The sequence below is a fragment of the Flavobacterium sp. WC2409 genome, from assembly GCF_041200085.1.
Lineage (GTDB): Bacteria > Bacteroidota > Bacteroidia > Flavobacteriales > Flavobacteriaceae > Flavobacterium.
The window spans coordinates 1-57671 of the sequence record NZ_CP165625.1 but is presented as its reverse complement, the minus strand read 5'-3'; the positions used below and the strand labels follow the sequence as shown (position 1 = coordinate 57671).

Genomic DNA, 57671 nt, shown 5'->3' with positions numbered 1-57671 from the left:
AAGACCATTTGTTGCTATACTTGGTTTTTATTAGCAACACTTTAAGCTGGTTATCATGAAACCCAAAAATGACACAATCAATTGATAAGCCTGGTTGGTATCTTTCCTTGTTATCTAAAATATTTTTTAACATTAAACTCTTTTTCTGATAATTACACTTTCATCTCTTCGATCTTCGCAATTTAGTTTTTTTTATTTAAGAAAATAGAAGAAAGTATTATTTTCAAAGTTCACAATCTATTAAATAAGCTCAAATACTGTAAATATTTAAGAATATGGGATTATTTTAAATTATAATAAATATAATTCTTACAAAATTAACTAAAAGCATTATTCTGAAAACAGAAAAATTATCAAAAAAAGGAATGCAAATAAAAAAAACGTGTACATTGCGTCAAAATTACACAACAACTACAAAACTAACCATTTTAAAAAAACCACATTAATAAACCGATGAAAACAAACGCATTACATTCAAAACCCCACTACCCCATTCTAGACGGTTTACGAGGTGTAGCAGCTATTATGGTTGTTGCATTTCATATTTTTGAAGCACACGCTACAAGCCATCTGGATCAAATAATAAATCATGGCTACCTTGCTGTAGATTTTTTCTTCTTACTTTCTGGATTTGTTATTAGCTATGCTTATGATGATCGTTGGGAAAAAATGTCTATTGGTGATTTTTTCAAACGTAGACTGGTGAGACTTCAACCTATGGTCATTATGGGAATGATTATCGGGGCCATTTGTTTTTATTTTCAAGATTCTATTTTGTGGCCAACAATTCATGAGGTGCCTATTTGGAAAATGATTCTAGTTATGATTATAGGGTTTACATTAATACCAGTCCCTCCTTCTTTAGACATAAGAGGTTGGACCGAAATGCATCCTCTTAATGGCCCAGGCTGGTCCTTATTTTATGAATATATAGGTAATATTCTTTATGCCCTTTTTGTAAGGAAATTTTCAAAAACAGCACTTTCCATACTTGTATTCCTATCTGGATGTGCATTAATTCACCTTGCAGTTACTAGTAAAACTGGTGATGTTATTGGTGGCTGGGCAATTGATTCTACACAAATTCATATAGGACTCTCCCGCTTAATGTTTCCCTTCTTTGGTGGAATTTTACTGCACCGACTAGTGAAAATTATAACTATTAAAAATGCGTTCTTCTGGTCTAGTCTGTTAATTGTTTTTGTTTTAGCAATGCCACGAATTGGGGGTGGTGAAAACTTATGGCAAAATGGCCTTTATGACTCTTTAAGTATCATTATTCTATTTCCCTTAATTGTTTATTTAGGAGCTAGTGGTGAAATAAAAGGTAAAAATGCAGCTCGTATTTGCAAATTTTTGGGTGATATATCCTATCCAATTTACATCACGCATTATGCCTTTATTTATATTTACACTGGATGGGTTGCTGACACAAAAATTAAAATTAGCGAAGCGTATCCATACAGCATATTAACTTTGGTTACAAGTATTATTGTTGCTTATGCCTGTCTAAAGCTTTATGATGAACCAACAAGGTTGTGGCTAAAAAACAAAATATTAAAATAAGTTATACGCCTTACTTAAAAAGCCGATAGTTTTCTATTAGAAACTATCGGCTTTTTTGTTTTAAAATATTTTTCAAATTAAAGTTGCTCCTTTACAATTAGATGTTTTCTTATTTATTCAAAAGGAAAATTGATTTTGCAAATTCTTTTCCTAAATCAATATATCCATCACTTTTGTAGTGGTATTTGTCTGTATATTTATAAGTACTTGTAGTTCGTACAATGCTTACATGGGGTTCCATTGCTGCAAATTTTTCTTGTCCATATTGAACTAATTCGCCATAAGCCCAAATTTTCCCATCGACATCATCACCAGAATCCGATATTTTTCCAATTACTATAGGCAAATCATTATTTCTAAAAGCGGCTCGCATCAACTCCATCAACCTTTTTAAATTCGAATAATATTGATTGGCAATTAGTTCCGATTTATCGGCATCACTCTCTCCTTGCATCCAGATGATACCGCTTGGAATCAAAATATCTTCGACACCATCACCGTTTATATCTTTCATGGCCATAGCGTTATTAACTGTTTTGAGGAAATAATCGTATTGATTGATTCCTTTTCCGCTTCTAAAATCTGGTTCCCAAGAACCAAAATAAGCAGTCCCACTACTATCAATAGAAGAGCCATTTCTAGCATATTTTATAATTGCAAGTTTTTGATTTGGATATAATTCTTGTAGTTTTTTGGCAAACGAAAGCTCAATACCAAATCGATCCAAAAGCATATTGTTCTTTCCATCTGATGCAAATCCTGTTCCATGACCTGGCTTTAAAAAATCCCATTTTCCCAAACCTCCAGCTACATCATTATCCCCAACAGGGTTTCCTTGATAAATAAAAACATTTTTATTTGATTTATTTAAAGAATCTGGAAGCTCTTTCACATAACCAAAACCCTGCATATTGGACTGGCCGCCCAAATAAAATACCCTTATAGTATCTTTTTTAGTTTGTGCAAAAACCATAAATGGCATTATAAATAACAACAATGCATTTTTTAAATTGCTCATTTTATTCTAAAATCAATTCGTTAATTCAAAACTATCTCTCAAACGGATATCTGCCGAAGACGAACCAATCATCAAATCAAAATCACCAGGTTCAGTTATCCAATGTAATGCTGCATTGTAAAAAGACAATTTCTCTTTGTCAATATGAAACTGGATTGTTTTACTTTCTCCCGCATTTAATTTTATTTTTTGAAAATCTTTCAGTTCAATAATTGGTCTTACCACTGAACCCACTTTATCTCTTAAATACAATTGAACTACTTCTTCTCCAGCTATTTTTCCTGAATTAGTTATGGTTACCGAAACTTCAATTGTTTCATTGCTTTTTATTTTATTCTGAGATAATTTCAAATCAGAATATTTAAAAGTAGTATAACTCAATCCATAACCAAAAGGAAAACGAGGACTATTTTTTAAATCAATATATGCCGAAACATAATTAGTTGCCGTTTCGTTTGGCGCAGGCCTTCCTGTATTAAAATGATTGTAGTAAATTGGAATTTGTCCCTCTTCTCTTGGAAAAGACATTGGTAATTTTCCCGAAGGATTGTAGTCTCCAAATAAAACATCAGCAATCGCATTTCCTGCTTCAGTACCTAACCACCATGTATAAAGAATAGCAGGGACAGTATCAGCAGTATCATTAAAAATCAGTGGTCTTCCAGCATTGATTAAAACTACAACTGGCTTTCCAGTTGCCTGAATGACTTTTATTAGTTCTTCTTGAACTCCTGGTAAATGAATATTACTACGGCTTTTAGCTTCTCCGCTCATATTCCAACTTTCACCAACACTTAAAACAACAACATCAGCTTGATTAGCTACAGCAACTGCTTCAGCAAAGCCTTCTTTAGTATCTCCAGTTGTCTCGCATCCTTTGGCGTAAAGCAACTGAGTGTTTTTACTAACTTTATTTTGCAATCCTTCCCATTGAGAAACTACTTGTTTATCATAATCCAAATCAGGCAATTCAACAGCCCAAAATCCCATATTCTGTTTGTGTTCTTTAACTAATGGTCCTATGAAAGCAATCGTCTTAATCGATTTTGAAAGTGGTAAAATAGCATTGTCATTTTTTAATAAAACGATACTTTTTGCCGCAACTTCTCTTGCTGCCTTTCTATGTTCTGGATTATTTAATGCTGCTTGCTCCCTTTCAGGATTACAGTATTTATATGGATCATCAAATAAACCCAATTCGAATTTTTTACGCAAAATTCTTTTTACTGCATCGTCAATCAAAGCAATTGGCACTTTATTTTCTTTCACCAATTCAGCCAAATGATAGCGGTAAGCATTACTTTCCATATCCATATCACTTCCTGCAGTTATTGCAGCCAATGCAGCTTCCTTATTATCTTTTACGTAACCGTGATTGACCATTTCTCCAATAGAACCCCAGTCAGAAACAACAAAACCTTGAAAATTCCATTTTCCTTTTAAAATATCTCTTTGCAAATACTTATTTCCAGTAGCTGGAATCCCATTAAGATCATTAAATGAATTCATAAAAGTTGCTGCACCAGCATCTAATGCTGCTTTAAATGGAGGCAAGTAGGTTTCCCATAACATTCTCTCACTCATATCAACCGAATTATAATCTCTACCTCCAACAGCTGCGCCATAAGCAGCAAAATGTTTTACACAAGCCATAACTGAATTCACATCCCCTAGTTTCCCTTGAAAACCTTTAACTCTGGCAGCAGCAATTCTTGAACCAAGATACGTATCCTCGCCAGCGCCTTCCATTACACGTCCCCAGCGTGGGTCACGAGCAATATCAACCATTGGAGCAAATGTCCAATGGATTCCGCTTGCAGCCGCTTCAGTTGCTGCAATTCTTGCCGAAAGTTCCATAGCATCTAAGTCCCAACTAGCCGCTTCGGCCAAAGGAATTGGAAACGTAGTTTTGTATCCATGAATAACATCCTGTCCAAATAACAAAGGGATTTTAAGACGGGATTGCATCGCCAATTCTTGATATTGTCGCGTATATTGAGTTCCTAAAACATTCAACATCGAACCTATTAAACCCTGCTTAATTTCTGTTTCCTTATTTAGATTAATCGTTATAGGTCCGGTTGCCTGGTTATTACCAGTATATTGATTGAGTTGCCCAATTTTTTCCTCCAATGTCATTTGCTTTAGCAATGCATTTACTTTTTGATCAATTGATTGTTGTGCAATCCCTATAAAAGAAATCATCAACAAGATTAAAGTGGTTCTTTTTTTCATTTTTTTTTAATTGTACTTTAATAATAGTATTTAGTTATAAACTTAATTACAAAACAAATATTTAGACTTTTCTGCTTTAGATGAAGGTTTTACAATATGGTTTTGAAATTTGTTTCCTGCTAAAACCTCTTTTAAAAATTCTAAAACATAGTGCGGTTCTTTCTCAAATAAATAGCCTGAAAACTCATGCCCTCCACCACAAAAAGTAATTAATTCAATCCCTTTATTAAATTGTGATGCATAATTATATACTGAATATGAACCAAACAACATCAACCATCCAGAGGAATTAGTTGGACAAGTATGGTGCGCAGCTGTTCCATAGGGAACTGTTCCGTCAGCACTACCATGAGCCAAAAGCATTGGAATACAGTTTTTTTCAGTAATCAAATTCAAATCCATAATGGCACCTGAACCTCCCATAAATCCAGCGTATTTAAAATTATCTGGTAAATTATTTTCATATAAATTCATTAATTTATAATCCCAATAACTAGCCTGAAAACCAATTTCGGCACCTGCACTTATTCCACTTATAAATACTTTAGAAGCATCAATATTATAATTATCCGCATTTTTTATCAAATACGAAGTAGCTTGCCACATATCACTCACTCCAATTTGAATGGCTTTAATTTTTTCGGTCAAAATACCATCACAACTAAAGTTTTTATCTTTCATATATAAAGTATAAGAAATACTTGCTGCCGCATACCCATTTTGAGCTAGTAGTTTACAAAACTCTTTTCCGCTAGTACGATCCCCTCCAGAAAATCCACCCCCAAAAGCAAAGAGTATTAAGGGTGTTTTTTGATTGGTTTTCTTTTGAGGCAAATATAAATCCAAATCCAGTTTTATGGTGTCGTTTTTGAAATAAGTTATCGTTTTAACCTCTTGTGATATAGCATTATTGATAATAAAACAACTCAAAAACAGTGTGCAAAAAATCTTAAATCTCATCATTATTTTTTTATTTATTACCAAATATAAGTTGCTACCGCTCCAGAATTTAAAGTCGTAGTAACCCATTTATTATTGTATTTAATATTAAAAGTTTCATTATTTTCTCCATCATTCAAAACTAATAAAACAGTTTTTCCTCCAGAAGTTCTAAAAGCCACATTAGTCAGATGATCAATTAAATTACTAGCAATTCGAGTTGAACCATCAGGAATAAACTTAGAAGCATGAGCAATAATATAGTACCCCACTTCTCTTTTAATTACTCCTTTTTTATCAATCATCAACGCTCCTTTACAAGTGCTACAACCACCTGGTGTAAAAGGCCTATAGAATTCATCATTGGCTAAGCCCCAAGATAGCGCATTTTTACTCCAATTTCGCATGGAACCAATCACCACGTTTTTTTCACTCCATCTTAAATCCGATTCAAAACTGCTCCCCGAACCTGTGTATTGTTCTGTGAAATATACCTCTTTATTAGGAAAAGCGTTGTGCACTGTTGACAGCGCACTGATGTCTCCTTCGTACAAATGAAAAGCTGAACCTGTAACAAATGGCAATGCTTCAGGATCATTCAAAATGGTCAAAGGATATTCTGGCTTATTACAATTATGGTCGTAAATTACGATTTTTGTTTTTAAATTGGCTTTTTTGAAAGCAGGACCTAAGTTATTTTTTATAAAATCAGCTTGCATTAAAGCAGTCATTAACAAACTTGGATTATTCCCCGGGTGCAAGGGTTCGTTTTGAGGTGTGATAGCATCAATAGTAATTCCTTTTTCACTCATACGTTGAATGTATTTTACAAAATACTCCGCATATACTTTATAATACTGAGGAAGTAAACTGCCTCCTTTTGTATTTCCATTGTCCTTCATCCAAACAGGTGGAGACCATGGCGATCCCATAATTTTAATCGATGGATTTATTGCTATAATTTCTTTTAGAAGTGGAATCAAATCATTTGCGTCTGAACCAAAGTTAAAATGCTCCAACTTCAAATCGGTTTTCCCTTTAGGCATATCATCATACGAAAAAACAGCCTCATTCAAATCGGACGCTCCAATGCTAATTCGCAAATAGCTAATCCCAATTGCATCCTCTTTAGTACCAAATAATTCTTGTAAAAGGGCCGCTTTTTTTGATTTTTCTAATTTATTGATAGCCGTCACACTTCCTCCTGTTAAACTAAAGCCAAAACCATCAATCGTTTGGAATTTTTGAGAGTCATCAACATCAATTGTTGGATTCGAATTAGCAAAAGTATTGAATACCAAGTTTTTTTCTTGTTTTTGCAATAGCACTGATTGATCACTTTTAGTCATCCAAAAAGAAACTTCATGAGTCGTTTCCATTGTTTTCCTTGAAGGGCTACAATTGTATTGAAGGGCAATTATAGGCAACAATAACAAAAGCTGTATCGTTTTTAATCTTCTTTTCATATTATTTTTTAAAGTTAAGTTCTACTAAAACCGGCAAATGATCTGATGGGTATTTCAAATCCTTGGAGTCACTCAAAACAGCATATTTCATTACATTTAAATTATTATTTTTTGATATAAAAATGTAATCAATTCTTTTAGTTACTGGCTCATTATGTTTAAAACCATTGAAAGTTCCTTCAGGTCCAAAAGGTTTATTCTGTGAAAGGTCCTTAGTATCATCCATTACTTTTTGCAACTTGATTATTCGATCCTCATTAGGTTCTGTATTAAAATCCCCCATGAAAATTACAGGATATTTCTTAGTATTTAGCGCCGCAATTTTAGAAAGAATTAGCTCAATTCCCTTGGTTCGAGCCACTTCACCAATATGGTCCAAGTGAGTATTGAAAACCCAAAAAAACTGTTTCGTTTTGTTATCCTTAAAAAGAGCATATGTACAAACTCTATTACAAGCCGCATCCCAGCCCATTGAAATTTCATTGGGTGTATCTGAAAGCCAAAAAGTACTAGAATCCAGTATTGTGAATTTATCTTTTTTAAAATAAATATTGGAAGACTCTCCTTTTCCAACCCCTTCTCTTCCCATGCCTACATTATTATATTTCAAAAGTACATTTGAGATATCAACAACTTGATTGGGGGTAGCTTCTTGAACTCCAAAAACATCCGGCTCATGGAATTGAATTTGTGATGTAAAAAAATCTTTACGATGAGTCCAATCATTTTCTCCATCACTACTTACATCCAATCGGATATTGTACGTCATAATCTTTAATGATTGCGCTGGTAAAACCGTGCACATTAGACCAAAAATCAGAAGAAAAAAGATATTTTTTAAATTTTTCATTTTATCAAATTATATTATAGATAAGATTGTTCGAATTACAAAACAGCAGCCAAAATATGGGCAATAATAAACAATAAAACCCTAATTATAAACCCTAACATAATCAATTTCAAAAGTAGAAGATGTGAAATTTGGATCAACATCACCTCCCCAAACGCCTCCCATAGCTAAATTTACTATTAGATAAAAGTTTTTATTGAATGGAAATTTATCCGAATTTTGAAAAGTATAATACAAGACATCATCAACATAAAACTTAATATCGGTAGCAGTCCAACTTGCTTTATAAATATGAAATTCTGTATTACTATTAGGAACTTTTATAATTCCTGTATCAGGCGTATTTCCTGATCTTCCTGGTGAATGCAACGAAGAGTGATTTTGATTTAAATTTTTTCCCACAGATTCTAAAATATCTAACTCTCCACAAGCTGGCCATCCTACACTACCAATATTACTACCTAGCATCCAGACAGCTGGCCATGTACCAACTCCAGTAGGTACTTTTGCTCTTATCACAATTGTACCATAAGTAAATTCAAATTTTCCATTGCTTTCTATTCTTCCAGAAGTAAACTTCCCTTTACCATAATCTTCTCTAAGTGCTGTAATTTTCAAAAGGCCGTCTTCCACTTTTATATTCTTTGCACGGGTGGTGTAAGATTGAAGTTCGTTATTAACATAACCCGGATCCCAAGTTTGCAAATTCCATTTAGAGACATCAGGAGCTCCATCTACATTAAACTCATCTGACCAAATTAAATTTAAAGCTACATTAACCACCACCACAACCGAAGAACTAATAAAATTTACTCCATTATATGCTGACACATAAACCGTAAATGTATTAGTTCCTGCCGTTTTGAAAGTATATGAATAATCTCCAGAGGTTTGTTCAATCGTTTTTCCATCAACCAATATTTTATAAGAAACCGCGTTATTCGCCGTGATTTTAAAATTCACTACGCCACTCCCATCTCCATTAGGATTTGCAGTAGATGTACCAACAACTGTAGCTTTAACCGATAAATTTGACGGCACAACTACAGGCACTTCATTTGAAGTTCCTCCATTGTCGCTACAAGACAGAAATGCGAATAGCAAAACAAAAGATAACAATGTTATTTTATAAGCAATGTTTTTCATTATAAATAATATTTTAAAGATGTTGATTTCTATTGATTGACCTTAGTGTAAATAGTTATTTTTTACTTTTTATAAATTCAAAATAATTAAGATTAAAACCTCCTTTGTCAAAAGCTACTTTGATTTTATTTATTCCTTTATTTAAATCTAATCCATGCAAAACAACCGTTTTCCATACCGCATCACCACCCGTTCTTGGAAGTTTTATACCCGATGATTTCATTCCATTTTCCATTTCAAAATGTAGCTTCCCATCTGCTTTTGAACTTGCGTATCGAATTGCAACATCATACGTTTTTTTTGATTTTGAATCTAATGTAAATTGCAACCACTCCTCATTTTCTATAAATGAAACTTGGAATCCATTTGAAATTGCATCCGTACATGGTAAAATATCAACTCCGTCATTACGCATTGAATTTCCTTTATTCCACTCTTCAAAAGTTCCCGTATCCACTTTATAATTTACTACATCCTTATCAAAATAAGCAAATCCATTGGTACCCAAATCGTATTCGGTCGCAAAGATTTTTCCTAGTAAATTATGTTTTTTATAGGCCTTTGTTTCATTCGTTTGCACTTGTCTAAACATCGCATCAACGACATCTGGCTTGACGGTCACATTTTCCATTTTAAAATTTTCCGCTAACTGCATCAGTGCTATTTTAGCAAAATCTGGACTGGGTTTCATTCCGCCATTTTTCCAATATTGAAGTAAAATCTCATAATCAGGATTCTTTTTAACTGAGGTAATTCCTGCGATATTTTCTATTTTTTTCATTGGCCAAAAAGCCCAACCTATATTATTGGATTCTACTAAAGAAATAGCATCTTTGAACCAAACATTAGAATTTTCACCACTTTCTCCCAACCATATTGGAACATTGTATTGCGTTCTATAATCCAACATTTTCTGAATCGCACCTTGTGTATTGTGGTTCCAATATTTATGAAAACTCATAGCCATGTTATCATCCCAAAGCGGAAAAATTCCATTGTAATTGTTGCCCCAGCAATTGCCTTCAATAATAATTAAGTGATTCGTATCTACTTCTCGTATTGCCTTCGTAATATTAACTTGAAGTGCTCTTAAAGGCCCATTTGAAGTTTCATCACATCCATTATTATTGGTTCCCGTAAAATTCCAGTTGGGTTCATTTATAATATCATACCCACCAATCCACGGATTATCTTTATAGCGTACCGCCACTTTTTTCCAAAAGGCAATCATTTTATTTCGATTGGCTTCGCTTTCCCACAAAGACGGCTTAGACGTATCATAATCGGATATATTAGCGTCTCTCCCTTGCCCTCCAGGAGCGGCGTGAAGATCTAAAATTAAATACATTTTATTTGCCGCACACCATTCTAGTAGATGATCAGTCATTGTAAAACCTTCCTCAAGCCATGTATTCTCTCCTGCACTTTTTTCTTCTTCAACAGGTAAAGTATACAAGTTATAATGCATGGGCAATCGAACTGAATTAAATCCCCAAGTCGCAAGAGAATCAATATCTCTCTTTGTAATTCCGTTTTCTTTATATGCTTTATAGAAATCTTCGGTACTCTTTTCACCAATTAAATCAGTGATTTTTTGTTTTATAACATACTGTGGTCCTGCAAATTGATCGGTCTTGAGCATATAGTCTTCTTGAACCATCCAACCACCTAAACCTAGACCTCTTAGAATTAGATTCTGCTCATTCCCATCAACAATATTTTGCCCGTTAGTATGTAAAAACCCTTGACTAAAAGACGCAATTGAGAACAATACTGTAATTATTAAAGCTCCTTTTTTCATATACTAATTTTGAGTTTAATGTGTTTTAAAATTTCATTACCATGCATAGGTTCCCACTGAACCTGCATCTAGGGAAGTTGTTATCCATTTTCCATTGAACTTAATATTAAATAAGGTGTTAACAGTACCGTCATTCTCAACAATTAGAACCTTTTTCCCTTCGGGAGTTATAAAAGCCACATTATTTAAATCACCACTAACATTACTTCCGATTCTTATAGAACCAGCCGGAACAAATTTAGAAGCGTGAGCAATAATATAATAAGCAACATTACGTTCCAAACTTTCACTAGAATTAACGGTTATGGCACCTTTACAAGTCGAACAACCCCCAGAGGTGTGTGGGCCAAAAGAACCTGAATTTGCTAGGTTCCACTCTAATGCATTTCTACTCCAATTTCGCATAGAACCAATGATTATATTTTTTAAATGCCATTTTAAATCTCCTTTAAAATCACCCGTAGAAGCCGTAAATTGTTCCGTAAAATAAATGCTTTTAGTTGGAAAAGCATCGTAAACCATAGAAAGTGCACTAATATCTCCAGCATATAAATGAAAAGCAGTTCCATTTACAAAAGCAGCTGCATCAACATCGCTTAATACGGTGTTAGCATATTGTATATTATCACAATTATGATCATAAGCAATAATTTTTGTAGTGATGTTTGCTGTTTTAAAAGCGGGTCCCAAATTTGTTTTAATGAAATTAGTTTGTTCTATTGCTGTCATCTCCATACTTGGATTGTTCCCTCCATGCAAAGGTTCATTTTGAGGAGTAATCGCATCGATTGTAATTCCTTCCCCTTTCATTTGTTGAATGTATTTCACAAAATATTGTGCATAAACTTCATAATATTTTGTTTGCAAGTGTCCTCCCACAAAACTGTCTTTATCTTTCATCCAAAGAGGCGCTGACCACGGTGTTGCTACAATCTTAATCTTTGGGTTAATCAATAGTATTTCTTTCAATAAAGCAATAACTCCATTTCTGTCAGGATCCAAGCTGAATTTTGCTAAAGCCAAATCAGAATCCCCAGTTGGTAAATCATTATAGGTAAATGGAGTAGCATTCATATCCGATGCGCCAATACTTATCCTGATATAACTGACCCCAATTGCACTTTCACCAGATCCGAATAATTCCTGTAAAAGGTCATTTTTCTTTGAAGAAGTCAGTTGATTAATGACATCTGCACTACCCCCAGTTAAAGTATAACCAAAGCCATCAACTGTTTGGTATTTTTGGGCTTCATTTACTTCTATACTAGCATAACCGTTAGCCGAAGTTCCAAACCCCAAGACACCTGTTTGTTTTTGAAGTTTTACGCTTTGATCTCCTTTAGTCAACCAAAAATCAACTTCATTAGCCACTGTCACAGGAGGTACTGGTGTTGGCGGTGCTGGCTCTGAACCACTATCACTTGATGAAGAACATTTTACTTGCAGAACTATTGCCGTTATAAAAAAGGTAATCTTAAGTACTCTTTTTAAATACTGATTCATATTGTTGTTTTTTAGTAGACTAATGTTTGAATAGCATGAGCTGGGATTTGCACTACTGTTTTCTCTGAAGCTACAAATAAATTATAGGTGACTTTTTTGTCACTTTGATTCATTACAATAGTGACCATTTTACCATCTGTATTCAAAAAAGAAGTACTTAACAAACTGCTTCTGCTAACTGCTGTACTTACTCTTTTGGCATCAGGACGAATAAATTTTGAAAAATGTCCGATGTAATAATAGGAAGGAGTATAGATTAATTCTCCTGTATTAGTATCCGCATGAATCGGTGCAAAACAGAAATTTCCAACATGATTAGGACCACCATTTTGATCCAATAAGATATTCCAGTCCGTCCATCCTACAGTTCCATTATTAAAATCATTAATCATAGAAATGCCATAACGCTCTGCATTAGGCCAAAATTGATATTTTTTAGCATCGAATTTTTCAATGCACCCTTCAGTAAAAAGTAATTTTTTATCTGGATATGCTTCATGTACTTTGCGTACATTATCAAACATTTGCGCTCCACCTGCCCAAGTTTCATACCAATGAAAACCCATACCCCAAGCATATTTTGAAGCTTCAGGATCAGAAAAAATAGTATTTGCTCTTTGATTCATTAAATCACGATTGTGGTCCCAAACCACAATTTTTTTATTACCAAGGCCCTCTTTTGCCATTATTGGTCCCAGAAAGTTTTTCAAGAAATCGCGCTCAGCTTCAGCTGTATATACACAAGACTCCCACGTTTGGACCGCCATTGGCTCGTTTTGTATGGTAAGCCCCCAAATAGGCATGCCTTCTTTTTCATATGCCTTAATAAATTTAGCATAATAGTTTGCCCATGCTTGATAAAACTCTGGCAACAAAATGCCCCCTTTTAGCATATTATTTGTGCTTTTCATAAAAGCTGGTGGACTCCAAGGAGAAACATAGGTCAATAATTTCCCTCCAGCCGTTTTGATTGCTTCTTTAAGCATTGGAATACGAAATTGCCTGTCATGCTCAATAGAAAAAGTCTTCAAAGACGTATCCCCTTCCTTGATATAAGTATAACTTCCATTGCTGAAATCAGAACTATGAATTGTTGTTCGTAACAAAGAATAACCAATTCCTTTGTCTTTATCATAATATGCATTCATGAGTTCCTGCTGTTTATCTTTGGATAATTTAGCATAAACTTCAGCACTAGCATCAGTTATTGCGCCTCCAATTCCCATGAATTTTTGAAAAGTTTTAGATGGTTCCACAAAAACTGAAATTTCTGTTTCAAAAGGTTGTCCCGCAGGCATAAAAACTAAATTATCTGTGGGAGTTAACCTTAAATCCGTACTATCTGCAGTAGTATATACCGTTATTTTTTTTCCATTAGTGATAAATCCTTGCTGTTCTTTTTTAAGCGAATGCTGTTGTGCAAAAGCAGTAAAAGAACAGAATAAAGCAATGACTTTCAAGCTATAATTTTTCATTTATTGTTATTTTTTAATTAATAATTATTTGATAATAAAAGTCTCAAAATAAAGACTCTAAGTTACAAATAAACGTAATGTTTTATTTTAGTTTTAAAAAAATAGCCCATAATCAAATGAGAATGGGCTATTTCACCAACTTAAAATTCAAACCTAACCTAACTTCCCTTTAATTACTGCCTCGCATTTCAACGTTAGTTATTGAAATTCCAGTAGTCCCAATGTTTTCACCACCACATTTAATTAATAAATAAACGGTTCCCGCTTCAGTAAAACGAACCGTATTTCCAGATCCAACACAACCTACAGTTGATAATTTACCTGAAAATACAGCTGTTGCGCATCCGTCCCAAGTACTCAATCCCATTCTTCTTCCATCTGCACTATAATCTGTGTTTTGAACTGGTGGTGTTTTGGAAACATATACTTCAAACCATGTATTTATAGCTCCACTACCAAATACTTTCATGTCAATTTTATAATCTTTGTTGGCTTGTACTTGGACTGCTTGATAAATTCCTTGCTGATTCCATCCCCCACCTTTTACGGTAGCACTTCCTTCATTAAATGACCAACTCGTTCCCGAATCACTAATTTTTAAAATAGTCCATTTATCATGATCTGTTGCGCTTTGAAATTTTCCGCCTTGAATAATATTCCCCGCGACTGGGTCAGAAGTTGCAACTACAATATCCTTAGTGGTTGCATTCATAGCTCCACCTTTACCAATTGCAGTATGTGTTACCGTATAGGTCCCAGCATCCGGAAAAAATACGGTTTCAATCATTTTGCCTGAAAAAGTACCTTCCCCAATATCCCATTTTGAAGCAATTACATTTGCTTTCTGAGCACTTAACGTAAATTTATTTGAAGCTCCTTCTACAGGCGTGACTGTAAAGGAAGCATCCACATTAGCATCAGTAAGACCATTACCGACACCAACTGCATCAGGTTGACAACTATTTAGTGAACATAATGTAGCCAAAGCAAACATTAGGTAAACGCCTCTATTTAAAACTATTTTTAATTTCATCTTATTCATTTTTAATATTAGTTGTAATTAGGATTTTGAACAATTTTAGTATTTTCCAATTCTTTCAAAGGAATAGGCCAAATTTCATTTTTACCAGTTGTAAATCCTTTACTCGCTAATGCGGCAGCTGCTTTTCCTGTTCTTACTAGGTCAAACCAACGATGACCTTCTCCTGCGAGTTCTAATCTTCTCTCGGCTAAAACAGCATCCATAGAAACAGGCACAGAGCCCAAGCCTACTCTTGCTCTAACCGCATCTAATAAAGCTTGTGCTCTTGCTCCAGTTGCACCAAGTGCTTCCGCTTCCATCAAATACGTATCAGCCAAACGGATTGCATATACATTTTGCTTATAATTTAAAACTGAAGCGCCTCCACCTGTAGAAACATCTGATGTTAATGGCATAAATTTTTTCAAAAAGTAACCTGTGTCTTTATATCCAGGAGAATAATCCGCCTGTCCTGCCGCTTTTAATGCTTTCATATCAACAATGGTTGCATCAAAACGAGGGTCTGATTTTAAGGCATCATACAAATTTTGAGTCACTGTATTGAAACTCCAGCCCGAAGCATAATCCGGAGCCGTAGAATTAGAAGGTCTAGAAAAACTCCTTGGCCCAACCATTACATTAACACTGTTTCCTTCATCTGATCCTGATCCCCAATTACCCCAATCTGCATTACTTTTATCTGTATGGGTAATTTCAATAATTGCTTCTGAATTAAACTTGTTATTTATAGTCCACAAATCTGCAAATTTATTTAGCAATTTATAACCATACATACTCGTGCCCCCTGGTGTTCCATTAACTGAAGCAAATGCAGCAGCTGCTTGAGTATTTTTCCCTTCATATAAATATACTTTTCCTAATAAAGCTTGAACTGAACCTTTAGAAAAACGTCCTCCTTCATTTGCTACATCACTTATTGTATTAGGCAAATTAGGTAATGCTTCTGTCAAATCTTTTTCAATTTGAGCATAAACATCATCTGAACTAGCTTGTAAAACATTATATATTTCACTAGTAGCTATTGGTTCAGTAATTAATGGGACATTCTTAAAAGTTCGCACTAATTCAAAATAATAATAACCGCGCAAAGCCTTAGTTTCAGCAGTAAATCTTGCTTTAGTTGCATCATTCATCGGCACATTAGGCAATTTTTCAAGTAGAATATTTGCTCTAAAAATACCTTGATAAAAATCATTCCAAAAACTAGCAGGAATTGTAACTGGGCTTATCGAATAATCTGAAAAAGATTGAATTCCGGTACCATCAGTTGCACCACCACCACCAGCATAAAAGTCATCTGATCCTGCATTTAACATACAAATCATATTCTCAAATCCTTTTGACTGTTTCCCTAAAACGTCATATACGGAAACCAGTCCTGAATAAGCCTCAGTTTCGTTAGTATAATAATTATCTTCTAATGCTGTCCCTTTTGGTTCCACATTTAAAAATTCCTCACTGCATGATGTTGCTGTAAAAAGTACAACAGAAGCAATAAGTGAAAATTTTATATTTTTAAGTTTCATAATAATATCTTTTATTAAAATTGTAAATTAACACCTAACATGAATGTTCTTGCTTGCGGATAAAATCCTCTATCAATTCCCATTACTCCTCCACCAATTTCAGGGTCATATCCTGAATATTTTGTGAAAGTGAATAAATTTTCGGCAGTTAAATAAATTCTAGTTTTGCTTAAACCTGCTTTACTAATAGCGTCGCTTGGCAAAGAATACCCTAACTGAATTGTTTTAAATCTTAAATAATCACCATCTTCAAGATAAAAATCAGAAGGATTATTAAAGTTTTTATTCGTGTCATTTGTAGTCAATCTTGGAAAAGTATTTGAAGTTCCTTCTCCTGTCCAACGTCCTAAAGCTGATGTTTGAAAATTGGCATTCCCAATATCTAACCTACGTAAACCTTGAAAAATTTTGTTCCCACTTGCTCCTTGGGCAAAAACTAATAAATCGAAATTTTTATAATCTAAATTAATAGTAAAACCAAAAGTATATTTAGGAATTGGACTACCTAGGAACTCTCTGTCATCTGATGTGATCTTTCCATCACCATTTACGTCTTTCCAACGGAAATCTCCAGGTACAGCATTAGGTTGAATTAATCCACCATCTGCATTAGTATATTCATTAATCTCTGTTTGATTTTGGAATATCCCTGCCGTTTTAAAACCATAGAAAGCATTATATGGTTGCCCCACTTGAACTCTTGTAATAGGGTAAGTACTTGACTGAATAGTTTGCCCACCAGATAAGAAATCAATACCGTTCCCTAAATAAGTAACTTTATTATCTAAATAGGAAACATTCGCATTAACGGACATATTTACTTGACCAATTTTTTTACGGTACCCCAACTCTAAATCAATACCTTTATTTTGCATATCAGCTACATTCCCAACAGGATTTCCTGTAGAACCCACATAACCAGGTATCAAAACATCTTGCAAAATGCCTGTTGTCTTTTTATCATATAAATCTAACGAAAGATTAAAATTTTGAAATAATGTAGCATCAAATCCTATGTTAGTTTGACTTGTCTCTTCCCATTTCAAATCAGGGTTAGAAGGAGCATTCGGACTATTACCTATAGTTACAGAACCCGAATTCCCAATAGTGTAATTTCTTCCACCTCCAATTGTAGCTAAATATCTAAAATCACCAATAGCATCATTACCTGTAACACCATAACCACCTCTAAATTTCAGTTGATTAACTACATTGTTTTCCTTCCAAAAATCTTCTTTTGAAGCTACCCAACCTAATGAGAATGAAGGAAAAGTTCCGTATCTATTATTTGATCCAAATCGCGAAGAACCATCTCTACGAATAATACCCGTTACCAAATATTTTTCTTTATAATCATAATTTAATCTAGAGAACAACGATGTTACAACATGTTCTGATCCAGTATACGCGTAAGAGTCAATCTGGTCTTTTGGAACACTATAATTAAATGAAGCATCTTTATAGCTAGTAACAGGAATATTATAATACGTTACACCGCTCCCACTAGTAATATTATCAACATAAGCACCCTGACCAACTAAAATACTGAAATTATGACTATTGATAAGTTTAGAATAAGAAGCTATATTTTCTATATTCCAACCAAAGCCAGTATTTGTACTTCTTGATATATTATTTTTGGCTACAATATTTGAAGCATTCAAATAAGATATTGGAGTAAAGCTTTCACTACCCCAATAAGCTAATTTTCCCCCAAGAGTAGTTCTAAATTTTAAGCCACTTATTGGCTCAACTTCTAAATAAGCATTACCAACAAAATTGTCAGACCAACCATAATTCCCTAATCTTGTTTGAATATACGCCAATGGATTAGACATTTCTTGACCAACAAAAGAGGAAATACCATAAGGATTACCATTAGCATCTCTAATTGCACCTGTATTTGTGTAAGGAGATTGATTTGCAAGAACTGGATCTCTTTCTACAATTGGTGTCAATGGATCTAAATTGATTGCAGAACTTAAAGGTCCTCCAAATTCACTATTAGTATTTCCTAACCCTACATTTTTCTCTCTAGAATATCCCAATGTTTGACCAAAAGTAATTTTCTTAGTGATTTTATGTGTGGAGTTTAACCTAATATTTTTTCTGATATAGTTGGAGATATCAGTAGCGACAATTCCTTCTTGATCCAAAAGACCAAAAGACAAATAGAATGTTGATACTTCATTTCCACCACTTAAACTTAATTCATGTCCAACACGTTTTGCATTATTATTAAAAATCGCTGATTGCCAATCGGAACCTACACCAAATGATGCTGGGTTTGAAAATTTAATATCTCCACCACCTGCTACTGAAGCCTCATTCATCAAAGTGGCATATTGAGTAGCATTTAATAAGTCTAATTTTCTAGCAGGAGCCGATATTCCAGTGTAACCATTATAATTGACACTGATTTTTCCAGATTTCCCTTTTTTTGTTGTCACAAGAATAACACCCGTCGCTGCTCTTGCACCATAAATAGCTTGTGAAGCAGCATCTTTCAACACCTCTATTGAGGCAATGTCAGATTGATTCAAATAACCTATACCACCAGCGTCAACCACTACTCCATCAACAACCCAAAGTGGCTCATTGTTTCCGAATGTAGTAATACCACGAACTCGAATAGTTGCAGAAGAACCAGGTTGTCCAGAGTTTGCGGCTATTGTCAAACCAGAAACTCTACCTTGTAATGATTGCTCAACTCTTGTAATTGGCAAATCTTCTAAGTCAGAAGCTTTAATGCTTGAAATAGCTCCTGTTACAACACTCTTCTTTTGAGTACCATAACCTACAACAACAACTTCATTCAAATCTTGAGATTGTGATGTTAATTTTATAACCACTTGAGAACGCCCTTTTATTGATTCTTGAACAGTTCCATAGCCAATATAACTAATAGCTAAAATACCATCTGAAGGCACTTGCATTTGAAACTTTCCATCAAAATCTGAAGAGGCTGATTTTGAAGATCCCTTTAATAAAATCGATGCCCCAGGAATTGGCATACCACTTTCATCATTTACTATTCCGTTTACCACAATGTCTTGCGCTTGTGCGTAAATCGAGAATAATAGAGATGAAAAACAAAAAATAAGTAATTTTGTTAATTTCATTTTTCTATAAATTTTGGTTAATTATTTAGTAATTTGAAACAATAGTAGGGTTATTTTTTTGTTATTAATATTTATTAATCACTACAAAAACACATCAAAGCCAAATAACTAACTAAACAAAAACACATCAAATAAAAATTAAAACTTTAATTAACAAGAGTTTACAAAATAACAATAGCTGTTATCAAAAAGTTAAATCATTAAATAAACCCTACAATTATTAAAATTGAGGTATTTTAGCTAATAATCTCGTTTCACATTACAAAAACTAAGACTTTACAGCTGTCATTACAACTTATAACGAGCCAATACAATAATTATGAAATCTTCAAAATTCTACGTTTTTTTTGCTTTGTTTTTATTTTTCACAACGATAATTTTTGCACAGGTAAAAAATATTGGACTGCCAGATATACGCAATTATAAAAGAACCGATTACAAAGGAGGAACGCAAAACTGGAATATTGATCAAGATAAAAACGGCAATTTATATTTTGCCAATAACAATGGGCTTTACCAATTTGATGGAACATCGTGGAGAAAATACATTTTACCAAATTCCACTGCTATCAGATCTTTAAAAATAGATAACTCTGGTAAAGTATATGTAGGGGGATATAATGAGTTTGGTTATTTCAAACCTAATTCAAAAGGAAAAATGGAATACGTTTCTATATCAAAATTGATAAATAAAAAGCAAGTCAAGTTAATTGATTTCATTTGGAAAATACACATCGTTAATAAAGCAATTATCTTTCAATCCTTTGGAAGAATCTATAGTTATAAGAACAATCAACTTAAAATAATTGAAGCTCCTAATAGATTCCAATTTTCATTCCTGGTAAACGACCACTTATACCTTCAAGAATCTTCTCTTGGAATAGTAGAATACAAAAATGGTGTTTTAACCCCCTTGAAAGGCACTACAGATATCAATAATACTGAAATTTGGGGAATGTTCTCTTTGCCAAACAACCAATTACTAATCACAACTTTAACTAAAGGGCTTTTTATATATCAAAATGGAAAAATGGCCCCTTGGAATACGCAAGCAAATTCCTTTATTAAAAAAAATAGCTCTCTTGGTGGAGTAAAAATAAAAGACAATTATATACAACTAAATTCCGTACTAGATGGAATTATAGTATGTGACCTAAACGGGAAGATCATACAACATATTAATCATACTAAAGGCCTACAAAACAACACTGTTCTAACTTCATTTATTGACAGTAAAAACAACTTATGGCTTGGCCTAGACAATGGAATTACTTTTATAAACGAAAGCTCTCCAATTACTTATCTCGGGTTCAGTTATGGATTAAGTACTGTTTATGCTTCAGCACTATTCCAAAATAAATTATATGTAGCTACAAACCAAGGTGTATTTTATCAATCTTGGGAAAATACAATTAGAGAAGATTCATTTAAACTAGTAGAAGGCACAACTGGTCAAGCTTGGAACTTACAAATAATTAATGATCAGTTACTATGCGCCCATAACAGAGGTGCATTATTAATTTCCGGAAATAAAGCAATTAAAACATTAGACAATAAAGGTTATTTTGGTTTTAAAGTAATTCCAAATAAAACAAACTTTATAATAGGAGCAAAATACAATGGTTTTGCCATATTTGAAAACACAGCAAGTGGATGGCAATTTAGAAACAAAATCGAAGGTTTTGAAAAATCAGCGAACACTTTTGAAATAGATGCCACGAATTTATGGCTAAAAAAGGATGCAGTTTTATATAAAATGACTTTATCTCAAGATTTAAAGAATTTTGAAAACATAAAAACATTCGAAAACCTATCTAAAAAAATAAAAGGAATAGGAAGTATTCATCATTTAAAAAATAACATATTCTTTCAAACGAATAATCATTTTTACCAATACTCAAATCAACAAAAATCCTTTACTGAAAACAAATCTGTAAGTTCCATTTTCAAAAATATTCCAAACATCAATTCAATAACCGAAGATAAATATGGCAACATTTGGTACGTATTTAATGAGTCACTGGGTATGTTGAAGCTGAATAAAAAAGGGCATTATCAAAATAAAGTAGCAGAGTTTTCGAATATGACAGGGAACCTTGTAAATAATTACCTATCGGTTACAACAATAGATCCTTCAAATGTTTTTATTGGACTAACCTCTGGTTTAGCGCACTACGATCCCAATATTACTAATAATTTAAAAATCAAACCAAACGTATTTATACGTAGTTTTTCTTTTTCGAGAGATACTTTGGTATTAGGTAATGGTAATAAAACAATAGAGAATTACGAAATTCCATACTCTTCTAACCATGTCCGATTTACTTTTTCATCCCCTACATACGACAACATTGAAAGCGTAGAATATTCCTATCAATTAGCCGGATTTGACAGCAAATGGAGCAATTGGTCGACTATTTCAATAAAAGAATATACCAATTTAAGAGAAGGTGATTACACCATGAAATTAAAGTCGAGAAATAGTTTTGGAATACAATCTGAAGTAGCCATTATTAATTTTTCTATTTCGCCACCATGGTATAGACATTATCTAGCCTATTTAGGATACCTTTTACTTATTATTATAGCAATCTATTATATTCGTAAAAGAGTTCAAATGAAAATTCGTAAAAACAAATATTACGAAACCATCGAACAAAGGCGATTATACCTTGAAAAAGAAACGAAAATACGTCAAGAACAATTTGACCTAGAAAAAGAGATTGAAAAATTAAAAAATGACAAACTTCAAATTAAGATCTTAGCAAAAGATAAAGAGCTAGTAAACAACTCCTTACAGGTTGTGAAGAAAAACAAAATTTTAAACGGGATAATTCATAAACTAAAAGACATAAATATTGATACATTAGATGAATCGACAAAATCTCAATTTACAAAATTGAACAGAAGTATTACAAAAGAAGTAAATGCAGATAAAAGCTGGAAAGATTTAGAGAAACACATTAAAAATGTACATTTTGATTTTCTAAAAAGATTAAAAGAAAAATACCCGACAATTTCACCGCGAGAATTAGATTTATCAACTTATTTACTGATGAATATGTCAACCAAGGAAATTGCCGAAATCATGAATATTTCTAATGGAGGTGTTGAATTAGCCAGATACCGTTTAAGGAAAAAATTAGAACTTAATAAAAAAGAAAATTTAATAGGTTTCTTAATGAGTATATAAAATAAAAAGGATATTATGACGTACATAATATCCTTTTTTAAAAGATGAGTAATAGTTTTTTACTATATAAAATCCAATGTCCTTTCTAATGCCATTCCTCTTGAACCTTTTATAAGGAGGGTGCTGTCTATAATTTTGGTTGTTTTTAAATAATTTGAAAAAGTATCAAATGAGTCATAAAAATAAAAATTACTCTTATCTATTCTAGTGTCGTAAAATGCAGAACCGATAAAAAAACATTGAATAGAGTTTTCTTCTAGTAGGGAGTCCACTAATTCCTTATGCTCTTTTGCACTTTCATTGCCCAGTTCAAACATATCTCCCAAAATCATTATTTTATTTGGCTTTTCCAATTGTAAAAAATTAGAAATAGCCACAGCCATACTACTTGGATTTGCATTATATGCATCCAAAATAATTTCGTTAGTCTCTTTTAACAAGAGTTGAGATCTATTGTTTTCAGGAATATAACTCTCTAGCGCTTGTTTTATAGGTATATTTTCGACTCCAAAGAACTTTCCTATTGCAAGTGCTGCATTCAAATTATTAGCATTGTAAAGCCCTATCAAATGAGACTGAATTATAATGTTCGAAAATTCAATTTCCACAAAAGGATTTGCTTTAACTTCTGCAATACATACATCAGCATTTTCTTTATTTAGACCAAAAGAAAAGGATTTTAGCAACTTTGATTTTTCAACTTGAATTGGATCTTCCAGATTTATAAAAGCTAATTTATCGTTTTTTGCTAAGTATTGATACATTTCACTTTTCCCTTCAATTACGCCCGCAACACCTCCAAATCCTTCCAGATGTGCTTTCCCAAAATTAGTAATATATCCGTAATCAGGTTTAGCTAATTCACATAAAAATTCAATTTCTTTTTTATGATTAGCTCCCATTTCAACGATTCCAATTTCAGTTTCTGAAGTAAATGACAATAAAGTTAAAGGCACTCCAATATGATTGTTGAAATTCCCTACAGTGGCTTTTGTATTGTATCTTTTTGAAAGCACTACTTGAATTAACTCTTTTGTAGTAGTCTTTCCGTTGCTACCAGTAAGAGCTATAATAGGTAACTTTAAATAGCCCCTATGAAATTTAGCTAATTCTTGTAAAGCCACTAAACTATCATCAACAAGTACTGTTCGCTCATCAATATAATAAGACTTATCATCAATAAGCACATAAGAAGCTCCTTTTTCTAAAGCTTCGCTAGCAAAAGTATTCGCATCAAATCGCTCCCCTTTTATGGCTACAAAAAAAGAATTAACACCAATCTTACGTGTGTCAATTGAAACCGATTTACATTTTAAAAATAAACTATGAATGTATTGGATATCCATATAAAAAGGATTAAAAAAAGCAAAAGCCCTAATCAAAGGGCTTTTTACTTTTATAATTATATAAAAAAATTAATTTCTAGCTGATTTTCTTTTTTCTGCCTTAGGTCCTACTCTAGACATAGCACATCTAAATCCAATATAGTCAGTTGCCATATCCTGTGGAAAATACCTTCTTTGAGCTGGGTCTAACCAATACGCTCTATCTCTCCAAGAACCTCCTTTGTAAACTCGTACTTCATCGTTTATCAAAGTAGTTCTTTTACTAGACTTATCGTATTTTCTAACCATCATACCTAAACTGTCTGTAGTAACATTATGTTTAGGAGAATTATACATATTCTTATCCAATTTTGCTTTATCAGTATCTGACTCTGATTCACCAAAGTTATAATATTTTGAAGATTGCTTATCACCATCTCTATAATTAATATTATTACTCTTATCAAAATTTTGTCTCAAGTACGTTTCGTTTTCATCAACTGGCACTTGTGCAATTTGACCTGGAAAACTTCTTACAATAATTTTACCATTACTAAGAGTATCTTTTTTCATAGTCTCTAGAGTAACAATTTCTACTTTCCCATCTTCTCCAATTTTGTTTTTAGTGTAACGATTTCCTCTAAAGTAGTTAAAATCATTTGACTCATTATCAATAATTGGTCTGTAAACATCGGCAACCCATTCGGCTACATTTCCTGCCATATCATACAATCCAAAATCATTAGCTGGATATTTTTTAACAGCATTAGTGATATCAGCACCATCATCAGACCATCCTGCAATTCCACCGTAATCTCCATTTCCTTGCTTGAAATTGGCTAATTGATCCCCTTTACTTTGTCTTTTTCCAGAACGAGTATAACTACCAGACCATGGATATTTCTTTTGTCCTTTATAGATATTATATTCTCTTTGACCTACATCTGCAGCTGCAGCATATTCCCACTCTGCTTCAGTTGGAAGTCTATATTCAGGTAAAAGTATTCCTGAAGAACGTTGTGCATAAACATTTTTAGCTTCAACAACCTTACCGTCTTTACCTGCTTTAGGGCTTTTTCTACCAGCTTTAGATTTTAAAACAATCTCCTCATTACCACCATATGTCATTGTTGGAGCTTTTAAATACGTTTCTGTACTAAAAGAAGCTTCAGCTGTAACATCTTGCGATTTTGCATTCTTTTTTAAATAACCATTCTTTTCTAAAATTGCTTCATTTACACGATCGGTTCTCCATTTACTAAATTCAACAGCTTGAATCCAATTTACCCCAACTACAGGATAACTTGCATACGCAGGATGTCTCAAGTAGTTATTAGTCATGGTTTCATTATAACCCAATCTATTTCTCCACACTAAAGTATCTGGTGAAGCTCCTTCATATATATATTTATAGTTCTCTTCTGTTGGAGGAAAAACATTTTTCAACCAATCTAAGTACTCCAAGTACATAAAGTTTGTAACTTCTGTTTCATCCATATAAAAGGATTGAACATGTTGTTGTGTTGGTGTGTTGTTCCAATCATGCATAACATCATCTTCCACTTTACCCATTGTAAAAGTTCCTCCTTCAACAAAAACCAAACCAGGTCCCGCTTCTTGTTTTTTACTACTAGAAGCTTTCTTGCTATCTACATTCCAGCCGGTAGCTCTTGATGCATTTTTTGAACTAGATTTTTTACTACAACTAGCAAAACCTACTATCATTATCAACGATAACATCAATCGAAATGCCATAATTTTGTTTACTTTCATACTCTTTTAAAGGTAATAATTTAAGTGATGCAATATAATAATTAACGATTAACCTGCAACACCATTTTAAAAAATTTTGCGCAGTTCAACCATATTAAACTATTTCATACAAATCAAACGCAAATTTATACTATTTATTATTTATTTTAACACTAAAAGCTATATTTTTACTCATTCCAATTAATTTATTATTAATACAATTTAATAAATAATGCGAAAGCTACTTCTGATTACATTATCCTTAATTTCTTCCATTTTAAATGCCCAAACCGTAGATAACATCACCATCGAATGGCTTGATAAAACGGAGATGTCAATTGGAAATACTAAAATCAACATTCCAATCTTTACTGGAAATCAATTTCATTATGATACTGAAAAAAAGATTCTTTTTTACACTTTAAAGCTAAAAGCACCTTATTCTTATGATAAAAATGATGTTTTAATCTCAAATATAAATTACGAATCTGTTTCAGCAGAACAACTTGGCGACTTAAAGCTAGAAAACATACCAAAAGTAATAGCCCCAACTATACAAAATTTCAAAAGCCGAGGTGTTTTAGAATCTTTCCTGACCCTCTCTCCCATTATAAAGGACTCTTATGGATACAAAAGGATAAAATCTTTTTCTTACACCATCAATAACTCAACATCAAAAATTAATCAATCGAACAAAACCACGAAACTTATTTACAATTCCGTTTTGTCCTCTGGCGATTGGTATCGTTTTTATATTGAAAAATCAGGTGTTTATAAAATTTCAAAAAGTTTTTTACAAGAATTAGGGTTTCCAGCTAATGGAATTGATCCTAAAAAAATTAAAATATATGGCAATGGAGGAAATATGCTTCCTTTATCAAATAATATTGATTACCCAGATGATTTAATTGAAAATACTATTCAAATTATTGGTGAAGATGACGGCACATTTGACACTAATGATTATATCTTATTTTATGCTGAAGGAGTTGACACTTGGAATGAAGAAAGTCAAACTAATATAAACCTTTACGATACAAAGTCGTACTATTACATCACCTCTTCTGGAGATAATGGTAAAAGAATGGGCCAAATGACTCAACCTTTAGGCAACAGTACATTGAATCTAAACACATTTGACGATTATCAATATCATGAAACCGATTTAGTCAATATTGCCCACCTTGGAAGACAATGGTTTGGAGAGTCATTTGACATCAATCAAGAACAAGAATTTGAATTCAACTTTCCTAATATTGATTTAACAATCCCAATAAAAATTAAAGCCGTAACCGCTTCGGCCGCTTATACCCCAACATCATTTCAAGTTAGCGCTAACAGTCAAATCATTGGACAAATCAGTTTTCCTGCCATAAACACCAATTCTGACACTGAATTTTATGTTGGCAACTTACCCAGCAATGCCTCTTTCAACAGTGCTGAAAATGTAAAAATAAAACTAACATACAACAACAATGGTGTTCCTGGATCCAAAGGTTTTTTGGATTACATTGGGCTTTTGGCAAAAAGAAAACTTCAAGGATATGGCAAGCAATTCAATTTTCAATATAACTCTTCAAATGGAGAAATAGGCATTGTCAATTACAATTTTACTAATGCAAATGGAATTTCTCAAATATGGGATATTACTAACACCAGTAATATAACCAAAGTAAAAAACAACAATCAAGATTTATTTTCGTTTAAAGGAAATCTAGGAGAAACCAAGAAATACGTCGCTATCGATGCTTTAGACTACTACACTCCCTTAAAAGAGACTAAATCTAAAATAACTAACCAAAATATAAAAGGCACAATTTTTAATAACAACCAAGGAGCCTTTCAAGATATTGACTATGTTATAATAACTCCAAATGAGTTGAAAAATCAAGCAGAAAAACTCGCTGATTTCCATCGGAATTATTCCAAATTAAATGTAAAAGTCATTACTACAGAGTCTATTTATCAAGAATTTTCATCTGGAAAACAAGATATTGCAGCAATACGAAACTGCATAAAATACATATATGACAATGCTTCTACAGATGAAAAAAGGATCAAATATGTAAACCTTTTTGGAGACGCTTCCTATGATTATAAAAACAAAACCATAAACAATACAAATATAGTCCCTATTTATCATGCTTTAAACAGCAACACTATTGGAGAATCTTCATTTGCCTCAGATGATTTTTATGGTTTAATGGATGATAACGAAGGAAACATTATTTCCTATTTTGGTGGAATTGATATTGCGGTTGGCCGAATGCTTGTAAACAACCCTTCACAAGCAGAGGATATGGTTAATAAAGTAATTGAATACCATGACATCAAATCATACGGAAACTGGAGAAACAATTTCGTGATGATTTGTGACGACTCCGATCAAATATCTGATTCCAGCCTACAAAGCAGACAAAATAATTTGGCCGACAGAATCACGGCACAAAAACCTTTTTTTAATATCAATAAAATAATATTAGATTCTTATATCCAAGAAGCATCGGCTGGAGGTTTTAGATATCCAAAAGCGAGGACAGACTTTTTTAATGCATTCGAAAAAGGAGCACTAATCTTCAACTACTTGGGACACGGTGGCGAGGATGGATTATCGGCTGAACGAATTTGGGAAAAATCAGATAGCCAAAACCTAAACAATCAATACAAATATCCATTATTCATTACTATTACTTGCGAGTTTTCCCGTTTTGACAATCCCACCAGACCAACAGCAGGAGAATACACCTATTGGAACCCGAAAGGCGGTGCTATTGCCATGATTACTACTATTCGCGCTATTGGTCAATTTAGCGCAGAAAATTTCAACGACACTTTATCTCAAAACTTATTGTCTTTTGGTTCTAATGAGTACACCTCAATTGCAGAGGCTTTACGAATATCAAAAAACAGCAATCCGAATTCATCTACTAATGTCGTTTTTTATATTGGAGATCCCGCATTGTTTTTAGCTATTCCAAAACCGAAAGTAAAGCTTACAAAAATAAATGATATCCCAACAACTCAAACCACGGATGCATTTAAATCATTAGCTCACATGAAAGTAACTGGCGAAATAACTGATGAAAATGATGTTACGCTGACAAATTATAACGGCGAAATTTCATCTACTATTTTTGATAAGACAATCCCAAGAACAACGTATAACAACGACGGAAACAGCCCACCAATAAATTTCACTACACTCGGAGAAACCATATTTAGAGGAAATGCTTCTGTTAAAAACGGAATATTTGAATTTAATTTTGTTGTCCCAAGAGACATTAGAATCCCTCTTGACAATGGAAAAATAAGTTTTTACGCTAAAAAAGAGCAGGTTTTAGAGAATGAAACTGGCTACGACACGAATATTAAAATAGGAGGTATAAATGAAAATGCAGCCGAGGACAATATTAGCCCAAAAGTTAAGTTATATATGAATGACGAGACATTTGTTTCAGGAGGCATTACAAACTCATCTCCTTTTTTACTTGCTTTTCTCGAAGATGAAAATGGAATTAATACTGCAAGCGGAATTGGACACGACATTATAGCTATTTTGGATGGAGACATAAGCAACCCATATATACTAAATGATTATTACCAAACAAATATTGATGATTTTACAAATGGAAGTTTACGATTCCCATTACATGACATTTCGGTCGGATTGCATACTATTGTATTTAAAGCATGGGATGTTTACAACAATCCAACAACTACCGAAATTCAATTTTTAGTAGTAGGAGACGAAACAATAACTTTGACACATGTTTTAAATTATCCAAATCCATTTGTCAATTATACTGAATTTTGGTTTACTCACAACAGACCTTACGAACCACTAACAGTTCAAATTCAAGTTTTCACAATAACTGGAAAGGTAGTTTGGACAAAAAACCAAATCATAACAACAGAAGGTTTTTTATCTAAAGAAATCACTTGGGACGGAAGAGATGATTTTGGAAATAAAATAGGCAAAGGCGTTTATATCTACAAGCTCACTGTCAAGTCTAGCACAACAAATAAAAAAGCTGAAAAGATCGAAAAGCTTGTGATACTTTAATAATATAGTATATTTGTTTAATGAATTTTAACATCAAAATGAGAAAAATAATACTTATAACAACTAGTATACTCACTTTTTCTTTTGCAAAAGCACAAGATAGAGTAATAACAACTGCAGTTCCCTTTTTATTAGTATCTGCAGATGCTAGAGCTGCTGGTATGGCTGATGTTGGTGTAGCCACTTCAGCAGATGCTTTTTCACAACAATGGAATCCTGCAAAATATGCTTTTGCAATTGATAAACAAGGCTTTTCTATAAGTTACACACCCTACCTTACTGATTTAGCCAATGATATTTCATTAGGACAATTAACCTATTATAATAAAATAAGCGAAAGAAGTGCTTTTGCTGGAAGTTTACGTTATTTTGGGTTTGGTAATATCGAATTAAGAGAAACTGGAGACCCAAATGAAGTTCCCAGAATTGTATCACCAAATGAGTTTGCACTAGATGGTTCTTATTCCTTAAAATTAAGCGAGAAATTTTCTATGGCTGTAGCAGGAAGATACATTCATTCTAATCTAAAAGTAGTTTCAGACAACGGTGATGCCTCTGCAGCAAATTCTTTCGCAATTGATGTTGCGGGTTTTTATCAATCAGAAGAAATTGCCTATAATGACTTTAACGGAAGATGGAGAGCAGGTTTTAATATTCAAAACTTAGGACCAAAAATAAGTTATGACAATGACGAAATTAGCACTAACTTTTTACCCGCTAACTTAAAGGTAGGAACTGGATTTGATTTCATACTTGACGATTACAACAAGGTAGCACTGAATCTTGAATTTAGTAAACTATTGGTTCCAACCCCTCAAAATCCAGATCTAAATGGAGACGGAACGATTACAGCTGAAGAAAGAGCTCAAAATAATGACAATTACCGCTCTATTGGTTGGGTTTCTGGAGTTTTTAAATCATTCGGAGATGCACCAGACGGATTTAGTGAAGAAGTTAAAGAAGTTACATATGCAGTTGGAGCTGAATACTTATACCAAGATTCATTTGCAATGAGACTAGGTTATTTTCATGAAAGTCCACTTAAAGGAGCTAGAAAATTTTTCTCGCTTGGAGCCGGATTTAAATACAATGTAGTTAAAGTAGATGTGTCTTATTTATTCTCAGCTTCAAAAGTAAAAAACCCTTTAGAAAACACCCTTCGTTTCTCTCTTACATTCAACTTTGGAGACAAATACGATGAATATTAATTTTTAATAAAATTTAAATTAAAAGTCCAAATTTCAACCCCTGAACTTTGGACTTTTTTTCCTATAAAAATATGAAAGAAATAACTATTACAAGCCATTTCTCTGTTTATAATTCAACACTTGAATTACCAATTGAAGTACAAAATCTTATGGAGCAAGCCATTTCAGCACGGAAAAATGCATATGCACCATATTCAAAATTTAGAGTTGGTACGGCTTTATTATTAGATAATGGAAAAATAGTATTGGGCTCTAATCAAGAAAATGCTGCTTATCCATCTGGACTATGCGCAGAGCGAGTAGCTATTTTTCAAGCCGGAGCAATATACCCAAATGCAAAAATCACAAAAATGGCGATTACAGCTGCTTCAGACACCAATAAAACAACAGAACCAATACCTCCTTGCGGTGCGTGTAGACAATCAATTGCCGAATATGAAATCCGCCAAGAGTCGCAAATAGAAATTTATTTCATGGGAGAAACTGGCGAAGTCTATAAATCACACTCCCTAAAAAACCTGCTCCCGTTATTATTTAACAAAAACGTGTTGTAAAATTGCTAAAAATTAGCTTTTTAATTTTAGTTCTTAGTTGGAATGTCCTATTTTTGCAATTCGCAAATTTGTGGGAGGAAACTATTTTGCGTTATAGGTACTAGTTGATAACACAATAAAACTTTAGCAAAAGAACAATTGAGATGAAAGAAGTTACAAAAGAAGTATATTTAAAGTGGTACGAAGACATGCTGCTTTGGAGAAAGTTTGAAGACAAGCTTGCAGCATTATACATACAACAAAAAGTTAGAGGTTTTCTACACTTATATAATGGTCAAGAAGCAGTACTAGCAGGTGCATTGCATGCAATGGACTTGACAAAAGACAAAATGATTACTGCATATAGAAATCACGTTCAACCAATTGGAATGGGTGTAGATCCAAGAAGAGTAATGGCTGAGCTTTTAGGAAAAGTTACGGGAACATCAAAAGGAATGGGTGGTTCTATGCATATTTTCTCAAAAGAGCACCGTTTTTATGGTGGTCATGGAATCGTAGGTGGACAAATTCCTGTAGGAGCTGGATTGGCTTTTGCAGATAAATACTTTGAAACTGGCGGTGTAACAATGACCTATTTTGGTGATGGAGCAGCACGTCAAGGATCTTTGCACGAAGCTTTCAACATGGCTATGTTATGGAAACTACCTGTAGTTTTTATTGTAGAAAATAACGGTTATGCAATGGGAACTTCTGTTGAAAGAACGGCTAACCACACTGATATTTGGAAACTAGGTTTAGGGTATGAAATGCCTTGTGGACCAGTTGACGGAATGAATCCAGTAAAAGTTGCTGAAGCGATGACAGAAGCTATTGATAGAGCGCGTCGTGGTGATGGACCAACTTTCTTAGAAATGAAAACATATCGTTATAGAGGACACTCTATGTCGGATGCTCAACTATATAGATCAAAAGAAGAAGTAGAAGAATACAAAAAAATTGATCCAATTACACAAGTTCTAGATGTAATTAAAGATCAAAAATATGCTACAGAAGAAGAAATTGACGCAATCGACCAAAGAGTTAAAGACTTAGTTCAAGAATGTGTTGATTTTGCTGAAGAATCGGAATATCCTCCAATTCAACAATTATACGACGTAGTATACGCACAAGAAGATTATCCATTTATACCTCATAAACTATAAAATCAATTATGGCAACAATAATTACAATGCCTCGTTTGAGTGATACTATGACGGAAGGAACGGTAGCAACTTGGCTTAAAAAAGTAGGTGACAAAATTAGCGAAGGCGATATCCTTGCAGAAATTGAAACTGACAAAGCAACAATGGAATTTGAGTCTTTCAACGAAGGAACTCTTTTGCATATAGGAATTCAAGCTGGTGAAACGGCGCCTGTAGATTCATTATTAGCAATAATAGGAAATGAAGGGGAAGATATTTCTGCAATTTTGGCAGGAAAATCTGAAACTCCTAAAGAAGATACTACAAAGAAAGAAACAACTTCTGAAACTAAAACTGAAGTAAAAGAAACAGCTGCTCCGGCCGCTTTACCTAAAGGTGTTATAGTGGTAACTATGCCTCGTTTAAGCGATACAATGACGGAAGGAACTGTAGCTACTTGGTTGAAAAAAGTAGGTGATAAAGTTGCTGAAGGTGATATTCTTGCTGAAATCGAAACCGACAAAGCAACAATGGAATTTGAATCTTTCAACGAAGGAACTTTATTATACATAGGAATTGAAGAGGGAAATGCAGCACCAATTGATAGCTTATTAGCTATTATAGGACCTGCAGGAACTGATATCTCAGGAATAGCAGAAAACTTCACAGTTGGAGGAGCTAAACCAGTAACAACTGAAGAGGTTGCAACAGCATCTGCTGCACCGGCAGAGCCAACAGCACAAGAAGCTTCTACTGATGGAAAACGTATTTTAGCATCGCCGTTAGCAAAGAAAATTGCTAGCGACAAAGGAATTCAATTGACACAAGTTAAAGGTTCTGGTGAAAACGGGCGTATTGTGAAAAGCGATATCGAAAACTACTCACCTGCTGCTGCAGCGCCACAAGCTGCCGCACCTGCACCTGCTAAAACCGAAACTGCTGCTGCACCTGCACCAAAAGTTTTTGTTCCTGCTGGAGAAGTATTTACTGAGGAAATCAAGAATTCGCAAATGCGTAAAATCATTGCAAAACGTCTAGCGGAATCTTTATTCACTGCACCACATTACAACTTAACCATAGAAGTAACTATGGACGAAGCAATGAAATCAAGAGCAATTATCAATAATGTTCCGGATACTAAAGTATCTTTCAATGACATGGTGATTAAAGCTTGTGCAATGGCTCTTAAAAAACACTTGAAAATTAATTCACAGTGGAAAGAAGATGCAATTACCATCAACCACCATGTAAACATAGGTGTTGCAGTAGCTGTTGAAGACGGATTAGTTGTTCCTGTATTAAAATTCACTGATGCTATGAGTTTGTCTCAAATTGGTGGAAGTGTTAGAGATCTTGCTGGAAGAGCAAAAAGCAAAAAATTACTACCTTCAGAAATGGAAGGAAGTACTTTCACAGTTTCTAATCTTGGAATGTTTGGTATCACTGAATTTAATTCAATTATCAACCAACCTAACTCAGCTATCCTATCTGTAGGAGCAATCGTTGAGAAACCAGTGGTTAAAAACGGACAAATTGTTGTAGGTAACACTATGATGTTATCTCTTGCTTGTGACCACCGTACTATCGACGGAGCAACTGGAGCACAGTTCTTACAAACATTAAAACAATACATTGAAAATCCAGTAACCATGCTTGCATAAGTACTGATTCTGTATAAAAACAAAAACCCGTCTTGTATAACATGACGGGTTTTTTATTTGGGCATATCCTTGCTTCCACTTTCGTTACAGCAAGGTCGGGCTGTACACTATATCTTTTATTCCATTGCATTCCATAAAAGGATGTCGCTTCCATCTCTTATGCATTACATCACTTATAACTTATTTTTCTCCTCTATCCACTTCGACATGTATTTCGTACTTTTCAACGTATGATGTTGCAACAGCTCCCCCATAAAATTATTCATTCGATGCTGCGCTAAATTCTTCTTTAAACTTTCAATTCGTTCTTTGAAATTATCTTCAAATAAGATTCTTAAATAACGGCTCTTAATTATTTCAATTCCATTTCTTTGCGCTTCAATCCACCTCATTTCATCTTGGTATAATTGAACGGCTTTATCAGCAAAAGATTCTTGGTCATCTTCTACAAACCCATTCCATGACAACTGACCTTTCATAGATTCAGCACCAACAGCAGTCGTAACGCTAGGTGTACCACATTGCATTGCTTCTAATAATTTCCCTTTAATTCCCGCACCAAAACGCAACGGAGCTAAAACTACACGTGATTCTTTAACAACATCTCTTGCATTCGCTACACGCCCATTAATTAAAAAACCATCTTTTGCATTATTTAACTGCAATACTTTTTGAGAAGGATAAGCACCATAAATATTTAAAACAGCACCTGGTAATTGTTTTTTAATCGAAGGCCAAATAGCTTCTTTCAAATACTGAACCGCATTCCAATTGGGTTCATGATAAAAATTACCAATAAAAACAAAATCCTTTCGATCATCAAATGAAGGCAATACATTTAAATCTGGAACTTCATTGGAACTAAGCAAAAGAGGAATATAATACAACAAATTTGTGTCTATTTTGAAAACCGTAGTTAATAATTCCATTTCAAATTCTGAAATCATTAAAGATAGATCACAACGCAAAATACTAGCTATTTCACGCTTAGAAACATCTTCATTAAACAAATCTCCAAACTCAAATAAACGTCCCTCCTTGAAGGCCTTTTGCCGTGCTAAGCGCAGACAATGTAAGTCTTCGGTATCCAAAAGTCGTAAAGCATTAGGACAGGTTTCGGCTACACGCCAACCAAACTGTTCCTCCATCATAAAACGATCAAATAAAACAACTTTAGGACCAAGTTCTTTTATAAAATCATCAAAACTACCACAATTTAAAGAAATTGCTTTTCTTTTAATCCCTAACAAATTAAGATCAACCATATAATCGCTCTCCATTGCAGGGCTAGCGAAAGTAACCTCATAACCATCTTCCTTAAAGAGGGAAATCAATTGCATCATTCTAGCACCAGCAGCAGAAGAATTAGGCTCTGGCCAAACAAAACCAATTATTAATAGCTTTTCAATCACATTCATAACTTATATCATTACAAATACAAAATAATGGTATTTAGACCGCATTACCATGATTTCGACAATAAATAAGAAAGAAAACACTAATTTTACAACTTTAAAACACAAATAAATGTTAGGATTAAAATTAGCAACCGATCCCCGTTGGGTAAATATAGTTGAATCAAATATTGAAGAAATATTGACGGACCATGCATGGTGTGAACAAAAAGCAGCTTCTAATGCGATAAGTCTAATAACCCAAAACTCGGAAAAAGAAGAATTAGTTACTGAACTAATGATCATAGCTAAAGAAGAAATAGAACATTTCAAAATGGTTCATGATCTTATCAAAGAAAGAGGTCTCACCTTTGGTCGCGAACGAAAAGACAGTTACGTTAATGAGCTTTTTAAATTCTTGAAAAAGGACGGAAGTCGCAATGATGCACTGTGTGAGCGTTTACTATTTTCAGCGATGATTGAAGCAAGAAGCTGCGAAAGATTCAAAGTCCTTTCTGAAAACATAAAAGATCAAGAACTAGCTGCATTTTATCGTGATTTAATGATTAGTGAAGCTGGACACTACACCACATTTTTAGCTTTTGCAAAAAAATATGCTGACAATGTTGATGTTGATAAACGTTGGAAAGAATGGATTGAATTTGAAACTTCGATCATCATTAATTATGGTAAAAACGAAACAGTACATGGTTAAAATAAAAAAGCGAATTCTAAATTAGGATTCGCTTTTTTATTTTAACAGGAAGTAAAATTACTTCTTTACAATGATAAATTCCGAACGTCTGTTTAAAGCATGTTCCTCTTCGGTACATTTTACGCAATTTATTTTTAATTCAGATTCCCCGTAACCTTTTCCTGATATTTTATCTGCACTTATTCCTTTAGAAATTATATATTGAACAGTCGCATTGGCTCTTCTTTCTGAAAGATCCATATTATAATCATCTCTACCTCTAGAGTCAGTATGTGATTTAGCTACAATGACCAAATCCTTATTCTGAGACATTATATAAACCAACTTATCAAGTTCATCCGCACCAAGTGTTGTAATATCACTTTTATCAAATTTAAAATATATTGGATTAAAGATAAATTCTGTATCCGTAACAACAACATTAATAGGATCTAATTTAGCATCAACATTATATTCACCTCCATTACTAACTGCAATAGGAAATGTTTTTGAAATAAAACCATCTTTACTAATTTCAACAAAATATGATTTATCATTTTTGGCACTATACATCATAGTTCCATTTTCGTTTGTTAATTGTTTATCCAAAACCTTTTTATCTATATCAGAAACAACCACTCTCGCATTAGTTATAACAGAACCCGTTACAGAATTACTAACAATGGCATGTATTTTTCCATTTTCAACAACAGGTATCGAAGAGTAAATTTGGTCTTTACCATTACGATTACTTGAAACATAACCTATCTTATTTTTTTTATTAAAAGTAAAAGCAAAATCATCTTTTTCAGAGTTTACAGGTTTACCAATATTACTGGCAACTTCATTTTTATTTAAATCTATTGAAAAAATATCAAAACCACCAAGACCTGACAGTCCTTTTGATGAAAAATACAGAATACTTTCATCTGTAATAAAAGGAAAACTTTCATCTTGAGAAGTATTTACATTAGCACCCAAATTTTCAGGATCTCCAAAACCTCCATCAGCTTTAACTTTAACTTTCCAAATATCCAATCCACCAAAAGTACCAGGCATGTTAGATGCAAAATAAAGTGTTTCCCCATCTTTTGTTATTGATGGATTACTAACCGAATAGTTTTTACTGTTAAAAGGTAAAGGAGTTATATTTGACCATTTTCCATTACTATCAGTGGCTTTATATAAATTTACTTGACCAAACTTAATTCTTTTACTTTTATTTTTATCAAACAATTTTTCGTTGAAACTTTCGCTAGAGAAATAAACAGTTTTACCGTCTTGAGTCATAGTCAAAGGACCTTCATGGTAAGCAGAATTCAATTCTGAAATTGGAACAGGTTCCGAATAAGTAGCCTCTTTTTCATTATAATTTGACCTGTAAAGATCTAAGAAAGGCTCGTTATTCCATCCATAAATTTTTCTGCTTTCATTTCTAGAACTGGCAAAATATAATACATCGTTATATTGAATAGCTCCAAAATCAGATTTTTCAGAATTAATATTTAACTTCTTTAAGTCAAACAATTTTTCTTTGCTAGAAATTTTAGATAAATAATCAGAATTATTAACAAATTCCTTAGATCTAGGGTCATTGGGTTCCATTCCAACAAATATTTTCATTTGTTTATCTGATAAATCATACTTACTATTGGATTTCAATACTTGTGCATATTTATAATATGTATCCGCATCTTGCTTCGACTGTAAAGCTTTTTCATACCAATTTTCAGATTCAGAAGTGTTATTCATATTATAATAACATTCCCCTAGTTGCTTAAAAACATAAGAATCTGAATTTCCGTTTTGAACTAACATTTTATAAGCATCCGCTGCTTTTACATATTCGTATCTGTCAAATAATTTATCTGCAGATTTTGTTTGATTATTTTGTGAGAAAATACTAATACTATTTAGTACAAAAAACAAAATTGTTGTATATCTTTTCATTAATTAAAATTTTGTATTAGAAAAATCTAGGTGAACGTGAAACCTTTTTTGGCGTAAATAAATCATATAAAATTATAAATTCATGAGAAGAAGGTGCAGTCACCTTTAAATCAGAAATTATATGGTCATAAGCATATCCTATTCTTAGCTCAGGTGTGATAGCAAAATTAACCATAGCACCAAAGCTATCTTCTAGTCTATAGCTCGCTCCTAACTCTATTTTCTCCATATATAAAAAATTTGCAGAAAGATCTAATGAAGGTTTTACATCAAATGCTGATTTCAACATAAAAGAAGGCTTAAATTTCAAATCATAATTAATATCAAACACATATCCCGCTGTTAAGAAATAATGAGAAACATCAGAACCGTACTCACGCCCATTATAATCTAAATGTGCTGACTTCATCATATTAGGAATTGAAAAGGAAACGTAGTATTTATCCGTGTAGTAAAAAAGACCAGCCCCTAAATTTAATGAAGCGTCATTTATGTCTTCCCCAAAAATACCTTCAGATGGGTCAGGTAGAGAAGATTGAATATCTCTAAGCGCCACTTTATGAAAAGAAACACCTGTTTTTAAACCAAAAGCCAATCTATGAGTGTCATTTAATTTTAAAGTATAAGAGAAATCTCCATACACATTTTGTTCAGTAACAGGGCCTATTTTATCTGAAATAAAAGACAGACCTAAACCTACATTATTACCTGCAGGAGCATGCCCTGAAAAAGTAAAAGAAGTAGGTGCATCCTCTATATTTACCCATTGCTTTCTATATAAAGCACCAAAAGAAATACTTTCTTTCGAACCTGCATATGCAGGATTAATAACATTCATATTATACATATATTGAGTATAATGTGGATTTTGCTGTGCCGATATATCAATACAGGCAAAAAGAACCAAAAGAGAAGTTAAAAATATTTTGTTCATATCCGTTTATTTTTCATTTTGTTGATAAAAAAGACCAACAATATATTTATTAAATTATAGTTTTTCTCTGATTAGATAAATCCAACCTGTTTTTGTTTTACCATTATTAAACTCAATAACGTAATAATACGTAGCACTAGGAAGTTCATTTCCTTTATCTGACTGGCCTTTCCATTGATCAGTATAGTTAGATTGATTATATACTTTGATCCCGTATCTATCAAATATTTCTAGTTTTTTTACGTCTAATAATTTTAAATCAAAATAGTCATTTGAACCATTTCCATCAGGAGAAATTCCTTTTTGTATATTACAGTAAATAGATTCGACAACTACGCTATTCGTTGTTTCACAACCATTAGCTACTGAAGATATTGTCAATGTATACGTCAGTGGAAACTCTTCAACAGCGGAAGAAGATGCTATCACATTAGAAACATTTAATATATTGGAATTTGTCCCAACTGTCAATCCAGAACTATCTTTCCATTGATAACTTACATCATTTGGATTGTATGAGCTTGCTAATGGACTTGCTGTTAAAACATAGTCTTTAGAATCGCAATCGCCCATAATCTCAAACTGGATTTGTGGTGGAACTGGATTAATTGTTTGTACTGCTCCAGTGTTTATACAAAAAATACTACTTGTAAATCTTACACTTATTGGATAAGTACCAGGTAATAAATTTACAAATATAGGACTGTCTTGATAACCATTGCCAATACTGTATTGTACATCATTTTGAGCAACAATTGTAATTGAACCTGTTTGCACTAAGCAAGTAGGCTGAACAATTTGTTGCACAGTTGGCACTAATGGTAATGGAGGAAGTGGATCAATAGTCACTTGCAATACACCTTGAACAGAGCATGTATTATCTGCAATATTTCTCACATACAATGTATAATTATTAGGTACTAAACCTGAAAATGAATTTGATGTTTGAAAAGTAGTACCATTCAAACTATATTCAACTCCAGTTTGCATTGTTACAACAATACTTCCTGAAGGAATTTCACATGTAGGTTGAACTACACTTGCCAATGTTGGAATTATAGGAGGTGTAGGTACTGGATTAATTGTTGTTGGTGTTGATGAAACATTTGCACAACTATTATCAGACACACTTCTTACATATAATGTATAGTCGTTTGGAATTAATCCCGAAAAGGAATTTGAAACCTGATATGTTATTCCATCTAAACTATATTCTGCTCCAGTTTGTGTAGTAATAGAAATAGTCCCAGAAGGTACTGCACACGTTGGTTGAATTACACTAGCAGTGGTTGGAACGACAATAACCTGTATTGGGTTAATAATTACATTTGTAGAAGACAGCGTTACACAAGTAATATCAGTTGTATTCCTAACATATAGTGTATAACTATTTGGCGCTAAGCCTGAAAACGAATTTGATCCTTGATAAATAACCCCATCTAGGCTATATTCAACTCCTGATTGCGAAGTTATTTTTATGGTTCCTGATGGTGTTGAACATGTAGGCTGAACAACACTTGCTGATGTAGGAATAACTGGAGGCAATGGTATAGCATATACTGTTGTTGTAGAAGAAGACATAGTCATACAAGTTGTGTCTCCTATATTTCTAACATATAATGTATAATTATTAGGCGCTAAGCTTGAAAATGAATTTGATGTTTGAAAAGTACTTCCATCTAAACTGTATTCAACCCCTGTTTGTGTAGTTATTACTATAGTACCTGAAGGTGTTCCACATGTGGGTTGAACTACACTAGAAGTAGTTGGTACTACTGGCGGAGTTGGTATCGCATTTATAGTTATTGCTGATGGAGACATAGTAATACAACTCGTATCGCCTGTATTTCTAACAAACAATGTATAATTATTTGGTGCTAAACCTGAAAATGTATTTGATCCTTGGTAAGTCACTCCATCCAAACTATATTCAATTCCTGCTTGTGCCGTTATTGAAATTGTTCCTGAAGGTATCGCACATGTTGGTTGGGTTATACTCGCTGTTGCTGGTACAACTGGTGGTAATGGAGTCGCATTTATTGTTGTTGTAGACGCTGACATTGTCACACAAGTAATATCTGATAAATTTCTAACGTATAATGTGTAACTATTCGGTGCAAGTCCAGAGAATGAATTCGACGACTGATAAGTTGTTCCTTCTAAACTATATTCAACTCCTGATTGGGAAGTTATTGTTATAGTTCCTGATGGAGTGGCACATGTAGGCTGAACAACACTGGCAGTTGTAGGAACAACTGGCGGCAATGGTACTGCATTCACTGTTGTTGTAGAAGAAGACATAGTCATACAAGTTGTATCACCTGTATTTCTAACATACAATGTATAATTATTTGGTGTTAAGCCTGGAAAGGAATTTGATGCTTGATAAGTACTTCCATCTAAACTATATTCAACTCCAGTTTGTGCTGATATAACAATTGTCCCGGTAGGAGTTCCGCAGGTTGGCTGAACTACACTAGAAGTAGAAGGCACTACTGGTGGAGTTGGTATCGCATTTATAGTTATTGCTGATGGAGACATAGTAATACAACTCGTATCGCCTGTATTTCTAACAAACAATGTATAATTATTTGGTGCTAAACCTGAAAATAAATTTGATCCTTGGTAAGTCACTCCATCCAAACTATATTCAATTCCTCCTTGCGCCGTTATTGAAATTGTTCCTGAAGGTATCGCACATGTTGGTTGGGTTATACTCGCTGTTGCTGGAACAACTGGTGGTAATGGAACCACATTTATTGTTGTTTTAGATGCTGACATTGTCACACAAGTAATATCCGCTAAATTTCTAACATATAATGTATAATCATTTGGTGCTAGACCTGAAAATGAATTAGATGCTTGATAAGTAGTTCCGTCCAAACTATATTCTACTCCTGATTGGGAAGTTATTGTTATAGTTCCTGATGGTGTGGCACATGTAGGCTGAACAACACTGGCAGTTGCAGGAACAACTGGCGGCAATGGTACTGCATTCACTGTTGTTGTAGAAGAAGACATAGTCATACAAGTTGTATCACCTGTATTTCTAACATACAATGTATAATTATTTGGTGTTAAGCCTGGAAAGGAATTTGATACTTGATAAGTACTTCCATCTAAACTATACTCTACTCCTGTTTGTGTTGTTATTACAATAGTTCCTGAAGGCGTTCCACATGTAGGTTGAGTTACACTAGCTAATGTAGGTTCAACTGGTGGAGTTGGTATAGCGTTTATTGTTATTACTGATGGTGACGGAGTAATACAACTTGTATCTCCCGTATTTCTTACATATAATGTATAATCATTTGGCGCTAAACCTGAGAAAGAATTCGAACCTTGATAGCTTATTCCATCCAAGCTATATTCGATTCCTGCTTGTGCAGTTATTGTTATAGTTCCTGATGGTATCGCACATGTTGGTTGAGTTATACTAGCCGTAGCAGGAGTAACAGGAGGTAATGGTGCTTCATCAATAGTAGTTGTAGAAGCGGACATGGTTACACAAGTGGCATCTCCAGAATTCCTAACATATAATGTATAGTCATTAGGTGCTAAGCCTGAAAATGAATTAGATGCTTGATAAGTAGTTCCATCCAAACTATATTCTACTCCTGATTGGGAAGTTATTGTTATAGTTCCTGATGGTGTGGCACATGTAGGCTGAACAACACTGGCAGTTGTAGGAACAACAGGTGGCAATGGTACTGCATTTATTATTGTTGTTGTTGCAGACATTGTCATACAAGTTGTATCATCCATATTTCGAACATACAATGTATAGCTATTTTCTGGTAAGCCTGAAAATGAATTTGTATTTCTAAAAATAATGCCATCTAAACTATACTCAGCACCGAATTGAGCCGTTATAACAATTGTCCCAGATGGAGATGCACAGGTTGGTTGAACTACATTTGCTGCTGTAGGAACTAAAGGGACAGGAGGTGCAGGGTTAATTACAACAGGAGATATTGAACTAATACTGCAAGAACCGTCAGATGCCTTTCTAATATATAATGTATAACTATTTGGGTTCAAACCCGAAAAAGTATTAGAAGCTTGATAAGTAGTTCCGTCAATACTATATTCAGCACCATTTTGACTTCCAATAGTTATTGTTCCCAATGGATTAGAACAGGTAGGCTGTACTAAACTTGAAGTTACTGGTGGTTCAAATAAATTTATTGTATAAAAATCATTACTATAACATGGTATTAATCCTGCTGATGAAAAAACAGCTGGATTAGGATCTCTTAGATTATAATCTATTCCTAAATTACCATAATCTAAATTACTCGAAATTTCAGGACTTAAAAAAGAGTTAGTTACACTATAACTTGTCTCATCCGTATCTTTCATTGTAAAACCAAAAAATTTAATATCACCAGAAGTGTAACCAATTAATGATTTTAAAATTTCTACCTCGAAACCTAAATTATAATCAGTAGCTCCAGTATTATTTTTATTAACCCCAAAAAAAGAGCCAGGTGCACTTGGGGTAGCGCTCCCAAGCGATGTTCTAACAGATTCTCCTGATTTTAATTCAACAATATCAGCAAAATAATTTGACTCTGTTGCATCAGTTGAAATAATTAAACAATAATCAGCTTGAAAGTAAGAATCAAATGTACTAGGATTATTATTAAAATAATTAAAACCCTTAACAGTGGCACCAGTTAGAACGTCTCCATAGTTAGACATATTAAAACCACCTGATTTCGAATCTAAAAATAACAAAAGACTACTGTTTTTATCCACTTTACCTGCAAGACCAACTACTAAGTTATTTTCTTCTGGACTAATTTTCAATGAATTTACATATGCTTTAGTAGCACTTACAGATAAAGGTGCTGTTAATACATTATCTTCAATTGGACCAGTTCCCCAAGCAGACTCAGTCATTGACCCATCTATGTTCTTTGCATATCTTGAACGAACACTTACTGTTTGTCCGTTCATAAGTGAACTTGTTGTATAAGTTCTGCTAGCTGACATAGCTTGTACAATAACTCCTTCTACCGAAAATTCAAACAAATCCCCGCCCCCATTCGCTGTAAAAGTTACAGGTGTGTTAGGACATAATAAGTTTGTAGGGCTATTACTAGGAGAAACAGAAATACTAACAGAAGCTGGAGATAAATATACTGATGCGACAACAGGAACCCTAATACTTACATCATTTGTCGATTTAGATTTACTTTGTACATAAAAGGTTCTAGTAGTTTTAATACTGGGACTATAAACAAAGCCAGTATATAAAGGAGTAGTAGCATTTTGACTTGCATACCACTCAATTTGTTCATCTGTACTAGAACCATTTGCGTATACATTAACTTGGACAAAACTTACACCATCACCGCAAGAACTTCCCGCAATTACTGAAGGAGGTGCTAAGAAAGCATTAAGTCTTGCCGATTTTAAAGATTTTTTACTCTTTTTAATTGTATCCGTAAAACTAAGATTTTTATAAAATGCTATAGTAAGATTAGTCCCAAATAGATTTTCATTGGGCTTTTTTGCAAGAATCTGATTTCCTGAAAATGTCAAAAACAGTAAAAATAAAAGTAATTTATTTTTCATATAATAAATTTTGTTGTTAGTATAACATACTATAATTTTTAAAAAAAGAGTAAGAAAATAAAACATAAATGTATTGTTTTATTTTGTTTATGCACAAATATATTTAATATAAAATTAACATTATTAATATAATATCTAAAAAGTATTCATACTCTACCAATATTTAATAGAAAAACTAGAATAAAACAAAAAACCCTATTCACATAAATGAATAGGGTTTTTAAAGAAAGGCGACGACATACTCTCCCACATAACTGCAGTACCATCTGCGCAGGCGGGCTTAACTACTCTGTTCGGGATGGGAAGAGGTGAGCCCCGCCGCAATAACCACCTTAAGAAGTTATAATTGCTTTGGGCAATTTTTCAATGATTGTTTATCTTACGATAAAAATCTATTGAACAATATCTTAACATACTGAGATAAAGAAAAAAATATTAGTTCCTGAAATAAATTCAGGATAAAAGAAAGTTTCCCCAGCCTCTTGCGAGGCTGGAAAGGTGTACATAAGCTTACGGATTATTAGTACTACTCGACTATGACATTACTGCCTTTACATCTATAGCCTATCAACGTGGTCATCTCCCACGATCCTTAAAAGAAATCTCATCTTGTGGTGGGTTTCGCGCTTATATGCTTTCAGCGCTTATCCCTTCCAAACGTAGCTACTCTGCCATGCCACTGGCGTGACAACAGATACACTAGAGGTTTGTCCAATTCGGTCCTCTCGTACTAGAATCAGATCCACTCAAATTTCTTGCGCCCACAGTAGATAGAGACCGAACTGTCTCACGACGTTCTGAACCCAGCTCGCGTGCCACTTTAATGGGCGAACAGCCCAACCCTTGGGACCTTCTCCAGCCCCAGGATGTGACGAGCCGACATCGAGGTGCCAAACCCCCCCGTCGATATGAGCTCTTGGGGGAGATCAGCCTGTTATCCCCGGCGTACCTTTTATCCTTTGAGCGATGGCCCTTCCATGCGGAACCACCGGATCACTATGCTCTACTTTCGTACCTGATCGACCTGTATGTCTCTCAGTCAAGCTCCCTTATGCCATTGCACTCTACGCACGGTTACCAAGCGTACTGAGGGAACCTTTAGAAGCCTCCGTTACTCTTTTGGAGGCGACCACCCCAGTCAAACTACCCACCAAGCAATGTCCCCCGCAAAACGGGGTTAGGCCTCAGATAAACAAAGGGTTGTATTTCAACAATGACTCCACAACGCCTAGCGACGCCACTTCACAGTCTCCAACCTATCCTACACATCATTTATCCAAGGTCAATACTAAGCTATAGTAAAGGTGCACAGGGTCTTTTCGTCCCACTGCGGGTAAACGGCATCTTCACCGTTACTACAATTTCACCGAGCTCATGGCTGAGACAGTGTCCAGATCGTTACACCATTCGTGCAGGTCGGAACTTACCCGACAAGGAATTTCGCTACCTTAGGACCGTTATAGTTACGGCCGCCGTTTACTGGGGCTTCATTTCAATGCTTCTGGTTACCCATAACATCTCCACTTAACCTTCCAGCACCGGGCAGGTGTCAGGCCCTATACTTCATCTTACGATTTTGCAGAGCCCTGTGTTTTTGATAAACAGTCGCCTGGACCTCTTCACTGCGGCCAGCATTGCTGCTGGCGACCCTTCTCCCGAAGTTACGGGTCTATTTTGCCTAATTCCTTAGCCATGAATCTCTCGAGCACCTTAGAATTCTCATCTCGACTACCTGTGTCGGTTTGCGGTACGGGTACTATTAACCTGAAGTTTAGAGGTTTTTCTTGGAAGCCCTTAGGTGCACTATCTCTTTGTCCGAAGACGCCGAGTACTATCGTATTTCCCCAAAACCCGTGGATTTGCCTGCGGGTCTTATAGGTAGGTACTTCAACGAACTATTCCGTCAGTTCGCGGCACTTTCATCACTCCGTCACCCCATCACAGTTAACAGTAGTACGGGAATATTAACCCGTTGTCCATCGACTGTCCCTTTCGGGTTCGCCTTAGGTCCCGACTAACCCACAGCTGATTAGCATAGCTGTGGAAACCTTAGTCTTTCGGTGTGCGGGTTTCTCGCCCGCATTATCGTTACTTATGCCTACATTTTCTTTTCTCACCGGTCCAGCATACCTTACGATACACCTTCTACCCTGTGAGAATGCTCCCCTACCACTTACAATAAATTGTAAATCCATAGCTTCGGTAATATACTTATGCCCGATTATTATCCATGCTCGTCCGCTCGACTAGTGAGCTGTTACGCACTCTTTAAATGAATGGCTGCTTCCAAGCCAACATCCTAGCTGTCTATGCAGACAAACCTCGTTCTTTCAACTTAGTATATATTTGGGGACCTTAGCTGATGGTCTGGGTTCTTTCCCTCTCGGACTTGGACCTTAGCACCCAAGCCCTCACTGTTAGTGAACATTATATAGCATTCGGAGTTTGTCAGGAATTGGTAGGCGGTGAAGCCCCCGCATCCAATCAGTAGCTCTACCTCTATATAACTTTATAACTAACGCTGCACCTAAATGCATTTCGGGGAGTACGAGCTATTTCCGAGTTTGATTGGCCTTTCACCCCTACCCACAGATCATCCCAAGACTTTTCAACGTCAACGGGTTCGGTCCTCCACTATGTGTTACCACAGCTTCAACCTGTCCATGGGTAGATCACACGGTTTCGCGTCTAACACTACTGACTAAAGCGCCCTATTCAGACTCGCTTTCGCTACGGATCCGTGGCTTAACCACTTATCCTTGCCAGCAACGTTAACTCGTAGGCTCATTATGCAAAAGGCACGCCGTCACCCCACGAAAGGGCTCCGACCGCTTGTAAGCGTATGGTTTCAGGATCTATTTCACTCCGTTATTCACGGTTCTTTTCACCTTTCCCTCACGGTACTGGTTCACTATCGGTCTCTCAGGAGTATTTAGCCTTAGCGGATGGTCCCGCCAAATTCAGACAGGATTTCTCGTGTCCCGCCCTACTCAGGATACCACTATCAATTATATCACTTACCTATACAGGACTATCACCCTCTTTGGTTCTACTTTCCAGTAGATTCTAGTTCGTTTTACATTGAATATCGTGGTCCTACAACCCCAACATTGCCGTAACAACATTGGTTTGGGCTAATCCGCGTTCGCTCGCCACTACTTACGGAATCACTTTTGTTTTCTTCTCCTCCGCCTACTTAGATGTTTCAGTTCAGCGGGTTTGCCCACCTATCGGTGTACTAGATCTTCAATCTAGTGGGTTGCCCCATTCAGGTATCTACGGATCAATCGGTGTGTGCCCGTCCCCGTAGCTTTTCGCAGCTTATCACGCCTTTCATCGCCTCTGAGAGCCAAGGCATCCCCCATACGCCCTTATTTTGCTTATTGTACCAATCCTAAAATTAATTAGGACCGTTTTTGTTTGTTTTCTACTATAAATAGTAAAAAACGCTTTCTACTTTTTATATTTTTCTTATCTCAATATGTCAATGAACTTGTATCGCTAGTTTAATCGTTTTTTCGTTTAATCGTTTAACCGATTTAACAAATCAACGTATCAACTTTTGATTTGTGGAGAATAACGGAGTCGAACCGTTGACCTCCTGCGTGCAAGGCAGGCGCTCTAGCCAGCTGAGCTAATCCCCCGTTTCAAATTTTAAATTATGAATGGTGAATTTTGAATTAATGTATAATTCATACTCATACTTCTAAAATTTCCTTTTATTCTGAATTTATTTCAGAATCTATTTAAGTTTAATAGTTGTCTCGGACAGACTCGAACTGTCGACCCCTACATTATCAGTGTAGTACTCTAACCAGCTGAGCTACGAGACACTCTTTATTCTTAAATTGTATTATTTGAACTAACAGCAAGAGTAATAAATTCTTAATCTTTGTTTCCACTTTCTCTTTTCGTCTCTTTCCCTACCGTGCTTATAAATAAGCTAACACTAAGGCTCTAGAAAGGAGGTGTTCCAGCCGCACCTTCCGGTACGGCTACCTTGTTACGACTTAGCCCTAGTTACCAGTTTTACCCTAGGCAGCTCCTTGCGGTCACCGACTTCAGGCACCCCCAGCTTCCATGGCTTGACGGGCGGTGTGTACAAGGCCCGGGAACGTATTCACCGGATCATGGCTGATATCCGATTACTAGCGATTCCAGCTTCACGGAGTCGAGTTGCAGACTCCGATCCGAACTGTGACCGGTTTTGTAGATTCGCTCCTGGTCGCCCAGTGGCTGCTCTCTGTACCGGCCATTGTAGCACGTGTGTAGCCCAAGGCGTAAGGGCCGTGATGATTTGACGTCATCCCCACCTTCCTCACAGTTTGCACTGGCAGTCTCGTTAGAGTTCCCGACATGACTCGCTGGCAACTAACAACAGGGGTTGCGCTCGTTATAGGACTTAACCTGACACCTCACGGCACGAGCTGACGACAACCATGCAGCACCTTGTAAATTGTCTTGCGAAAAGTCTGTTTCCAAACCGGTCAATCTACATTTAAGCCTTGGTAAGGTTCCTCGCGTATCATCGAATTAAACCACATGCTCCACCGCTTGTGCGGGCCCCCGTCAATTCCTTTGAGTTTCAAACTTGCGTTCGTACTCCCCAGGTGGGATACTTATCACTTTCGCTTAGCCACTGAGATTGCTCCCAACAGCTAGTATCCATCGTTTACGGCGTGGACTACCAGGGTATCTAATCCTGTTCGCTACCCACGCTTTCGTCCATCAGCGTCAATATATTAGTAGTAACCTGCCTTCGCAATTGGTATTCCATGTAATCTCTAAGCATTTCACCGCTACACTACATATTCTAGTTACTTCCTAATAATTCAAGTCTAGCAGTATCAATGGCCGTTCCACCGTTGAGCGATGGGCTTTCACCACTGACTTACTAAACCGCCTACGGACCCTTTAAACCCAATGATTCCGGATAACGCTTGGATCCTCCGTATTACCGCGGCTGCTGGCACGGAGTTAGCCGATCCTTATTCTTACGATACCGTCAAGCTCCTTCACGAAGGAGTGTTTCTTCTCGTATAAAAGCAGTTTACAATCCATAGGACCGTCATCCTGCACGCGGCATGGCTGGATCAGGCTTGCGCCCATTGTCCAATATTCCTCACTGCTGCCTCCCGTAGGAGTCTGGTCCGTGTCTCAGTACCAGTGTGGGGGATCTCCCTCTCAGGACCCCTACCCATCGTAGCCTTGGTATGCCGTTACCATACCAACTAGCTAATGGGACGCATGCTCATCTTTCACCGATAAATCTTTAATAATTAAATGATGCCACTCAATTATACTATGAGGTATTAATCCAAATTTCTCTGGGCTATCCCTCTGTGAAAGGTAGATTGCATACGCGTTACGCACCCGTGCGCCGGTCTCTAATTCCGAAGAACTATACCCCTCGACTTGCATGTGTTAAGCCTGCCGCTAGCGTTCATCCTGAGCCAGGATCAAACTCTTCATCGTATATTATGCAAGAACCATAAATGATTCTCTATTTATTTTTGACTGAAGGTCTAGTGGTTTTTTCAAATCTCTCGATTCTATTACTCTTTATTCTTTTGTCTTTGAAATCTCTCTCAAAAACGGCTGTCAATTCAATATGTCTAGGAACGTGTCTTATCTTGTTTTCCACTCGTAGCAACACTTAACGTGTCGCTCGAAGCGGGTGCAAAAGTAGATATTACTTTTAAACCTCACAAGCTTTTTTGAAACTTTTTTAGAAAATAAATTTCCTAATTAATTCCGTTTGCTTGCCAGTATTTTAAAGAACGTCTGCGTTGTTGCGGGTGCAAAAATAACACCTTTATACCGTTATTCAATACTTTTAATGCCTTTTTTTTAACCTTTTCGCAACTTTGTTTTTAAGTTGTTGAAAACCCGTATTTTAAATAAAGTTTTTTTATCCATCCAATACTCCCTTATCGACAGAGAAGCTTTAATAAAGCAGTTTGAACTACCTCCGCAAAATATAGCCTTTCCCAATAGCACTTCTATCGTCCTAACAAGACAGACTAACTACGCTCTTTCAATCGTATTTTATCCCATAAAAGCTTCTCTAAAAAAAAGAATGACCATATGAGATACGCCCAAGCCCCTTTTAAAGTCTGATCAACCCTAAATCAAAAACCAAAAACAGACAGTAGCAACTCCCTAAAGCAAAGCAAGTCCTTAAAATTGTCAGCAATCAGTTCCAATCTTTACCCAAACCGCGCTTCATTGACATAACAAAGCAATACTCTCGTAGCTCTTATCCAAAAATATTCTTTTAAAAGAATGCAAAATGAAATTAAGAAATCCACTTTAGACAACTCCTGTTCCATTTAAATTTCAATAACAATTAAACGAACCCTTGAGAGGTCTGATTTTTTTAGTCTGACCACGAAAATCGGATACTGTCATCGAATCATTCAAAAATACCCGTAAATTGTTTGCAGTAAAAATACATTCCAAACCTTTAGTGTTATAATTCAGTGAGAATTTCGTTTATGTTCCTATTGACTTATTTACTAGAGAATAAATTAAACTAAAGTCAATTGTCAGACTAAAATATATTAAGTTGATATTCCCTTATTTAATCTCAATCAAAAACCACTTCATTACATAACAAATGCTTTCGTCACTATAAATAATAAAACTATTACCCATACCAAAATCTAATAATTACTGCTTTGGTACATTTTTATATTCAGAAAAAAAGGTGATTTACATAGCAAAATCTGCCGAACTACGGTTGGATTAGATAGATTGTTCTGAAAATACATAAATCATTAGGATTCTAGTTACTATTTCTTCTCTAATACCCATTCCTTGAAGAAAAATCGATTTTTTTGCGCACAAAAAAACCCTATTCACATAAATGAATAGGGTTTTTAAAGAAAGGCGACGACATACTCTCCCACATAACTGCAGTACCATCTGCGCAGGCGGGCTTAACTACTCTGTTCGGGATGGGAAGAGGTGAGCCCCGCCGCAATAACCACCTTAAGAAGTTATAATTGCTTTGGGCAATTTTTCAATGATTGTTTATCTTACGATAAAAATCTATTGAACAATATCTTAACATACTGAGATAAAGAAAAAAATATTAGTTCCTGAAATAAATTCAGGATAAAAGAAAGTTTCCCCAGCCTCTTGCGAGGCTGGAAAGGTGTACATAAGCTTACGGATTATTAGTACTACTCGACTATGACATTACTGCCTTTACATCTATAGCCTATCAACGTGGTCATCTCCCACGATCCTTAAAAGAAATCTCATCTTGTGGTGGGTTTCGCGCTTATATGCTTTCAGCGCTTATCCCTTCCAAACGTAGCTACTCTGCCATGCCACTGGCGTGACAACAGATACACTAGAGGTTTGTCCAATTCGGTCCTCTCGTACTAGAATCAGATCCACTCAAATTTCTTGCGCCCACAGTAGATAGAGACCGAACTGTCTCACGACGTTCTGAACCCAGCTCGCGTGCCACTTTAATGGGCGAACAGCCCAACCCTTGGGACCTTCTCCAGCCCCAGGATGTGACGAGCCGACATCGAGGTGCCAAACCCCCCCGTCGATATGAGCTCTTGGGGGAGATCAGCCTGTTATCCCCGGCGTACCTTTTATCCTTTGAGCGATGGCCCTTCCATGCGGAACCACCGGATCACTATGCTCTACTTTCGTACCTGATCGACCTGTATGTCTCTCAGTCAAGCTCCCTTATGCCATTGCACTCTACGCACGGTTACCAAGCGTACTGAGGGAACCTTTAGAAGCCTCCGTTACTCTTTTGGAGGCGACCACCCCAGTCAAACTACCCACCAAGCAATGTCCCCCGCAAAACGGGGTTAGGCCTCAGATAAACAAAGGGTTGTATTTCAACAATGACTCCACAACGCCTAGCGACGCCACTTCACAGTCTCCAACCTATCCTACACATCATTTATCCAAGGTCAATACTAAGCTATAGTAAAGGTGCACAGGGTCTTTTCGTCCCACTGCGGGTAAACGGCATCTTCACCGTTACTACAATTTCACCGAGCTCATGGCTGAGACAGTGTCCAGATCGTTACACCATTCGTGCAGGTCGGAACTTACCCGACAAGGAATTTCGCTACCTTAGGACCGTTATAGTTACGGCCGCCGTTTACTGGGGCTTCATTTCAATGCTTCTGGTTACCCATAACATCTCCACTTAACCTTCCAGCACCGGGCAGGTGTCAGGCCCTATACTTCATCTTACGATTTTGCAGAGCCCTGTGTTTTTGATAAACAGTCGCCTGGACCTCTTCACTGCGGCCAGCATTGCTGCTGGCGACCCTTCTCCCGAAGTTACGGGTCTATTTTGCCTAATTCCTTAGCCATGAATCTCTCGAGCACCTTAGAATTCTCATCTCGACTACCTGTGTCGGTTTGCGGTACGGGTACTATTAACCTGAAGTTTAGAGGTTTTTCTTGGAAGCCCTTAGGTGCACTATCTCTTTGTCCGAAGACGCCGAGTACTATCGTATTTCCCCAAAACCCGTGGATTTGCCTGCGGGTCTTATAGGTAGGTACTTCAACGAACTATTCCGTCAGTTCGCGGCACTTTCATCACTCCGTCACCCCATCACAGTTAACAGTAGTACGGGAATATTAACCCGTTGTCCATCGACTGTCCCTTTCGGGTTCGCCTTAGGTCCCGACTAACCCACAGCTGATTAGCATAGCTGTGGAAACCTTAGTCTTTCGGTGTGCGGGTTTCTCGCCCGCATTATCGTTACTTATGCCTACATTTTCTTTTCTCACCGGTCCAGCATACCTTACGATACACCTTCTACCCTGTGAGAATGCTCCCCTACCACTTACAATAAATTGTAAATCCATAGCTTCGGTAATATACTTATGCCCGATTATTATCCATGCTCGTCCGCTCGACTAGTGAGCTGTTACGCACTCTTTAAATGAATGGCTGCTTCCAAGCCAACATCCTAGCTGTCTATGCAGACAAACCTCGTTCTTTCAACTTAGTATATATTTGGGGACCTTAGCTGATGGTCTGGGTTCTTTCCCTCTCGGACTTGGACCTTAGCACCCAAGCCCTCACTGTTAGTGAACATTATATAGCATTCGGAGTTTGTCAGGAATTGGTAGGCGGTGAAGCCCCCGCATCCAATCAGTAGCTCTACCTCTATATAACTTTATAACTAACGCTGCACCTAAATGCATTTCGGGGAGTACGAGCTATTTCCGAGTTTGATTGGCCTTTCACCCCTACCCACAGATCATCCCAAGACTTTTCAACGTCAACGGGTTCGGTCCTCCACTATGTGTTACCACAGCTTCAACCTGTCCATGGGTAGATCACACGGTTTCGCGTCTAACACTACTGACTAAAGCGCCCTATTCAGACTCGCTTTCGCTACGGATCCGTGGCTTAACCACTTATCCTTGCCAGCAACGTTAACTCGTAGGCTCATTATGCAAAAGGCACGCCGTCACCCCACGAAAGGGCTCCGACCGCTTGTAAGCGTATGGTTTCAGGATCTATTTCACTCCGTTATTCACGGTTCTTTTCACCTTTCCCTCACGGTACTGGTTCACTATCGGTCTCTCAGGAGTATTTAGCCTTAGCGGATGGTCCCGCCAAATTCAGACAGGATTTCTCGTGTCCCGCCCTACTCAGGATACCACTATCAATTATATCACTTACCTATACAGGACTATCACCCTCTTTGGTTCTACTTTCCAGTAGATTCTAGTTCGTTTTACATTGAATATCGTGGTCCTACAACCCCAACATTGCCGTAACAACATTGGTTTGGGCTAATCCGCGTTCGCTCGCCACTACTTACGGAATCACTTTTGTTTTCTTCTCCTCCGCCTACTTAGATGTTTCAGTTCAGCGGGTTTGCCCACCTATCGGTGTACTAGATCTTCAATCTAGTGGGTTGCCCCATTCAGGTATCTACGGATCAATCGGTGTGTGCCCGTCCCCGTAGCTTTTCGCAGCTTATCACGCCTTTCATCGCCTCTGAGAGCCAAGGCATCCCCCATACGCCCTTATTTTGCTTATTGTACCAATCCTAAAATTAATTAGGACCGTTTTTGTTTGTTTTCTACTATAAATAGTAAAAAACGCTTTCTACTTTTTATATTTTTCTTATCTCAATATGTCAATGAACTTGTATCGCTAGTTTAATCGTTTTTTCGTTTAATCGTTTAACCGATTTAACAAATCAACGTATCAACTTTTGATTTGTGGAGAATAACGGAGTCGAACCGTTGACCTCCTGCGTGCAAGGCAGGCGCTCTAGCCAGCTGAGCTAATCCCCCGTTTCAAATTTTAAATTATGAATGGTGAATTTTGAATTAATGTATAATTCATACTCATACTTCTAAAATTTCCTTTTATTCTGAATTTATTTCAGAATCTATTTAAGTTTAATAGTTGTCTCGGACAGACTCGAACTGTCGACCCCTACATTATCAGTGTAGTACTCTAACCAGCTGAGCTACGAGACACTCTTTATTCTTAAATTGTATTATTTGAACTAACAGCAAGAGTAATAAATTCTTAATCTTTGTTTCCACTTTCTCTTTTCGTCTCTTTCCCTACCGTGCTTATAAATAAGCTAACACTAAGGCTCTAGAAAGGAGGTGTTCCAGCCGCACCTTCCGGTACGGCTACCTTGTTACGACTTAGCCCTAGTTACCAGTTTTACCCTAGGCAGCTCCTTGCGGTCACCGACTTCAGGCACCCCCAGCTTCCATGGCTTGACGGGCGGTGTGTACAAGGCCCGGGAACGTATTCACCGGATCATGGCTGATATCCGATTACTAGCGATTCCAGCTTCACGGAGTCGAGTTGCAGACTCCGATCCGAACTGTGACCGGTTTTGTAGATTCGCTCCTGGTCGCCCAGTGGCTGCTCTCTGTACCGGCCATTGTAGCACGTGTGTAGCCCAAGGCGTAAGGGCCGTGATGATTTGACGTCATCCCCACCTTCCTCACAGTTTGCACTGGCAGTCTCGTTAGAGTTCCCGACATGACTCGCTGGCAACTAACAACAGGGGTTGCGCTCGTTATAGGACTTAACCTGACACCTCACGGCACGAGCTGACGACAACCATGCAGCACCTTGTAAATTGTCTTGCGAAAAGTCTGTTTCCAAACCGGTCAATCTACATTTAAGCCTTGGTAAGGTTCCTCGCGTATCATCGAATTAAACCACATGCTCCACCGCTTGTGCGGGCCCCCGTCAATTCCTTTGAGTTTCAAACTTGCGTTCGTACTCCCCAGGTGGGATACTTATCACTTTCGCTTAGCCACTGAGATTGCTCCCAACAGCTAGTATCCATCGTTTACGGCGTGGACTACCAGGGTATCTAATCCTGTTCGCTACCCACGCTTTCGTCCATCAGCGTCAATATATTAGTAGTAACCTGCCTTCGCAATTGGTATTCCATGTAATCTCTAAGCATTTCACCGCTACACTACATATTCTAGTTACTTCCTAATAATTCAAGTCTAGCAGTATCAATGGCCGTTCCACCGTTGAGCGATGGGCTTTCACCACTGACTTACTAAACCGCCTACGGACCCTTTAAACCCAATGATTCCGGATAACGCTTGGATCCTCCGTATTACCGCGGCTGCTGGCACGGAGTTAGCCGATCCTTATTCTTACGATACCGTCAAGCTCCTTCACGAAGGAGTGTTTCTTCTCGTATAAAAGCAGTTTACAATCCATAGGACCGTCATCCTGCACGCGGCATGGCTGGATCAGGCTTGCGCCCATTGTCCAATATTCCTCACTGCTGCCTCCCGTAGGAGTCTGGTCCGTGTCTCAGTACCAGTGTGGGGGATCTCCCTCTCAGGACCCCTACCCATCGTAGCCTTGGTATGCCGTTACCATACCAACTAGCTAATGGGACGCATGCTCATCTTTCACCGATAAATCTTTAATAATTAAATGATGCCACTCAATTATACTATGAGGTATTAATCCAAATTTCTCTGGGCTATCCCTCTGTGAAAGGTAGATTGCATACGCGTTACGCACCCGTGCGCCGGTCTCTAATTCCGAAGAACTATACCCCTCGACTTGCATGTGTTAAGCCTGCCGCTAGCGTTCATCCTGAGCCAGGATCAAACTCTTCATCGTATATTATGCAAGAACCATAAATGATTCTCTATTTATTTTTGACTGAAGGTCTAGTGGTTTTTTCAAATCTCTCGATTCTATTACTCTTTATTCTTTTGTCTTTGAAATCTCTCTCAAAAACGGCTGTCAATTCAATATGTCTAGGAACGTGTCTTATCTTGTTTTCCACTCGTAGCAACACTTAACGTGTCGCTCGAAGCGGGTGCAAAAGTAGATATTACTTTTAAACCTCACAAGCTTTTTTGAAACTTTTTTAGAAAATAAATTTCCTAATTAATTCCGTTTGCTTGCCAGTATTTTAAAGAACGTCTGCGTTGTTGCGGGTGCAAAAATAACACCTTTATACCGTTATTCAATACTTTTAATGCCTTTTTTTTAACCTTTTCGTAACTTTGTTTTTAAGTTGTTGAAAAT

27 protein-coding genes, 4 tRNA genes and 6 rRNA genes (1 of these 37 running past the window's edge) are annotated in these 57671 nt (G+C 35.8%); 8 read left to right on the top strand and 29 right to left on the bottom strand.

The genetic code is table 11. The features are described from left to right. Positions 1-133: the beginning of an NUDIX domain-containing protein gene (locus AB3G34_RS00185; RefSeq protein ID WP_367773463.1), read on the bottom strand. 623 nt of this gene lie to the left of the window's left edge; the window shows 133 of its 756 coding nt (coding positions 1-133); the start codon lies at positions 131-133; its stop codon lies off the left edge, out of view. 320 nt (positions 134-453) lie between these two features. Between AB3G34_RS00185 and AB3G34_RS00180 the strand changes: the two genes are divergently transcribed. After that, positions 454-1566 carry an acyltransferase family protein gene (locus AB3G34_RS00180; RefSeq protein ID WP_369753091.1) on the top strand — a complete coding sequence of 371 codons (1113 nt, stop codon included), beginning with the start codon at positions 454-456 and terminating at the stop codon, positions 1564-1566. A gap of 109 nt (positions 1567-1675) precedes the next feature. On the opposite strand, the gene AB3G34_RS00175 is transcribed toward AB3G34_RS00180, so the two are convergent. The 12 genes from AB3G34_RS00175 to AB3G34_RS00120 form a co-directional block, all read right to left on the bottom strand. Beyond that, a complete protein-coding gene (locus AB3G34_RS00175; RefSeq protein ID WP_369753090.1) occupies positions 1676-2584 on the bottom strand; it encodes a sialate O-acetylesterase in 909 nt (302 codons plus the stop codon). A 12-nt stretch (positions 2585-2596) separates the two neighbouring features. Further along, positions 2597-4819: a beta-glucosidase BglX gene (gene bglX / locus AB3G34_RS00170; protein WP_369753089.1), complete on the bottom strand. Its 2223-nt coding sequence runs from the start codon at positions 4817-4819 to the stop codon at positions 2597-2599. Between the two features lie 42 nt (positions 4820-4861). Then, positions 4862-5782 (bottom strand): alpha/beta hydrolase, encoded by a 921-nt coding sequence (locus tag AB3G34_RS00165; RefSeq protein ID WP_367773455.1) that lies wholly within the window; start codon positions 5780-5782, stop codon positions 4862-4864. 14 nt (positions 5783-5796) lie between these two features. Continuing rightward, the gene (locus AB3G34_RS00160) at positions 5797-7224 is read right to left on the bottom strand and encodes a glycoside hydrolase family 30 beta sandwich domain-containing protein (protein WP_369753088.1); all 1428 of its coding nucleotides are present in this window, start codon (positions 7222-7224) and stop codon (positions 5797-5799) included. A gap of 1 nt (position 7225) precedes the next feature. Continuing rightward, a complete protein-coding gene (locus AB3G34_RS00155) occupies positions 7226-7993 on the bottom strand; it encodes an endonuclease/exonuclease/phosphatase family protein (protein WP_369753087.1) in 768 nt (255 codons plus the stop codon). A 162-nt stretch (positions 7994-8155) separates the two neighbouring features. Beyond that, positions 8156-9220 carry a glycoside hydrolase family 16 protein gene (locus AB3G34_RS00150; RefSeq protein ID WP_369753086.1) on the bottom strand — a complete coding sequence of 355 codons (1065 nt, stop codon included), beginning with the start codon at positions 9218-9220 and terminating at the stop codon, positions 8156-8158. 55 nt (positions 9221-9275) lie between these two features. Continuing rightward, positions 9276-11021 carry a cellulase family glycosylhydrolase gene (locus AB3G34_RS00145; RefSeq protein WP_369753085.1) on the bottom strand — a complete coding sequence of 582 codons (1746 nt, stop codon included), beginning with the start codon at positions 11019-11021 and terminating at the stop codon, positions 9276-9278. 36 nt (positions 11022-11057) lie between these two features. Beyond that, complete coding sequence (locus AB3G34_RS00140) at positions 11058-12524, bottom strand: glycoside hydrolase family 30 beta sandwich domain-containing protein (RefSeq protein WP_369753084.1); 1467 nt, start codon at positions 12522-12524, stop codon at positions 11058-11060. Positions 12525-12535: 11 nt separating this feature from the next. Further along, positions 12536-13999 carry a glycoside hydrolase family 30 beta sandwich domain-containing protein gene (locus AB3G34_RS00135; RefSeq protein ID WP_369753083.1) on the bottom strand — a complete coding sequence of 488 codons (1464 nt, stop codon included), beginning with the start codon at positions 13997-13999 and terminating at the stop codon, positions 12536-12538. Between the two features lie 169 nt (positions 14000-14168). After that, positions 14169-15032, bottom strand: a complete 864-nt coding sequence (locus AB3G34_RS00130; RefSeq protein WP_367773441.1) for a PKD domain-containing protein — start codon at positions 15030-15032, stop codon at positions 14169-14171. A gap of 17 nt (positions 15033-15049) precedes the next feature. Next, positions 15050-16567: a RagB/SusD family nutrient uptake outer membrane protein gene (locus tag AB3G34_RS00125; protein ID WP_367773439.1), complete on the bottom strand. Its 1518-nt coding sequence runs from the start codon at positions 16565-16567 to the stop codon at positions 15050-15052. A gap of 14 nt (positions 16568-16581) precedes the next feature. Further along, positions 16582-19689 (bottom strand): SusC/RagA family TonB-linked outer membrane protein, encoded by a 3108-nt coding sequence (locus AB3G34_RS00120; protein WP_369753082.1) that lies wholly within the window; start codon positions 19687-19689, stop codon positions 16582-16584. Positions 19690-20008: 319 nt separating this feature from the next. Between AB3G34_RS00120 and AB3G34_RS00115 the strand changes: the two genes are divergently transcribed. Next, positions 20009-22882, top strand: coding sequence for a triple tyrosine motif-containing protein (locus AB3G34_RS00115; protein WP_369753081.1), 2874 nt, complete (start codon positions 20009-20011; stop codon positions 22880-22882). Between the two features lie 62 nt (positions 22883-22944). Here AB3G34_RS00115 and murF read toward each other — a convergent pair whose 3' ends face one another. Both murF and gldJ read right to left on the bottom strand, forming a co-directional pair. Then, on the bottom strand, positions 22945-24228 hold the full coding sequence (gene murF / locus AB3G34_RS00110; RefSeq protein WP_369753080.1) for a UDP-N-acetylmuramoyl-tripeptide--D-alanyl-D-alanine ligase: 1284 nt from the start codon (positions 24226-24228) through the stop codon (positions 22945-22947). A 69-nt stretch (positions 24229-24297) separates the two neighbouring features. Then, on the bottom strand, positions 24298-25980 hold the full coding sequence (gldJ, locus tag AB3G34_RS00105) for a gliding motility lipoprotein GldJ (RefSeq protein WP_367757043.1): 1683 nt from the start codon (positions 25978-25980) through the stop codon (positions 24298-24300). Between the two features lie 211 nt (positions 25981-26191). Between gldJ and porU the strand changes: the two genes are divergently transcribed. The 5 genes from porU to AB3G34_RS00080 all read left to right on the top strand — a co-directional run bounded on the left by porU (position 26192) and on the right by AB3G34_RS00080 (position 34566). Beyond that, positions 26192-30022, top strand: a complete 3831-nt coding sequence (gene porU / locus AB3G34_RS00100; RefSeq protein WP_367757041.1) for a type IX secretion system sortase PorU — start codon at positions 26192-26194, stop codon at positions 30020-30022. 38 nt (positions 30023-30060) lie between these two features. Further along, a complete protein-coding gene (gene porV, locus AB3G34_RS00095; RefSeq protein ID WP_367773427.1) occupies positions 30061-31230 on the top strand; it encodes a type IX secretion system outer membrane channel protein PorV in 1170 nt (389 codons plus the stop codon). Between the two features lie 71 nt (positions 31231-31301). After that, positions 31302-31784 (top strand): cytidine deaminase, encoded by a 483-nt coding sequence (gene cdd / locus AB3G34_RS00090; protein WP_367757038.1) that lies wholly within the window; start codon positions 31302-31304, stop codon positions 31782-31784. Between the two features lie 143 nt (positions 31785-31927). Further along, positions 31928-32926, top strand: coding sequence for a pyruvate dehydrogenase (acetyl-transferring) E1 component subunit alpha (pdhA, locus tag AB3G34_RS00085; RefSeq protein WP_367757036.1), 999 nt, complete (start codon positions 31928-31930; stop codon positions 32924-32926). Between the two features lie 8 nt (positions 32927-32934). Next, positions 32935-34566 carry a 2-oxo acid dehydrogenase subunit E2 gene (locus tag AB3G34_RS00080; protein WP_369753079.1) on the top strand — a complete coding sequence of 544 codons (1632 nt, stop codon included), beginning with the start codon at positions 32935-32937 and terminating at the stop codon, positions 34564-34566. Between the two features lie 173 nt (positions 34567-34739). On the opposite strand, the gene AB3G34_RS00075 is transcribed toward AB3G34_RS00080, so the two are convergent. After that, complete coding sequence (locus AB3G34_RS00075) at positions 34740-35984, bottom strand: glycosyltransferase (protein WP_367757032.1); 1245 nt, start codon at positions 35982-35984, stop codon at positions 34740-34742. Between the two features lie 109 nt (positions 35985-36093). Here AB3G34_RS00075 and AB3G34_RS00070 point away from each other — a divergent pair, with 109 nt between their 5' ends. After that, positions 36094-36675, top strand: coding sequence for a tRNA-(ms[2]io[6]A)-hydroxylase (locus AB3G34_RS00070; protein ID WP_367757030.1), 582 nt, complete (start codon positions 36094-36096; stop codon positions 36673-36675). A 57-nt stretch (positions 36676-36732) separates the two neighbouring features. Here the strand turns inward: AB3G34_RS00070 and AB3G34_RS00065 are convergent, their stop codons facing one another. From AB3G34_RS00065 to AB3G34_RS00005, 13 genes are all read right to left on the bottom strand, one after another. Then, on the bottom strand, positions 36733-38604 hold the full coding sequence (locus tag AB3G34_RS00065) for an OmpA family protein (RefSeq protein ID WP_369753078.1): 1872 nt from the start codon (positions 38602-38604) through the stop codon (positions 36733-36735). A 16-nt stretch (positions 38605-38620) separates the two neighbouring features. Further along, on the bottom strand, positions 38621-39538 hold the full coding sequence (locus tag AB3G34_RS00060; protein WP_367757027.1) for a type IX secretion system membrane protein PorP/SprF: 918 nt from the start codon (positions 39536-39538) through the stop codon (positions 38621-38623). Positions 39539-39592: 54 nt separating this feature from the next. Then, entirely contained in the window at positions 39593-45121 is a 5529-nt protein-coding gene (locus AB3G34_RS00055) for a gliding motility-associated C-terminal domain-containing protein (RefSeq protein ID WP_369753077.1), read from the bottom strand. 225 nt (positions 45122-45346) lie between these two features. Beyond that, positions 45347-45456, bottom strand: a 5S ribosomal RNA gene (gene rrf, locus AB3G34_RS00050). A 165-nt stretch (positions 45457-45621) separates the two neighbouring features. Next, positions 45622-48507 (bottom strand): 23S ribosomal RNA (locus AB3G34_RS00045). 184 nt (positions 48508-48691) lie between these two features. Beyond that, a tRNA-Ala gene (locus AB3G34_RS00040) sits at positions 48692-48765 on the bottom strand. A gap of 115 nt (positions 48766-48880) precedes the next feature. Continuing rightward, positions 48881-48954: transfer RNA gene (locus AB3G34_RS00035), tRNA-Ile, on the bottom strand. Between the two features lie 128 nt (positions 48955-49082). Then, positions 49083-50596: ribosomal RNA gene (locus AB3G34_RS00030) — 16S ribosomal RNA — on the bottom strand. A gap of 1411 nt (positions 50597-52007) precedes the next feature. After that, positions 52008-52117, bottom strand: a 5S ribosomal RNA gene (rrf, locus tag AB3G34_RS00025). 165 nt (positions 52118-52282) lie between these two features. Beyond that, positions 52283-55168: ribosomal RNA gene (locus AB3G34_RS00020) — 23S ribosomal RNA — on the bottom strand. 184 nt (positions 55169-55352) lie between these two features. Next, positions 55353-55426 (bottom strand) — tRNA-Ala (locus tag AB3G34_RS00015). Positions 55427-55541: 115 nt separating this feature from the next. Next, positions 55542-55615: transfer RNA gene (locus tag AB3G34_RS00010), tRNA-Ile, on the bottom strand. A 128-nt stretch (positions 55616-55743) separates the two neighbouring features. After that, positions 55744-57257: ribosomal RNA gene (locus tag AB3G34_RS00005) — 16S ribosomal RNA — on the bottom strand. The 16S, 23S and 5S rRNA genes sit together here with 4 tRNA genes alongside, the layout of an rRNA operon. Between the last annotated feature and the right edge of the window lie 414 nt (positions 57258-57671).

Bases quoted from the DNA above. Each gene is read 5' to 3' on its own strand.
- AB3G34_RS00180 (WP_369753091.1), top strand. From the start codon at position 454: ATGAAAACAAACGCATTACATTCAAAACCCCACTACCCCATTCTAGAC.
- AB3G34_RS00175 (WP_369753090.1), bottom strand. From the start codon at position 2,584: ATGAGCAATTTAAAAAATGCATTGTTGTTATTTATAATGCCATTTATG.
- bglX (WP_369753089.1), bottom strand. From the start codon at position 4,819: ATGAAAAAAAGAACCACTTTAATCTTGTTGATGATTTCTTTTATAGGG.
- AB3G34_RS00165 (WP_367773455.1), bottom strand. From the start codon at position 5,782: ATGATGAGATTTAAGATTTTTTGCACACTGTTTTTGAGTTGTTTTATT.
- AB3G34_RS00160 (WP_369753088.1), bottom strand. From the start codon at position 7,224: ATGAAAAGAAGATTAAAAACGATACAGCTTTTGTTATTGTTGCCTATA.
- AB3G34_RS00155 (WP_369753087.1), bottom strand. From the start codon at position 7,993: ATGACGTACAATATCCGATTGGATGTAAGTAGTGATGGAGAAAATGAT.
- AB3G34_RS00150 (WP_369753086.1), bottom strand. From the start codon at position 9,220: ATGAAAAACATTGCTTATAAAATAACATTGTTATCTTTTGTTTTGCTA.
- AB3G34_RS00145 (WP_369753085.1), bottom strand. From the start codon at position 11,021: ATGAAAAAAGGAGCTTTAATAATTACAGTATTGTTCTCAATTGCGTCT.
- AB3G34_RS00140 (WP_369753084.1), bottom strand. From the start codon at position 12,524: ATGAATCAGTATTTAAAAAGAGTACTTAAGATTACCTTTTTTATAACG.
- AB3G34_RS00135 (WP_369753083.1), bottom strand. From the start codon at position 13,999: ATGAAAAATTATAGCTTGAAAGTCATTGCTTTATTCTGTTCTTTTACT.
- AB3G34_RS00130 (WP_367773441.1), bottom strand. From the start codon at position 15,032: ATGAAATTAAAAATAGTTTTAAATAGAGGCGTTTACCTAATGTTTGCT.
- AB3G34_RS00125 (WP_367773439.1), bottom strand. From the start codon at position 16,567: ATGAAACTTAAAAATATAAAATTTTCACTTATTGCTTCTGTTGTACTT.
- AB3G34_RS00120 (WP_369753082.1), bottom strand. From the start codon at position 19,689: ATGAAATTAACAAAATTACTTATTTTTTGTTTTTCATCTCTATTATTC.
- AB3G34_RS00115 (WP_369753081.1), top strand. From the start codon at position 20,009: ATGAAATCTTCAAAATTCTACGTTTTTTTTGCTTTGTTTTTATTTTTC.
- murF (WP_369753080.1), bottom strand. From the start codon at position 24,228: ATGGATATCCAATACATTCATAGTTTATTTTTAAAATGTAAATCGGTT.
- gldJ (WP_367757043.1), bottom strand. From the start codon at position 25,980: ATGAAAGTAAACAAAATTATGGCATTTCGATTGATGTTATCGTTGATA.
- porU (WP_367757041.1), top strand. From the start codon at position 26,192: ATGCGAAAGCTACTTCTGATTACATTATCCTTAATTTCTTCCATTTTA.
- porV (WP_367773427.1), top strand. From the start codon at position 30,061: ATGAGAAAAATAATACTTATAACAACTAGTATACTCACTTTTTCTTTT.
- cdd (WP_367757038.1), top strand. From the start codon at position 31,302: ATGAAAGAAATAACTATTACAAGCCATTTCTCTGTTTATAATTCAACA.
- pdhA (WP_367757036.1), top strand. From the start codon at position 31,928: ATGAAAGAAGTTACAAAAGAAGTATATTTAAAGTGGTACGAAGACATG.
- AB3G34_RS00080 (WP_369753079.1), top strand. From the start codon at position 32,935: ATGGCAACAATAATTACAATGCCTCGTTTGAGTGATACTATGACGGAA.
- AB3G34_RS00075 (WP_367757032.1), bottom strand. From the start codon at position 35,984: ATGAATGTGATTGAAAAGCTATTAATAATTGGTTTTGTTTGGCCAGAG.
- AB3G34_RS00070 (WP_367757030.1), top strand. From the start codon at position 36,094: ATGTTAGGATTAAAATTAGCAACCGATCCCCGTTGGGTAAATATAGTT.
- AB3G34_RS00065 (WP_369753078.1), bottom strand. From the start codon at position 38,604: ATGAAAAGATATACAACAATTTTGTTTTTTGTACTAAATAGTATTAGT.
- AB3G34_RS00060 (WP_367757027.1), bottom strand. From the start codon at position 39,538: ATGAACAAAATATTTTTAACTTCTCTTTTGGTTCTTTTTGCCTGTATT.
- AB3G34_RS00055 (WP_369753077.1), bottom strand. From the start codon at position 45,121: ATGAAAAATAAATTACTTTTATTTTTACTGTTTTTGACATTTTCAGGA.